The sequence below is a fragment of the Halomonas kalidii genome (genome assembly GCF_030010475.1).
GTDB lineage: Bacteria > Pseudomonadota > Gammaproteobacteria > Pseudomonadales > Halomonadaceae > Halomonas > Halomonas heilongjiangensis.
The window spans coordinates 168,381-226,051 of record NZ_JASCQN010000054.1 but is presented as its reverse complement, the minus strand read 5'-3'; the positions used below and the strand labels follow the sequence as shown (position 1 = coordinate 226,051).

Annotated in this window: 47 protein-coding genes (1 of these 47 only partly in view); 22 read left to right on the top strand and 25 right to left on the bottom strand. The window is 67.3% G+C overall.

The features are described 5' to 3' along the window. The 3 genes from QLQ85_RS21560 to QLQ85_RS21550 all read left to right on the top strand — a co-directional run. Positions 1-784: the end of a DUF945 family protein gene (locus tag QLQ85_RS21560; RefSeq protein ID WP_282740871.1), read on the top strand. 926 nt of this gene lie to the left of the window's left edge; the window shows 784 of its 1,710 coding nt (coding positions 927-1,710); its start codon lies beyond the left edge, outside the window; it ends in the stop codon at positions 782-784. Positions 785-865: 81 nt separating this feature from the next. Further along, complete coding sequence (locus tag QLQ85_RS21555; protein ID WP_282740870.1) at positions 866-1,696, top strand: DUF72 domain-containing protein; 831 nt, start codon at positions 866-868, stop codon at positions 1,694-1,696. A gap of 190 nt (positions 1,697-1,886) precedes the next feature. Further along, on the top strand, positions 1,887-3,227 hold the full coding sequence (locus QLQ85_RS21550; protein WP_282722542.1) for a sodium-dependent transporter: 1,341 nt from the start codon (positions 1,887-1,889) through the stop codon (positions 3,225-3,227). Positions 3,228-3,345: 118 nt separating this feature from the next. On the opposite strand, the gene QLQ85_RS21545 is transcribed toward QLQ85_RS21550, so the two are convergent. After that, complete coding sequence (locus QLQ85_RS21545) at positions 3,346-3,546, bottom strand: PA3496 family putative envelope integrity protein (RefSeq protein WP_110284386.1); 201 nt, start codon at positions 3,544-3,546, stop codon at positions 3,346-3,348. Between the two features lie 274 nt (positions 3,547-3,820). On the opposite strand from QLQ85_RS21545, the gene hexR reads away from it, so the two are divergent. The 3 genes from hexR to QLQ85_RS21530 all read left to right on the top strand — a co-directional run bounded on the left by hexR (position 3,821) and on the right by QLQ85_RS21530 (position 8,370). Then, complete coding sequence (hexR, locus tag QLQ85_RS21540; protein WP_282740869.1) at positions 3,821-4,684, top strand: transcriptional regulator HexR; 864 nt, start codon at positions 3,821-3,823, stop codon at positions 4,682-4,684. Between the two features lie 192 nt (positions 4,685-4,876). Next, positions 4,877-7,084, top strand: a complete 2,208-nt coding sequence (uvrD, locus tag QLQ85_RS21535; protein WP_282740868.1) for a DNA helicase II — start codon at positions 4,877-4,879, stop codon at positions 7,082-7,084. A gap of 185 nt (positions 7,085-7,269) precedes the next feature. Next, complete coding sequence (locus tag QLQ85_RS21530) at positions 7,270-8,370, top strand: TRAP transporter substrate-binding protein (protein ID WP_282740867.1); 1,101 nt, start codon at positions 7,270-7,272, stop codon at positions 8,368-8,370. A gap of 61 nt (positions 8,371-8,431) precedes the next feature. Here the strand turns inward: QLQ85_RS21530 and QLQ85_RS21525 are convergent, their stop codons facing one another. Continuing rightward, positions 8,432-8,839 carry an acyl-CoA thioesterase gene (locus tag QLQ85_RS21525; protein ID WP_282722546.1) on the bottom strand — a complete coding sequence of 136 codons (408 nt, stop codon included), beginning with the start codon at positions 8,837-8,839 and terminating at the stop codon, positions 8,432-8,434. A 155-nt stretch (positions 8,840-8,994) separates the two neighbouring features. Here QLQ85_RS21525 and QLQ85_RS21520 point away from each other — a divergent pair, with 155 nt between their 5' ends. The 7 genes from QLQ85_RS21520 (at position 8,995) to QLQ85_RS21490 (ending at position 15,775) form a co-directional block, all read left to right on the top strand. After that, positions 8,995-9,939 carry a PstS family phosphate ABC transporter substrate-binding protein gene (locus QLQ85_RS21520; protein WP_282740866.1) on the top strand — a complete coding sequence of 315 codons (945 nt, stop codon included), beginning with the start codon at positions 8,995-8,997 and terminating at the stop codon, positions 9,937-9,939. 65 nt (positions 9,940-10,004) lie between these two features. After that, a complete protein-coding gene (locus QLQ85_RS21515) occupies positions 10,005-11,234 on the top strand; it encodes an ABC transporter permease subunit (protein ID WP_282740865.1) in 1,230 nt (409 codons plus the stop codon). Further along, a complete protein-coding gene (gene pstA / locus QLQ85_RS21510) occupies positions 11,231-12,799 on the top strand; it encodes a phosphate ABC transporter permease PstA (RefSeq protein ID WP_282740864.1) in 1,569 nt (522 codons plus the stop codon). The genes QLQ85_RS21515 and pstA overlap by 4 nt, the downstream gene beginning before the upstream one ends. 36 nt (positions 12,800-12,835) lie before the next feature. Beyond that, positions 12,836-13,651: a phosphate ABC transporter ATP-binding protein PstB gene (gene pstB / locus QLQ85_RS21505; RefSeq protein WP_282740863.1), complete on the top strand. Its 816-nt coding sequence runs from the start codon at positions 12,836-12,838 to the stop codon at positions 13,649-13,651. A gap of 23 nt (positions 13,652-13,674) precedes the next feature. Then, complete coding sequence (gene phoU / locus QLQ85_RS21500) at positions 13,675-14,403, top strand: phosphate signaling complex protein PhoU (protein ID WP_282740862.1); 729 nt, start codon at positions 13,675-13,677, stop codon at positions 14,401-14,403. A 95-nt stretch (positions 14,404-14,498) separates the two neighbouring features. Next, positions 14,499-15,230 (top strand): sulfate transporter CysZ, encoded by a 732-nt coding sequence (cysZ, locus tag QLQ85_RS21495; RefSeq protein WP_282740861.1) that lies wholly within the window; start codon positions 14,499-14,501, stop codon positions 15,228-15,230. A gap of 65 nt (positions 15,231-15,295) precedes the next feature. Then, the gene (locus QLQ85_RS21490) at positions 15,296-15,775 is read left to right on the top strand and encodes a copper chaperone PCu(A)C (protein WP_102626569.1); all 480 of its coding nucleotides are present in this window, start codon (positions 15,296-15,298) and stop codon (positions 15,773-15,775) included. 57 nt (positions 15,776-15,832) lie between these two features. On the opposite strand, the gene QLQ85_RS21485 is transcribed toward QLQ85_RS21490, so the two are convergent. Next, entirely contained in the window at positions 15,833-17,344 is a 1,512-nt protein-coding gene (locus QLQ85_RS21485; RefSeq protein WP_282740860.1) for an NCS1 family nucleobase:cation symporter-1, read from the bottom strand. Positions 17,345-17,954: 610 nt separating this feature from the next. Here QLQ85_RS21485 and QLQ85_RS21480 point away from each other — a divergent pair. Genes QLQ85_RS21480 through preA form a run of 4 tightly spaced genes read left to right on the top strand, consistent with a single transcriptional unit; the run spans position 17,955 to position 23,061 of the window. After that, positions 17,955-18,821, top strand: a complete 867-nt coding sequence (locus QLQ85_RS21480) for a nitrilase-related carbon-nitrogen hydrolase (protein ID WP_282740859.1) — start codon at positions 17,955-17,957, stop codon at positions 18,819-18,821. A gap of 47 nt (positions 18,822-18,868) precedes the next feature. Then, positions 18,869-20,311: a dihydropyrimidinase gene (gene hydA, locus QLQ85_RS21475; RefSeq protein ID WP_282740858.1), complete on the top strand. Its 1,443-nt coding sequence runs from the start codon at positions 18,869-18,871 to the stop codon at positions 20,309-20,311. A 45-nt stretch (positions 20,312-20,356) separates the two neighbouring features. Next, on the top strand, positions 20,357-21,748 hold the full coding sequence (locus QLQ85_RS21470) for an NAD(P)-dependent oxidoreductase (protein WP_282740857.1): 1,392 nt from the start codon (positions 20,357-20,359) through the stop codon (positions 21,746-21,748). Then, the gene (gene preA / locus QLQ85_RS21465) at positions 21,745-23,061 is read left to right on the top strand and encodes an NAD-dependent dihydropyrimidine dehydrogenase subunit PreA (protein WP_282740856.1); all 1,317 of its coding nucleotides are present in this window, start codon (positions 21,745-21,747) and stop codon (positions 23,059-23,061) included. The genes QLQ85_RS21470 and preA overlap by 4 nt, the downstream gene beginning before the upstream one ends. Before the next feature lie 183 nt (positions 23,062-23,244). Here the strand turns inward: preA and QLQ85_RS21460 are convergent, their stop codons facing one another. From QLQ85_RS21460 to QLQ85_RS21440, 5 genes are all read right to left on the bottom strand, one after another. Beyond that, complete coding sequence (locus tag QLQ85_RS21460) at positions 23,245-23,817, bottom strand: TetR/AcrR family transcriptional regulator (RefSeq protein ID WP_258364192.1); 573 nt, start codon at positions 23,815-23,817, stop codon at positions 23,245-23,247. Positions 23,818-24,017: 200 nt separating this feature from the next. Further along, the gene (gene phoR, locus QLQ85_RS21455; protein WP_282740855.1) at positions 24,018-25,355 is read right to left on the bottom strand and encodes a phosphate regulon sensor histidine kinase PhoR; all 1,338 of its coding nucleotides are present in this window, start codon (positions 25,353-25,355) and stop codon (positions 24,018-24,020) included. Between the two features lies 1 nt (position 25,356). Beyond that, positions 25,357-26,046: a phosphate regulon transcriptional regulator PhoB gene (phoB, locus tag QLQ85_RS21450; RefSeq protein WP_282722555.1), complete on the bottom strand. Its 690-nt coding sequence runs from the start codon at positions 26,044-26,046 to the stop codon at positions 25,357-25,359. 87 nt (positions 26,047-26,133) lie between these two features. After that, positions 26,134-27,030 carry a 4-hydroxybenzoate octaprenyltransferase gene (gene ubiA, locus QLQ85_RS21445; protein WP_282740854.1) on the bottom strand — a complete coding sequence of 299 codons (897 nt, stop codon included), beginning with the start codon at positions 27,028-27,030 and terminating at the stop codon, positions 26,134-26,136. Between the two features lie 37 nt (positions 27,031-27,067). After that, on the bottom strand, positions 27,068-27,634 hold the full coding sequence (locus QLQ85_RS21440; RefSeq protein ID WP_407650431.1) for a chorismate--pyruvate lyase family protein: 567 nt from the start codon (positions 27,632-27,634) through the stop codon (positions 27,068-27,070). Between the two features lie 109 nt (positions 27,635-27,743). Here QLQ85_RS21440 and QLQ85_RS21435 point away from each other — a divergent pair, with 109 nt between their 5' ends. The 4 genes from QLQ85_RS21435 to yccS all read left to right on the top strand — a co-directional run bounded on the left by QLQ85_RS21435 (position 27,744) and on the right by yccS (position 32,122). Next, positions 27,744-28,904, top strand: a complete 1,161-nt coding sequence (locus QLQ85_RS21435; protein WP_282740853.1) for an FAD-dependent oxidoreductase — start codon at positions 27,744-27,746, stop codon at positions 28,902-28,904. A 228-nt stretch (positions 28,905-29,132) separates the two neighbouring features. Continuing rightward, a complete protein-coding gene (locus QLQ85_RS21430; protein ID WP_102626621.1) occupies positions 29,133-29,408 on the top strand; it encodes an HU family DNA-binding protein in 276 nt (91 codons plus the stop codon). Between the two features lie 77 nt (positions 29,409-29,485). Beyond that, positions 29,486-29,842 (top strand): hypothetical protein, encoded by a 357-nt coding sequence (locus tag QLQ85_RS21425; RefSeq protein ID WP_282740852.1) that lies wholly within the window; start codon positions 29,486-29,488, stop codon positions 29,840-29,842. Positions 29,843-29,953: 111 nt separating this feature from the next. Continuing rightward, positions 29,954-32,122, top strand: a complete 2,169-nt coding sequence (gene yccS / locus QLQ85_RS21420; protein WP_282740851.1) for a YccS family putative transporter — start codon at positions 29,954-29,956, stop codon at positions 32,120-32,122. 15 nt (positions 32,123-32,137) lie between these two features. On the opposite strand, the gene recG is transcribed toward yccS, so the two are convergent. Further along, a complete protein-coding gene (gene recG, locus QLQ85_RS21415) occupies positions 32,138-34,231 on the bottom strand; it encodes an ATP-dependent DNA helicase RecG (protein WP_282740850.1) in 2,094 nt (697 codons plus the stop codon). Then, positions 34,228-35,148 carry a hydrogen peroxide-inducible genes activator gene (locus QLQ85_RS21410; RefSeq protein WP_282722561.1) on the bottom strand — a complete coding sequence of 307 codons (921 nt, stop codon included), beginning with the start codon at positions 35,146-35,148 and terminating at the stop codon, positions 34,228-34,230. Before QLQ85_RS21410 ends, recG begins: the two co-directional genes overlap by 4 nt. A 112-nt stretch (positions 35,149-35,260) precedes the next feature. Here QLQ85_RS21410 and QLQ85_RS21405 point away from each other — a divergent pair, with 112 nt between their 5' ends. After that, positions 35,261-36,142 (top strand): SDR family oxidoreductase, encoded by an 882-nt coding sequence (locus QLQ85_RS21405; protein ID WP_282740849.1) that lies wholly within the window; start codon positions 35,261-35,263, stop codon positions 36,140-36,142. Between the two features lie 205 nt (positions 36,143-36,347). Here the strand turns inward: QLQ85_RS21405 and QLQ85_RS21400 are convergent, their stop codons facing one another. From QLQ85_RS21400 to QLQ85_RS22835, 15 genes are all read right to left on the bottom strand, one after another. Beyond that, positions 36,348-36,851, bottom strand: coding sequence for an acyloxyacyl hydrolase (locus tag QLQ85_RS21400; RefSeq protein ID WP_282740848.1), 504 nt, complete (start codon positions 36,849-36,851; stop codon positions 36,348-36,350). A gap of 31 nt (positions 36,852-36,882) precedes the next feature. Then, on the bottom strand, positions 36,883-37,398 hold the full coding sequence (gene thpR, locus QLQ85_RS21395; protein ID WP_282740847.1) for an RNA 2',3'-cyclic phosphodiesterase: 516 nt from the start codon (positions 37,396-37,398) through the stop codon (positions 36,883-36,885). Next, complete coding sequence (locus QLQ85_RS21390) at positions 37,395-37,784, bottom strand: RidA family protein (RefSeq protein WP_282740846.1); 390 nt, start codon at positions 37,782-37,784, stop codon at positions 37,395-37,397. The genes thpR and QLQ85_RS21390 overlap by 4 nt, the downstream gene beginning before the upstream one ends. A 90-nt stretch (positions 37,785-37,874) precedes the next feature. After that, positions 37,875-40,010, bottom strand: coding sequence for a RelA/SpoT family protein (locus tag QLQ85_RS21385; protein WP_282740845.1), 2,136 nt, complete (start codon positions 40,008-40,010; stop codon positions 37,875-37,877). Positions 40,011-40,076: 66 nt separating this feature from the next. Continuing rightward, positions 40,077-40,337, bottom strand: coding sequence for a DNA-directed RNA polymerase subunit omega (rpoZ, locus tag QLQ85_RS21380; RefSeq protein WP_102626582.1), 261 nt, complete (start codon positions 40,335-40,337; stop codon positions 40,077-40,079). A gap of 94 nt (positions 40,338-40,431) precedes the next feature. Further along, positions 40,432-41,064 carry a guanylate kinase gene (gene gmk / locus QLQ85_RS21375; RefSeq protein WP_282740844.1) on the bottom strand — a complete coding sequence of 211 codons (633 nt, stop codon included), beginning with the start codon at positions 41,062-41,064 and terminating at the stop codon, positions 40,432-40,434. Positions 41,065-41,129: 65 nt separating this feature from the next. Then, positions 41,130-42,083: a glutaminase B gene (gene glsB / locus QLQ85_RS21370; protein WP_326521392.1), complete on the bottom strand. Its 954-nt coding sequence runs from the start codon at positions 42,081-42,083 to the stop codon at positions 41,130-41,132. A gap of 106 nt (positions 42,084-42,189) precedes the next feature. Beyond that, positions 42,190-43,656 carry an alanine/glycine:cation symporter family protein gene (locus tag QLQ85_RS21365; protein ID WP_282740843.1) on the bottom strand — a complete coding sequence of 489 codons (1,467 nt, stop codon included), beginning with the start codon at positions 43,654-43,656 and terminating at the stop codon, positions 42,190-42,192. Positions 43,657-44,003: 347 nt separating this feature from the next. After that, positions 44,004-45,428, bottom strand: a complete 1,425-nt coding sequence (locus QLQ85_RS21360; RefSeq protein WP_282740842.1) for a sigma-54-dependent transcriptional regulator — start codon at positions 45,426-45,428, stop codon at positions 44,004-44,006. Between the two features lie 61 nt (positions 45,429-45,489). Further along, positions 45,490-47,259, bottom strand: coding sequence for a transporter substrate-binding domain-containing protein (locus QLQ85_RS21355; protein ID WP_282740841.1), 1,770 nt, complete (start codon positions 47,257-47,259; stop codon positions 45,490-45,492). Positions 47,260-47,488: 229 nt separating this feature from the next. Further along, on the bottom strand, positions 47,489-49,033 hold the full coding sequence (locus QLQ85_RS21350) for an SLC13 family permease (RefSeq protein ID WP_282740840.1): 1,545 nt from the start codon (positions 49,031-49,033) through the stop codon (positions 47,489-47,491). A 178-nt stretch (positions 49,034-49,211) separates the two neighbouring features. After that, positions 49,212-51,323, bottom strand: coding sequence for a dihydrolipoyl dehydrogenase (gene lpdA / locus QLQ85_RS21345; RefSeq protein WP_407650430.1), 2,112 nt, complete (start codon positions 51,321-51,323; stop codon positions 49,212-49,214). Positions 51,324-51,335: 12 nt separating this feature from the next. Next, a complete protein-coding gene (gene aceF / locus QLQ85_RS21335) occupies positions 51,336-52,610 on the bottom strand; it encodes a dihydrolipoyllysine-residue acetyltransferase (protein WP_282740839.1) in 1,275 nt (424 codons plus the stop codon). A 17-nt stretch (positions 52,611-52,627) separates the two neighbouring features. After that, positions 52,628-55,291 carry a pyruvate dehydrogenase (acetyl-transferring), homodimeric type gene (aceE, locus tag QLQ85_RS21330; RefSeq protein ID WP_282740838.1) on the bottom strand — a complete coding sequence of 888 codons (2,664 nt, stop codon included), beginning with the start codon at positions 55,289-55,291 and terminating at the stop codon, positions 52,628-52,630. 35 nt (positions 55,292-55,326) lie between these two features. Continuing rightward, entirely contained in the window at positions 55,327-57,597 is a 2,271-nt protein-coding gene (locus tag QLQ85_RS22835; RefSeq protein ID WP_326521391.1) for an NADP-dependent malic enzyme, read from the bottom strand. Positions 57,598-57,671: the final 74 nt, after the last annotated feature.

The window sequence follows — 57,671 nt, the reverse complement described above, 5'->3', positions numbered from 1 at the left end:
CACCGGCGCGCGCCAGGGCGAGTACAGCTGGTATGGAGAGCTGGGCCTCGCGTTCGATGGCCTGGACATGCGCGAGAAGGGCTCGCCGGGTGTCTCGCTCGACGCCATGCGGTTTCAACTGGGGCTGGAGCCCGCGCCGGAGGCTTCGCTCGAGCTGGTCACGCGCCTGTCGTCACGCGAGCTGCGTATCCAGGGCATGGACGAACCGCTGGAGTACCAGGTCGAATCGCGCCTTGGCCAGCTGCAGCGCGCCGGGTACGACGAGCTCTGGCGGCTGTTCTACCAGGCCATGGACGAATTCCGGTTCGACGACCCCGATGGCTCGCTGGTCGTGCTCGAGCGGATGGGGGAAGCCGGCATGGCGATGATGGGGGATCGCTCGACCCTGACGGCCAAGCCGGTGACGTTACGCATCGGCGACGCGAATCTCGACATGGCGCTGGAAGCCGATGTCCAGTTGCAGGACTTCGCGATCCTTGGCGAGCAGGCGCTCTTTTCGCCGGGCAATCGGCTGGAGTTCAGTGCCGACGTCTCCACGCTGCTGTTGCACAAGCTGGCCCGCGAGTCGATCCGCCAGCAATACAGCGGCCTGACGTCCCCGCCCGAGGGCAAGGAGCTCGAAGCGATGGCCAAGGCCCTGGTGGCGGAGGAACTGGCGTCGATGCTGGAACTCGGCATCGTTCGCCGTGAAGAAGGCGACCGCTACACGCTGCACCTGCAACTGGCGGACGGTGAGCTGTTGCTGAACGGCGAGTCCGGCGAATGGCTGCTGGGCCAGTTCTGAGTCGTCGCTGCCCGTGCCGGCCCCTTGCCTTGCGGTGGCAGAAGAGTGACCGGTAGGGCCGGCCTGTATCTCGGATTGCCCATGTGGGCCAAGCAGGCGTGGCGTGGCACCCTCTATCCGCCCCATGGTGGCAACGCCGGCCTGCTCGAGGAGTATGCCCGGGTGTTCTCCACCGTGGAGGGCAATACCACCTTCTACAGCGGGGCGCCGCGTGCCGAGACGGTGGCGACCTGGGCGCGCCAGGCCCCGGCGGACTTCCGCTTCTGCTTCAAGTTGCCGGCGGCCCTGACGCACCAGCGGCGCCTAGCCGGGGTCGCGGCCGACGTCGACGGCTTCCTCGAGGCCCTCGCTCCCCTGCGCGACCGTCTCGGTCCGGTGATGGTCCAGTTGCCGAGGGACTTCGGTGCCGAAGAGCTGCCACAGCTGGAAGGCCTGCTGTCACGCTGGCCCACAGGCATTCCCTGTGCGGTTGAGGTGCGTCACAGGGAATTTTTCCACAAGGGGACGGCCGAGATCGCCCTGAACCGGTTGTTGATAACTCACGGTGCCGACCGGGTGATGCTCGATGTACGGCCACTCTTCTCCACCCCGGCCGGCGACCATCCCGGCCTGCTCAAGGCCCAGGGCGAGAAGCCGAAACGCCCATTACACGTGCTTTCCACGGGAGGCAGGCCGCTGGTGCGCTTCATCGGCCACGTCGACCCGGCCATCAACGAGCGCTATTTCCAGCCCTGGATAGAACGCCTCGCCCTGTGGATAAAACAGGGGAAAACCCCTTTCCTGCTTGTGCATACGCCCGACAATCGAGGGGCGCCGGAACTGGCACGTCGCCTCCATTCGCGCCTGGCCGAACACTGTTCACTCCCGCCGCTTCCGGGCTTCCCGGGCGAGCGCCAGGAAGCGCTGTTCTGAGATCGAGGCCGGACAGGCGGCGTGCCTCGCGCCCCGTTAACGGGCTTTCATCATCGGCGGCTGGCCATCAAGCGTATGATCGGATAGATTTGCGGGTTTAACGGCATATCACAGCACGATCTTGCTGACAGGTATGCCTGATATAGATCAATACCGAATACATATCGATACAGACAACAACAGGTGATTCATGTCGAAACTCGCACATGCACAGTGGTCGTCGAAGATGACCTTCGTGCTCGCCGCGGCCGGCTCTGCGGTGGGGCTGGGCAATATCTGGCGCTTCTCCTACATGGTCGGCGACAGCGGAGGCGCCGCCTTCGTGCTGGTCTACCTGATCTGCGTGGCGGTGGTCGGCATGCCGATCCTGGTCGCCGAGTGGCTGATCGGCCGCCGCGCCCAGAAGAATCCGGTCAACGCCATGGCGGAACTGGCCGGCCAGAGTGGCCAGCCGCGGGCCTGGGCGCTGCTGGGGGCCAGCGGGATACTGGCCGCCTTCCTGATCCTCTCCTTCTACAGCGTGATCGGCGGTTGGTCGCTCTCCTATACCCTGAACTCGGTGATCGGCACCTTCACCGGCCAGGATGCCGATGGGGTGAGTGCCATCTTCGGCAACCTGCTGGCCAGCCCCGGCGTGCTGCTGCTGTGGCACACGGCCTTCATGGCGCTGGTGGTGTGGATCGTCGCCCGGGGCGTGACCAAGGGCCTGGAGGGGGCGGTGCGCACCATGATGCCGGCCCTGGTGGTGCTGATGCTGATCCTGGTCGGCTACGGCATGACCACCGGCCACTTCGGCGAGGCGCTGGCCTTCATGTTCCGTCCCGACTGGGGTGCCCTCACCGGCGGCGTGGTACTGGCCGCCATGGGCCAGGCCTTCTTCACCCTGTCGCTGGGCATGGGCATCATGATGGCCTACGGCTCCTACCTGGGGGAGGACGTCAACCTGCTCGGTACCGCGCGCACGGTGATCATCCTCGATACCGTGATCGCGTTGCTGGCGGGCCTGGCGATCTTCCCCATCGTGTTCGCCAACGGGCTGAGCGCCGGCGAAGGCCCGGGGTTGATCTTCGTCACCCTGCCGCTGGCCTTCGGCAACATGACCGGTGGCACCCTGCTCGGCTTGATGTTCTTCCTGCTGCTGACCTTCGCGGCCCTGACCTCGGCGATCTCGCTGCTCGAGCCGGTGGTGGAATTCATCGAGGAGCGCACGCCGTTGACCCGGGTGGTGGCCACCCTGGCCGGCGGCGTGGCGGTCTGGGCGCTGGGCATAGCGGCGCTGATGTCGTTCAACGTCTGGGACGTGCCGGTGCTGTTCGGCCTCAACGTCTTCGATCTGCTGGACACCTTCACCAGCAAGATCCTGCTGCCGTTGACCGGCCTGGGAGCGATCGTCTTCGTCGCCTGGTGCCTGGAGCGCAAGAGCGTGGCCGCCGAGCTGAATCTCGCCGGTGGTGCCGAGAAACTCTGGCACCTGGTGGCGCGCTACGTGGCGCCCATCGGCGTGATCCTGGTCTTCGTCTCCAGCCTGTGAGGCGTCCAGGGACCGCGACGAGCGGTTGATGTAACGGGGCCAAGTGCCCCGGCGAGCCCCGCTTCGGCGGGGCTCGCTGGTTCTGGAGGCTTCCTCGACCCGTCACGGGTCGGGGCGTTCAGTGCATCTCGTCCTCGGGCAACTGGGCGATGTCCCGTGACAGACGCTTGAACTCGTTGTGCAGCTCGATGCCGCGGCGGGCGCGCAGGTTGCGCTGGGCGGCGGTCCGTGAGCGTTGCTCGTGTTCGGCGACCTGCATGCTCATGAAGATGTCGAGAAGTTCACTCTTCAGGGAGGTTAACCGTTCGACATTGCGCATGATCGACTCTCCTGTCTGCAGTGAATGTGCCGGCATCATGGACGCTGCGCGACACTGCAATTCTTACTATACCTCACTTGACAGAATGATGACGACGTGAGCCGATTGGTGACAACGCTGTGCCAACGCAAGGCCAGGCAAGCGGTTCCCGGGCAGAATACCGCGGCCAGTGCGCATCGCCCTTCGGCTTGGGGCATACTGTGACCATGAACCCGCCATCATCTTCGTCGCTTCGCCCCCCAGGGGGCGGCGACCCGCAAGCAAGGAGTCCCGCGTGAGCCGCGCCCTGTTCGATGAGATGAGACGTCGCATGGAGCACTTCCGCCGCTCCGAGCAGAAGGTCGCGCGCTTCGTGCTGCGCAACCCCGAGGAAGTCATCCACATGCGCATCGTCGACCTGGCCACCGAGGCCAAGGTCAGCGAGCCCACCGTGGTACGCTTCTGTCGTGCCCTGGGCTGCAACGGCTTCCAGGACTTCAAGCTCAAGCTGGCGCAGATGCTGGCCTCGGGCAGCCAGTTCGCCCAGTTCTCGATGAACGACAGCGACTCGGTGGCGGAATTCTCCCACAGCATCTTCGACTCCACCGTGGGTACCCTGCTGTCGGTGCGCGACCGGCTCGACAACGAGGCGTTGAGCCGTGCGATCAACGCCCTGGCCATGGCCAACCGCGTCGAGTTCTACGGCTTCGGCGCCTCCGGTGCGGTGGCCTTCGATGCCCAGCACAAGTTCTTCCGCCTGCAGATCTCCACCGCCGCCTATGCCGACCCGCACATGCAGAACATGTCGGCGGTGACCCTGGGCGACGGTGACGTGGTGGTGGCGATCTCCCAGACCGGACGCACCCGGGCGCTGGTGGCCAGCGTACGCCTGGCCCGCGAGGCCGGGGCCACGGTGATCGGGCTGTGTCCCAGCGGCTCGCCGTTGGCCGAGGAGGTCACCCTGCCGCTCTACATCGATGTCCACGAGGACACCGAGATCTACACCCCGATGAGCTCGCGCATCGCCCACCTGGTGCTGATCGACGTGCTGGCGGTGGGAGTGGCCAAGACCCGTGGCCCCAAGCTCGCCGAGCAGCTCAAGGCGGTGAAGAAGAGCCTCACCCCGCTGCGCTTTCCCGAACAGGAAGGCAAGCCGTAGCCACCGGAAGACGCGGCTTTCCCGGCGACAGGTCTACGCGGAGGCGCTGGGAACCCATCCTTGGGCGCTACATTCGTCATCCCTGACGAATGACCTCCGCTTCGACCTGTCCCCGGCGCCGCTCGCCGCGATGATTGAGCTGGCTGATATGCTAAGCTGGGTCTCCATTTTCGACCCGGCTTTCCCCGCACCATGGACGACGTCACGGCGATTCTCGACCACCTGAACACCGCCCAGCGCGAGGCGGTCAGCGCCCCCCAGGGCAACATGCTGGTGCTGGCCGGCGCCGGTTCCGGCAAGACCCGGGTGCTGGTGCATCGCATCGCCTGGCTGATGCAGGCCGAGGGGCTCTCGCCCTATGCGGTGCTCGCCGTGACCTTCACCAACAAGGCGGCCCGCGAGATGCGCACCCGCCTCGAGGCGCTGCTGGGCCTGTCGCTGCGCAACGTCTGGGTCGGCACCTTCCACTCCATCGCCCACCGCCTGCTGCGCACCCACTGGCAGGACGCGCGACTGCCCCAGCACTTCCAGATCATCGACTCGGACGATCAGCTGCGGTTGATCAAGCGCCTGCTCAAGGATCACCGCATCGACGACGAGCGCTTCCCGCCGCGCCAGGTGCAGTCGTTCATCTCGGGGTGCAAGGAAGAGGGGCTGCGCGCCCCTCAGGTCGACGCCCATGGCGACGCCTACATGGGGCAGATGGTCGAGCTCTACGAGCACTATCAGCTGACCTGCGAGCGGGGCGGGCTGGTCGACTTCGGCGAGCTGCTGCTGAGGAGCCTGGAGCTGCTGCGCGACACCCCCGCGCTGCTCGCCCACTACCAGGAGCGCTTCGCCCACGTGCTGGTCGACGAGTTCCAGGACACCAACACCCTGCAGTACGCCTGGCTCAAGCTGCTCTCCGGGATGAAGACGCCGATGACGGTGGTCGGCGACGACGACCAGTCGATCTACGGCTGGCGCGGCGCCCGGGTCGAGAACATTCGCCGCTTCGAGCAGGAGTTCCGCGATACCCGCACCGTGCGCCTGGAGCAGAACTACCGCTCCACCAGCGCCATCCTCGATGCCGCCAACGCCCTGATCAGCCACAACACCTCGCGCATGGGCAAGGAGCTGTGGACCGCCGGCAGTCGCGGCGAGCCGATCTCGGTCTATGCGGGCTTCAATGATCTCGATGAAGCACGCTTCATCGTCGATACGATCAGGGAGAAGGTAAACGAGGGCCACACCCGCCGCGAGATCGCCATTCTCTATCGCTCCAATGCCCAGTCCCGGGTGCTCGAGGAGACCCTGATCCGCCAGGGCGTCCCCTACCGTATCTACGGTGGTCAGCGCTTCTACGAGCGCCTGGAGATCAAGAATGCCCTGGCCTACCTGCGACTGCTGCTCAACCGCGACGACGACGCCTCGCTCGAGCGGGTGATCAACGTGCCGGCCCGGGGCATCGGCACCCGTACCGTGGAGCTACTGCGCGAGCGCGCCCGGCACACCGGGGTCTCGCTGTGGCAGGCGCTGCACGACGGCCTCGGCGACGCCTCGCTCAGGGGCCGGGCCGGCACCGCGGTGAAGGCCTTCGCCGACCTGATCGAGCGGCTCGACAACGATACCGCCGGGCTGGCACTCCACGAGATCATCGACCACGTCAACGAGGTCTCCGGGCTGGTCGAGCACCACCGCAGCGAGAAGGGTGAGAAGGGCCAGGCGAGGGTCGAGAACCTCGAGGAGCTGGTCACGGCGGCCCGCGCCTTCACCCAGGGCGAGGCCCTGGACCCGCCCGTGGCCGGCGAGGGGGCCGTGGCGCTGGAGGGCTTCCTCGCCGAGGCGGCGCTCAACGCCGGCGACCACGAGGCCGACGACTTCGAGGACTGCGTGCAGCTGATGACCCTGCACTCGGCCAAGGGGCTGGAGTTCCCGGTGGTGTTCATCGCCGGGGTCGAGGAGGGACTCTTCCCCCACCGCATGTCCATCGAGGAGCCGGGTCGCCTCGAGGAGGAGCGCCGGCTCTGCTATGTGGGCCTGACCCGCGCCATGCGCAAGCTCTACCTGACCCACGCCGAGCTGCGCCGCCTGCACGGCAAGGAGACCTTCCAGCGGCCGTCGCGCTTCCTGCGCGAGCTCCCCGACGAGCACCTGGAGGAGGTGCGCCTGCGCGGGCAGATCTCGCGGCCGGTGACCGCCAGCCGCCCGGCCGTGGGACTCTCGCGCCAGACCTCGGTCAACGGTGGCGGCGACCTGCCGAGTCTGAGCCTCGGGCAGCGGGTCCACCACCCGGTGTTCGGCGAGGGGGTGATTCTCAACGCCGAGGGCGAGGGGGAGCGTGCCCGGGTTCAGGTCAGCTTCGAGGGTGAGGGCGACAAGTGGCTGGTGCTGGGCTTCGCCAAGCTGACGCCCCTGTAGGCATCGACCGAGTTTCCGTTGACGTCCACGTCAAAGGGCCGCGCTTGCCGGGCAATTCAGCAATGAAGCATACTCACTGGCGGACATACCGCGCTTCGGGAAGCGCTGCTTCAGCGCTCGCGACTTGAACCAGCGGCTCCCGGCATGAGCTCGGATCAGAACAATCACCAGGAGTCACGCTCGCCATGCAACGCCGTCTCTTTCTCAAGAACAGCCTCAAGACCGTGGGTCTCGGTGCCGCCGGTGCCGTCGCCGCGCCCTTCGTTTCCACCGCCAAGGCCCAGGAGACCATCACCTGGGACATGGTGACCTCCTGGCCGAAGAACTTCCCCGCCCTGGGCACCGGCGCCAACGACTTCGCCGAGCGCATCGAGAAGCTCTCCAACGGTCGCATGCGCATTCGCGTGCACGGGGCCGGCGAGCTGGTACCGGCGCTGGAGGTCTTCGATGCGGTGGCCGCCGGCACCGCCGAGATGGGCCACTCGGCCTCCTACTACTGGCGCGGCAAGGTCGCGGCCTCCCAGTTCTTCACCGCCGTGCCCTTCGGCATGAACACCACCGAGACCAACGCCTGGCTCTACCACGGCGGCGGTCAGGAGCTGTGGGACGAGGTCTACGCCAAGCACAACCTCAAGCCGTTCCCGGTGGGCAACACCGGTACCCAGATGGCCGGCTGGTTCAAGAAGGAGATCAACTCCCTGGAGGACATGCAGGGCCTCAAGCTGCGGTTGCCGGGGCTGGCCGGCGAGGCGATGAACGGCATCGGCGTCACCACGGTGAACATGCCCGGCGGCGAGATCTTCACTTCCATGCAGACCGGCGTGCTCGACGCCGCCGACTGGGTCGGTCCCTATAACGACCTGGCCTTCGGCCTGCATCAGGTGGCCGACTACTACTACACCTCGGCCTGGAATGAGCCCAGTGCGATCCTGGAAGGCACCGTCAACCTGGATGCCTGGAACGCCCTGCCCGACGACCTCAAGGACGTGGTGCGCGAAGCCGCCATGGCGTCGAACCTGGCGATGGTCAGTGAATTCGCCTATCGCAATGCCCAGGCCCTGGACACCCTGGTCAACGAGCATGGCGTACAACTGCGCAGCTTCCCGGAGGACGTCATGGCGGCGCTCTACGACTCCTCCAAGGCGGCGATCCAGGCGCAGGTCGACAGCGACCCGGATTCGGCCAAGGTGTACGAATCCTATCTGACCTTCCAGCAGCTGGTGCGGCCGTTCAGCGACGTGGGCGAGTACGCCTACCTCAAGGCGCGCGAGAACGTCGGCGTATAAGAGACGTCCGCCGCTCCTGCCGCATGGGCGCCCTGGTGGCGCCCATGTCGGTCACGGGGTGTCAGTCGTTCTGGCGCACGGCGCGGATGCGGCCGTTGTCGTCCAGCGCCACCATCACGAAGCGGGCCTCGGTGACCTTGTGCAGCTCGTCCGGATCACGCTCCTGGGGCGAGCGGATCCACACCTCCACGTCGATCTTGATCGAGCTGTGGCCGATCTCGCGCACGGTGGTGAAGATGTTGACCATCGAGCCGACGCGCACCGGGCAGAGGAAGTCCATGGCCTCGATGGCCACGGTGGCGGTGCGGCCGTGGGCCTCGCGGCCGGCGGCCAGCTCGGCGGCCTGGTCCATATGGGCCACCAGCCAGCCACCGGCGATGTCGCCGTGGAGGTTGGTGTCCTGGCGGCTCGCCAGCAGCTTGAGGGTCAACTGGCCCTGGGGGGCGGGTACATCATCGAGTTCGGTCATGACGGGGCGTCTGCCTGACTTGTTGTTGTGAGACTCCATGGGGCCTGTGGCCGGATAGGCCGGTCAACAGCGGCATGGTATACGCTGGACGTGCTCCGTCACCAGTATTGCGACATCATGACTCGCCCCAGGGGGCGTTTCTCGGGGGAGACAGCATGCAACGAGGCGGGAAGGCACGCCGCCGCTGGCTGGGTGCGCTGATACTGATGCTGGCGATGCCCGCGGCCATGGCCGGCGAGGTGGTGGGCAGCCTGGGCGCGGTCGGGTCGGATACCCTGGCCGGGCTGATGCTGCGCTGGGGGGAACAGCTCACCGACCGGCATCCCGGCATCCGGCTGCAGCTGCAGGCCAGTGGCTCGGCCAGTGCCCCGCCGGCCCTGGTGGCCGGCACGACGCGGCTGGGCCCCATGTCCCGTGCCATGTCCGACGCCGAGCGCCGCGACTTCATCGAGCGCCATGGCTATCCCCCGGTGGAGATCGAGGTGGCGCGGGACGCCCTGGTGGTGATCGTGCATCGCCACAACCCGTTGACGCAGCTGAGCCTGGCGGAGCTGGACGGGATCTTCTCCGCGACGCGTCGCTGCGGTGGCGGGCATGCCATCACCCACTGGCGCGAGCTGGGCATCGAGCGACCGAGCGGGCGGCTCGCCCTGCATGGGCGCAATGCCGCCTCGGGCACCTACGGCCTGTTCAGGCAACGCGCGCTGTGCAACGGCGACTTCCGGGTCCGCCTCGACGAGCATCCCGGCTCGGCGGCGGTGGTGGCGGCGGTGGCGGCATCGCCGCGCGCCATCGGTTACGCCGGGCGCAATCACCTCACGGCGGGGGTTCGCGCCCTGCCGCTGGTCGATACCGACGGCGAGGCGGTCCGGCCGGACCCAGAGCGCGTTCGTCGGGACGACTACCCCCTCTCCCGGACCCTCTACCTCTATCTCAACCTGCCCCCGGGCGAGGCGCTGCCCGGTCCCGAGCGAGCCTTCGTCGAACTGATCCTCTCGCCCGAAGGGCAGGAGACGGTCGCCGAACTCGGTTTCGTCGCCCTGCCCCAGGCGACCCTGGAACGCCAGCGCCGACGCCTGGGATTGCACGAGCCCCCCTGACCCTGTCACGGGAGTGTCATGATTCTGTCGTATTTTGCTGGTGCAACTCCTCGAAGGCCATGGCCATGAGCGACCCCTCCCCGTCACTGCATCTGCGACAGCGCCTGCGCCGGGGCCGTGATCGTCTGGCCACCGCGCTGATCACCGTCGGTGGCATCGGGGTGATCGCCGCCCTGTTGGCCATCGGGGTCTTCCTGGTGGTGGAGGTGGTGCCGCTGTTCTGGTCCGCCCCGACGGATACCGGCACCGAGGTGAGCTGGCAGGCGCTGTGGCTGCCGCAATCCTACGAGGGCTATGACGTGCCCCGGCATCGCTGGCAGCCTACGGTGACCTCGCCGGAGGAGCGCGCGCAGTACGGCATGCCCCCGCTGGTCTGGGGAACCCTCAAGGCGGCGGCCTGGGCACTGGTGATCGCCGTGCCGCTGGCGCTGGGGGCGGCGATTCACTCCGCCATGTTCATGTCGCGGCGCCTGCGCAGCCGCATCAAGCCTACCCTGGAGCTGATGGAGGCGCTGCCCGGCGTGGTGATCGGCTTCATCGCCGGTCTGGTGCTGGCCCCCTGGGTGGAGCGGCACCTGGCCGAGGCCCTGACGCTGGTGCTGCTGCTGCCCCCGGGGCTGCTGTTGGCCGGTGGGTTCTGGACACGGCTGCCGGCGCCGCTGCGCCGCGGCCTGCCGCTGGGCTGGGCCGGGCTCTGGCTGGTGCCCTGGCTGTTGCTGCTGGTGGCCGCGGCGCTGGCCCTCGCCCCCTGGCTGGAGGCCGGCGGGTTCGGCGGTGACCTGCGCGGCTGGCTGGAGACCCGCCTGGGGCTCGAGTATGCCAGCCGCAATGCCATGATCGTCGGGCTGGCCATGGGGTTCGCGGTGATGCCGAGCGTCTACGCCCTGGCCGAGGATGCCCTGTCCGGGGTCCCGGACAGCCTCGGTGAAGGTGCCCAGGCGATGGGCGCGACCCGCTGGCAGACCCTGTGGAAGGTGGTACTGCCGGCCGCCAGCCCCGGGGTCTTCTCGGCGGTGATGATCGGCGCCGGCCGGGCGGTGGGCGAGACCATGATCGTGCTGATGGCCAGCGGCAATACCGCGCTGATGACCCTGAGCCCCTTCGATGGCATGCGCTCGATGGCCGCCAGCATCGCCATCGAGCTGCCCGAGGCCGCGTTCGGCGGGACTCACTACCGGCTGCTGCTGCTGGCGGCGCTGGCGCTGTTCGTCTTCACCTTCCTGGTCAATACCCTGGCCGAGGTGGTGCGCGTCCGGCTGCGGCGGCGCTACCGGCGCCTGGGGGGCGCGCCATGATGCCTCATGATCTCATCCGGGGGCGTCTGACCCGGGGCGAGGGCCCCTGGCCCTGGCTGGCGGCGGGCAGCGTGGCGCTGTCGTTGCTGATGCTGGGCGCCCTGCTGGTGCTGCTGGCCGGGCGTGGCCTGGGCCATTTCTGGCCGGCGCCGGTGGCGCTGGTCGAGCTCGAGGATGGCCACCGGCTGGCGGGTGAGGCGGTGAAGGAGGCGCGGCTGCCGGGGGTGGAGGACGGCGGGACCCACGGACGCGAGCGGCTCTATCGTACCGCTAACCGCGATCTGGATGGCGGTATCTGGACCTGGGTGGCGCTGGAGGCGATCGCCGACGTGAGTCATCCGGATGAGCTGGTGGTGCTGGAGCGTCGTCGCTGGGGGGATTTCATCGGCCGGCTGCTGGCGGTGGAGCGCGACGGACGCCCGCTCGGTAGGGGGGAAGCGGCCTGGCCCACGTTGCAGGCGCGTCTCGACGAGCTGGAGGCGCTGCGTGACGAACAGGCCGGGCTGCGCCGGGAGACGATCCTGCCGCTGGCGGCACGACTGGCGAGCGGCCCCGACGCCGAGGCGAGCCGTGACCTGGCCCGGGCCAATGCCCGGCTGCGCGAGCTCCGGGCCGAGATGGGCCGTGATCGCCTGGTGCTGGAGAGTGCCGACGGTCGACGGCTGGAGCAGCCGCTGGTGGAGGTGCTGCGTGCCTGGCGGCCCAATGCCATGTCGCCGGTCGAGAAGCTCGCCGCCTGGGGGCAGGGCGTCTGGCGCTTCCTCGCCGAGGGGCCGCGGGCGGCGAATACCGCCGGCGGGGTGTGGCCGGCGATCTTCGGCACCGTGCTGATGGTGCTGCTGATGTCGGTGCTGGTCACCCCCTTCGGCGTGCTCGCGGCGATCTATCTCAACGAGGTGGCGCACCAGGGACGCCTCACCCGGCTGGTGCGCATCGCCGTACGCAACCTGGCCGGGGTGCCGTCGATCGTCTATGGCGTCTTCGGCCTGGGGATATTCGTCCACGGCATCGGCGGTGCGCTGGACGCCTGGTTCTTCGAGGAGACGCTGCCCTCGCCGACCTTCGGCACCGGGGGGTTGCTGTGGGCCTCGCTGACCCTGGCGCTGCTGACCCTGCCGGTGGTGATCGTCGCCACCGAGGAGGGGCTGGCACGGATCCCCGACCATCAGCGCGAGGGCGCCCTGGCCCTGGGGGCCACCCGCCTGGAGATGCTCGCCCGGGTGGTGCTGCCCATGGCGGCGCCGGCGATGCTCACCGGGGTGATCCTGGCGGTGGCGAGGGCCGCCGGTGAGGTGGCGCCGCTGATGCTGGTGGGGGTGGCGAAGCTGGCGCCTCAGGTGCCGGTGGACGGTGACTTTCCCTTCCTGCATCTTGAAAGGAAGTTCATGCACCTGGGCTACCACATCTTCGACACGGCCTTCCACGGCGGCGATGTCCAGGCCGCCTTGCCACTGGTCTATGCCACCGCGCTGCTGCTGGTGCTGGTGATCCTGGTGCTTAACCTGACTGCAATATTTCTGCGCCATCATCTGAAGGTGCGTCATGGAGCGCTGCCGCGTGTCTGATCGTCGGGCGCCGTGGCGCCGGGAGGAGTGAGCTCGATGTCCGTGCTTGTGCAGCCGCGATCGACCGTGTCCGGCCCGATCATCGACTTCGACCGCGAGGCCTGTTGCCTGGAGATCGAGGGCCTGAGCCTCGCCTATGGCGACAAGCCGGCGCTGCGGGGTCTCACCCTGCGGGTGCCGCGGCATCGGGTGACGGCCTTCATCGGTCCCTCGGGCTGCGGCAAGTCGACTCTGCTGCGGGCACTCAATCGCCTCCACGACCTCAACGAGGAGGTCAGCCACGAGGGGAAGGTCCTGCTCGAGGGGCGTGACATCCACGCCCCCGAGGTGGTCGTGGCCGAGCTGCGGCGGCGGGTGGGCATGGTGTTCCAGGTGCCCAACCCCTTCCCGATGTCGATCTACGACAACGTGGCCTTCGGCCTGCGCCTGCTGGGCGGGATGCGCCGGCGCCAGATGGACGACGTGGTCGAGTGGGCGCTAACCTCGGCGGCGCTGTGGCACGAGGTGAAGGATCGCCTGAGGGCCTCGGCCTGGTCGCTGTCCGGTGGCCAGCAGCAGCGCCTGGTGATCGCCCGGACCCTGGCGGTGAGGCCCGAGGTGCTGCTGCTCGACGAACCGGCCTCGGCGCTGGACCCCATCTCGACGCTGAAGATCGAGGAACTGATCCGCAATCTCAAGTCGCAGCTGACCCTGGTGCTGGTCACCCACAACATGCAGCAGGCGGCGCGGGTCTCCGACTACACCGCCTTCCTGCAGGAGGGGGAGCTGGTGGAGTACGGCCCCACCGACGACCTGTTCACCAACCCGCGCCTGCGGCGTACCGAGAACTACATTACCGGGCGCATGGCCTGACGCCCTGCCCCCAGGAGAGCCCCATGGACATCACCAGCGATACGCATAGCCAGCATATCTCCCGGCAATTCAACCAGGAGCTCGAGGAGCTCAAGACCCGCCTGATGGCCATGGGGGGGCTGGTCGAGAAGCAGGTCCAGGACGCGGTCACCGCGCTGCTCGACGGCGATACCCGCCTGGCCGAGCGGGTGATCGACAACGACAATCAGGTCAACGCCATGCAGATCCGTCTCGACGAGGAGTGCACCCGGGTACTGGCCCGCCGCCAGCCGGCGGCGTCCGACCTGCGCCTGGTGCTGGCGGTGATCCGCGCCGCCTCGGACCTCGAGCGCATCGGCGACGAGGCCAGCAAGATCGCCCGCAACGCCATCGGCCTGGTGGAGTCCGACAACGGTTCCCGCGGCTTCGTCGAGGTGAGGCTGATCAGCGAGCATGTGCGCATGATGGTGCGCGATGCCCTGACCTCGTTCGCCCGTTTCGATACCGAGCTGGCCCTCAAGGTGGTCCACGAGGACGAGCAGGTGGACAGCGAGTACCAGAGCGCCATGCGCGCGCTGATGACCTTCATGATGGAGGACGCCCGCGCGATCTCGCCGGTGCTCAGCGTGATGTGGATCCTGCGCGCCCTGGAGCGCATCGGCGATCATGCCAACAACCTGGCCGAGTATGTGGTCTATCTGGTCAAGGGGCTCGACATCCGTCACACCGACCCGGACGAACTCGACGAGCAGTCGCTGACCCGCAAGGGTTGACCGGCAGGCCGGTTTGGCCGTCAATGACGCAGGCCACCGCCTCCGGGCGGTGGCCTGTCGTGTTTTGAGTGCGCTGCTGCCTTCGAGGACCCCCCATGCTCGATGCCTTCTCGGCCCTTTCCCGCGGTACCCGGCTGGTCTATGGTCGCGGCCTGCGCCGCTATGTCTTCGTGCCCATCGTCGTCAACCTGCTGGTCTATGCGGCCATGCTGCACTACGTACTGGCCAATTTCGGTCTCTGGCTCGACGGGTGGATGGCCATGGTGCCGGGGTGGCTCGCCTGGCTCTCCTGGCTGATCTGGCCGCTGTTCGTGATCGGCCTGGTGCTGATCGTGTTCTTCACCTTCACCCTGGTGACCCACCTGATCGCCGCGCCCTTCTATGGCTTCCTGGCGGCGAAGGTCGAGGTGGTCGCCACCGGCCGGCCGCCGCTGGACGACCGGGGCCTGGCGAGGACTGCGGTGGACGCCCTGGGCCGCGAGCTGGTCAAGCTGGCCTACATCCTGCCGCGCATGGCGCTGCTGTTCGTGATCAGCTGGATCCCGCTGCTCAATCTGGTCGCCCCGCTGCTGTGGCTGGCCTTCTCGGCCTGGATCATGGCCATCACCTACCTCGACTATCCCATGGACAACAACAAGGTGAGCTTCGCCGACATGCGCCGCCGCCTCGCCGCCCGCTGGTGGCCGACGCTGAGCTACGGCGGCTGGGTGACCCTGATCACCTGGATCCCGCTGGCCAACCTCTTCCTGCTGCCCGGCGCCGTGGCCGCCGCGGTGCTGATGTGGGAACGCCACTATCGTGGCCAGTGCGATCTTTCGCCGCATTGAGCGGCCTCCCCGGAGCGACCTGCTATCCTCAGGCAAACCCCAACACCGACAAGGACCCATGCAAGATGCGCGTGATCGCCTCCCTGCTGCTGGCCGCCGGCCTGGTGCTCTCCACCGTCGCCACGGCCCACGACTATCGCCTGGATGACGTGCGGGTCAGCCACCCCTTCGCCACACCGGCACCGCCCGGCGTGCCCCACGGCGCGGCCTATGTGGACATCGGCGTGGAGGGTGATGAGCCCGCCGTGCTGGTGGGCGCCCGCAGTCCGGCGAGCGAGACGGTCGAGTTTCATGACATGTCCATGGACGACGGCGTGATGCGGATGCGCCGGGTCGAACGGATCGATATCCCCGCCGGCACCCTCCAGACCATGCGTCCGGGCGGCGGTTATCACCTGATGCTGATGAACCTCGTCACCCCGCTCAACGAGGGCGAGCGCTTCCCGCTGACCCTGGAGTTCGCCGAACGCGGCGAGATCGAGGTGGAGGTCTGGGTACAGGGCGCCCGGGAGGGCAGCGGGGACGCGGCGGATCACCATCACTGAGGCGGAGCTGCCCCGCGGCGAGACGCCACGGGGCAGGGAAGCCCGCCGGCCCAGGGGTCAGGGCAGCTTGTCGATCTCTATGCCGGTGGCCGCGGTGACGGCCGGCAGCGGTGACAGCAACAGGCTGGCCACGTAGTAGATGACCGCCCCGAGGAGCGAGCCGGTGAACCAGCCGTAGTCGTAGAACCAGTACAGGGTGCCGGTGGTCAGCGACAGGAGGGTCAGCGACACCGGTATGCCGAAGGCGATGAAGCCGGCGACATTGACGGCCGGGTAGGCCTGCCCATCCCGATACAGGCTCGGCACGTCGAGCTGCTGGCGCTTGATCAGGAAATAGTCCACCGCCATGATCCCGGCGATCGGCCCCAGCAGGCTGGAATACCCCAGCAGCCAATTGGAATACATGCTTTCCAGCGAGACGCCGGAGGCGATGATGCCGGCCTTCTGGAGCAGGTCGTAGCCCATCAGCAGCACCCCCACCAGGCCGGTGATCAGCACCCCACGGGTGTGGTCGACCAGCGTCGGCGCCACGTTCTGGAAATCGTTGGTCGGCGAGACGATATTGGCCGCCGTATTGGTGGACAGGGTCGCCACGATGATCAGGACCATAGCGATGCTCACCCAGAACGGATTGTCGATCATGCCGATCAGGTTGACCGGGTCGGCGACGGTCTGGCCCACCAGCGACGCCGAGGCGGCGGTCATCACCACCCCCAGGGCGGCGAAGAAGAACATGGTCAGCGGCAGGCCCAGTACCTGGCCGACGATCTGGTCCTTCTGGCTTCGGGCGAAGCGGCTGAAATCGGGAATGTTCAACGACAGCGTGGCCCAGAAACCGACCATGGCGGTCAGCCCGGCGAAGAAATAGCCGTAGACCGGCGCCCCCTCGGGGCGCGACGGCGGCTGCGCCAACAGCTCGGTCATCGACATGTGCGGCCAGGCCCAGAACATCAAGCCGACACCCACCGCCAGCAACAGCGGGGCCGCCAGCGTCTCCAGCCACTTGATCGATTCGGCGCCGCGAATCACCACGTAGAGGTTCATGGCCCCGAAGACGAAGAAGCCGATCACCTCGCCGACGCCCTCCAGCGCCCGCCAGGGGGGGAAGATCGCCGAGAGCAGCAGGTGAATGGCCAGGCCCCCGAACATGGTCTGTACGCCGAACCAGCCACAGCCGACCAGCGCCCGGATCAGGCACGGCACATTCGAGCCGAGGATGCCGAACGACGAGCGCAGTACCACCGGAAAGGGGATGCCGAACCGGGTGCCGGGGAAGGCATTGAGGGTCAGCGGGATCAGTACGATCACGTTGGCGAGCAGGATCGCGAACAGGGCCTCGCCGACGCTGAGGCCGAAGTAGGCGGTCAGCACCCCGCCCAGGGTGTAGGTCGGCACACAGATCGACATTCCCACCCACAGGGCGGCGATGTTCCATTTCGACCAGGTGCGTTCGTGCGCCTTGGTCGGGGCGATATCGGCGTTGAAGCGTGGGCTGTCGCGGACGTCATCGCCCACCTCGAGTTCGATCAGGCCTTGCTTGTTCAACATCTTCGATGACTTGGCGGTCATTGTTGTTCTCCTCGTCACTGGATGATTTCACCATGCCTGGCTGGCGACCGTGCCAAACACGAGGCAATAAGCGTGCCCAGTTGCTGCCAAGGCGGAGCCAGGGCGTCACGGTACCCTTCGCGCCTCCTTCGGGCATGGGCAGCAACTCGATGAATTCCAGAAAAAACTGACGATATCGACAGGAATTCAGAAGGCCGGAAGGCCTGCGTAACGGCTCCCGATACCGTGGATGTTTTCACGCTTCATGACAGGCTAGTCAGTTTTCATCATGGTTCAAGGTCGATTAGCCGTCTAAATAAAATCCTCGGTTATTTTTATTAACTACTTGTTTTTATTATTATTTGTGGAGAATTTGACGGGGCTTCATGCGGGTGCAGCCGCTCACCCGCTTGGTGAAGAGAACCGCTGAAATCCAGGATTACTCTTTGAATACAATGACTTGAAGGAAGGTGAAGCGAAAGGAAAAAATGACTTGCAGGAGTCCCTTGCAAGGGTCTAGCTTCAAAAAGCTGTCTCTTGAGACAGCTTTTTTAACCCAGCCCCAGGGGGCGTGAGGTCCACCTTCCGGTCCTCCAGGGTCCGACAACAACTACGATTCGGGTGAGCCACCATGCAGAAGATGAAAATCGGCCTGATCCAGATGGGTCTCAAGGCCAGTACCGACCTCGAGCCGGAGGCGATTCGCGAGGCCATGAACGAGGCCCACCTGCCGCTGATCCAGCAGGCCGCCGATGCCGGTGTGCAGGTGCTGTGCTTCCAGGAAGTCTTCAACCAGCCCTATTTCTGTCCCAGCCAGGACCCCAGGTGGTACGCCGCCGCCGAGCGCGTGCCCGAGGGCCCGACCTGCCGGATGATGCAGAGGCTCGCCGCCGAGCACCGCATGGTAATGATCGTGCCGGTCTTTGAAGAGACCGTGACCGGTGTCTACTACAACACCGCCGCGGTATTCGATGCCGATGGCAGCTACCTGGGCAAGTACCACAAGACCCATATCCCCCAGGTCGCCGGCTTCTGGGAGAAGTTCTACTTCAAGCCCGGCAGGTCCGAGTGGCCGGTGTTCGATACCGCCTACGGCAGGATCGGCGTCTACATCTGCTACGACCGCCACTTCCCCGAGGGTTGGCGCGCCCTGGCGCTCAACGGTGCCGAGGTGATCTTCAACCCCTCGGCGACGGTGGCCGGGCTCTCCCAGTACCTGTGGGAACTCGAGCAGCCGGCCTCCGCCGCCGCCAACGGCTGCTTCATTGCCGCCATCAACCGGGTCGGCACCGAGGCCCCCTGGAACATCGGCGAATTCTACGGCTCGAGCTACATCGTCAACCCCCGCGGCCAGATCGAAGCCCAGGCCAGCGACAAGGACGACGAACTGCTGATTCACGAGATCGACCTCGAGATGGTCCGCGAGGTGCGCAACAACTGGCAGTTCTTCCGCGACCGCCGACCGGAGGCCTATGCGCGCCTGACCGACGGGGAGTGACCCGACGGCGAGTCCCCCACCACAACGACAATCGAGCGAGACCCCCCATGACCCTCTTGATTCGCGGTGGCACCGTGGTCACCGATAGCGACACCTACCGCGCCGATATCCTCTGCGACGACGGCAAGATCCAGGCCATCGGCGCCGACCTCGACACCCCGGCAGGCTGCGAGGTGATCGACGCCGGTGGCATGTATGTGATGCCCGGCGGCATCGACCCCCACACCCATATGCAGCTGCCGTTCATGGGCACCGTGGCCAGCGAGGACTTCTATACCGGCACCGCCGCCGCCCTGGCCGGCGGCACCACCTCGATCATCGACTTCGTGATCCCGAGCCCCGGGCAGTCGCTGCTGGAGGCCTTCGAGACCTGGCAGGGCTGGGCCGAGAAGGCCGCCGCCGACTTCGCCTTCCACGTCGCCATCACCTGGTGGGACGACAGCGTCCGCGAGGAGATGGGGACCCTGGTGCGTGAGCACGGCGTCAACAGCTTCAAGCACTTCATGGCCTACAAGGGCGCGATCATGGCCACCGACGACATCCTGGTGGAGAGCTTCTCGCGCTGCCTGGAACTCGGTGCGGTGCCCACCGTGCATGCCGAGAACGGCGAGCTGGTCTACCACATGCAGCAGAAGCTGCTCGCCGAGGGCATGACCGGGCCGGAGGCGCACCCCCTGTCGCGCCCGCCCCAGGTCGAGGGCGAGGCCGCCAGCCGGGCGATCCGCATCGCCAGCACGCTGGGCGCGCCGATCTACCTGGTACACGTCTCGACCCGGGACGCCGTCGACGAGATCGCCTATGCCCGCCGGCAGGGCCACCCGGTCTACGGCGAGTGCCTGGCCGGCCACCTGGTGCTCGATGACAGCGTCTATCTCGACCCCGACTGGGGGCGCGCCGCGGCGCATGTGATGAGCCCGCCGTTCCGGCCCAGGGGCCACCAGGAGGCGCTGTGGCACGGCCTGCAGTCCGGCAACCTGCAGACCACCGCCACCGATCACTGCTGCTTCTGCGCCGAGCAGAAGGCCGCCGGACGCGAGGACTTCACCCGGATCCCCAACGGGACTGCCGGGGTCGAGGATCGCATGGCGGTGTTGTGGGAGGAGGGCGTGAACAGCGGCAAGCTGTCGATGCAGGAGTTCGTCGCCCTGACCTCCACCAACACCGCCAGGATCTTCAACCTCTACCCGCGCAAGGGGGCGGTGCAGGTGGGCGCCGACGCCGACCTGGTGGTGTGGGACCCCGCGGGCACCCGCACCATCTCGGCCGAGACCCACCACCAGAACGTCGACTTCAACATCTTCGAGGGCAAGACGGTCCGCGGCATTCCGCGCCACACCGTCAGCCGCGGCAAATGGGTGTGGCGCGACGGTGAGCTGCGCGCCGAGCGTGGCGCGGGTCGCTACCTCGAGCGGCCGGCCTACCCGGGGGTGTATGAACTGCTGGAACGCCGCGCCGAGCTCAATGCGCCCAAGCCGGTGAAACGCTCCTAGAAGCAGGCCCCCGACAGGCCCACGACAACAACAGAGGTAACCACCGTGAATCATGACCTGACCCATCTGCCCCGGGTCGGCGATGCGCTCGCCGATCGTCCGGGCATGTCACCCCAGGCGCTGGAGGCCAACTTCAGCGACCTGCATCCACCGCTGACCCAGCGCCAGGCAATCATCGAGAGTCAGCGTTGCCTGTACTGCTACGACGCCCCCTGCATCGAGGCCTGCCCGTCGGACATCGATATCCCGCGCTTCATCCGCCAGATCGGCGAGCACAATATCAACGGCGCCGCGCACACCATCCTCGAGCAGAACATCCTCGGCGGCAGCTGCGCCCGGGTCTGTCCCACCGAGATCCTCTGCGAGCGGAGCTGCGTGCGCAACCAAGACGCCGAGTGCCAGCCGGTACTGATCGGCCTGCTGCAGCGCCACGCCACCGATCATATGCGCTTCGACGCGCATCCGTTCGAGCGCGCCGCCGACAGCGGTCGCCATGTGGCGGTGGTCGGTGCCGGCCCGGCAGGCCTGGCCTGTGCCCACCGCCTGGCGATGTTCGGCCACCGGGTGACCATCTTCGAGGCCGAGGCCAAGCCTGGAGGCCTCAACGAGTACGGCATCGCCCGCTACAAGATGACCGATGACTTCGCCCGCCAGGAGGTGGAATTCCTGCTCGAGATCGGTGGCATCGAGATCCGTCATGGTCAGCGGTTGGGCCATGACCTGAGCCTGGCGCGACTTCGCACCGATTACGACGGCGTGTTTCTGGGCCTCGGCCTGGGCACCAGCCGTTGGCTGGGGCTGACCGGCGAGGATGCCCCGGGGCTGGCCCCGGCGGTGAGCTATATCAAGGAGTTGCGTCAGGCCGACGACCTGACCCGGCTGCCGCTGGCCCGGCGCTGCGTGGTGATCGGCGCCGGCAACACCGCCATCGACATGGCGACGCAGATGGCCCGGTTGGGCGCCGACGAGGTGACCCTGGTCTATCGCCGTGGCGTCGAGGCCATGTCGGCCACCGGCCATGAGCAGGAGATCGCCAAGGCCAATGGCGTGCGCATGGTGACCTGGGCGCAGCCAGTGGAAGTGCTGCTCGACGCCGGGGGGCGCGTGGCCGGCATGCGCTTCGAGAAGACCCGCACCGCCGAGGGACGGCTGGTCGGCACCGGCGAGACCTTCGAGCTCGCCACCGACGCCGTGTTCGGGGCCATCGGCCAGGGCTTCGACGGCGCCAGCCTCGGCGACCCGGCGGCCAGCGAACTGGCCCGCGACGGCGAGCGCATCCGGGTCGACGCGGCGTTTCGCACTTCGCTGCCGGGGGTCTATGCCGGCGGCGACTGCGTGGCCCCCGGCCAGGACCTCACCGTCCAGGCCGTGCAGCACGGCAAGCTCGCCGCCCACGCCATCCACCAGGATCTCTTGGCCAAGCAGGAGGCCGCATGACGACTCTTCCCCAAGGGCCCGACACCGGGCTCGTCAATGGCGTCGATCTGTCCATCGACTTCGCCGGTATCAAGGCCCCCAACCCCTTCTGGCTGGCCTCGGCCCCCCCCACCGACAAGGCCTACAACGTGGTGCGCGCCTATGAGGCCGGCTGGGGCGGCGTGGTGTGGAAGACCCTCGGCGAGGATCCGCCCGCGGTCAACGTCTCGTCGCGCTACTCGGCGCACTTCGGCAGGAACCGCGAGGTGCTCGGTTTCAACAACATCGAGCTGATCACCGACCGTCCGCTGGCGGTCAACCTGCGCGAGATCACTGCGGTCAAGCAGGCGTGGCCGGACCGCGCGCTGATCGTGTCGATCATGGTCCCGTGTGAGGAGGCCGCGTGGCAGCATATCCTGCCGCTGGTGGAGGCCACCGGGGCCGACGGCATCGAGCTCAACCTGGGCTGTCCCCACGGCATGCCCGAGCGTGGCATGGGCGCCGCGGTGGGCCAGAATCCCGACCTGATCGAGCAGGTCGCCCGCTGGTGCAAGCGGTATTACGCCAAGCCGGTGATCGTCAAGCTGACCCCCAACATCACCGACATCCGTGTGGCCGCCCAGGCCGCCCTGCGCGGCGGGGCCGATGCGGTGTCGCTGATCAATACCATCAACTCGATCACCAGTCTCGACCTCGACGCCATGGTCGCCAGGCCCACCGTGGGCGAGCAGAGCACCCACGGCGGCTACTGCGGCAGCGCGGTCAAGCCCATCGCGCTGAACATGGTCGCCGAGATCGCCCGCGATGCCCCCACCCGCGACCTGCCGATCTCGGGCATCGGCGGCATCTCCAGCTGGCGCGATGCCGCGGAGTTCGTGGCGCTCGGTGCCGGCAGCGTGCAGGTGTGCACCGCCGCCATGCTGGACGGCTTCCGCATCGTCGAGGAGATGAAGGACGGGCTGTCGCGCTGGATGGCCGAGAAGGGCTACCGCTCGATCGAGGCGTTCTCCGGCAGGGCGGTGGCCAACACCACCGACTGGAAGCACCTCGACATGAACTTCCGGACCATCGCCCACATCGACCAGGAGTCGTGCATCCAGTGCGGGCGCTGCTACATCGCCTGCGAGGACACCTCGCACCAGTCGATCGCCAAGCGGGTCGACCCCGGCGGTGCACGGCGCTACGAGGTGATCGAGGAGGAGTGCGTGGGCTGCAACCTGTGCCAGATCACCTGCCCGGTGCAGGACTGCATCACCATGCTGCCCCAGGAAACCGGCAAGCCCTACCTGAGCTGGGATCAGGACCCGCGCAATCCCTTCCGCCGGGCCGGCTGACGACACCGGAGCTCGTCGCCCAGCAGCCTGTCGGACTTGACCGATCGTCGCGAGAAATACGGATTTCGAGTCAAGTTTATCGATCTGATGAGGCGAATAGCGAGCTATTTAACGAATCAGATCGAGTGAAATTGGCCGAAAGCCCGGGTTTCGCAGTAGATCAGCGTTAAGTCCGACAGGCTGCTAGGGGGTCAGGCCGATACCGCGCAGTATCACCGAGATCACCGACTGGACCGCCTTCTCGAACTGCATGTCATCGAGGGGGCGGTCGTCGTTGAGCAGGGCGATCTGGTGATCGAAGTCGGCGTAGTGCTGGGTCGAGGCCCAGATCATGTAGAGCAGGTGGGAGGGCTCCACCGGCAGGATCGCGCCCGCCTCGATCCACTCGCGGATCTTGGCTTCCTTGAGCTTGGCCCACTCGTAGAGGTTGTCGCGCAGGTGCTCCTGCAGGATCGGGGCACCCTGCATCACCTCTGCCGCCCACACCTTGGAGCCGTGGGCGCGGTTGCGGGAGTGCATCATCTTGGCGCGGATATAGGTCGAGAGCACGATGCGTGGGTCGTCGTAGAGTTCGAAGCACAGCGCATCCTGCTTCCAGACCTCCAGCAGCTCCAGCAGCACCTCGCGGTAGAGCACTTCCTTGGTGGCGAAGTAGTAGTGCACGTTGGACTTGGGAAGTTCGGCGAGTCTGGCGATGTCGCCCATCGAGGCGCCGGCGTAGCCTCTCTCGGCGAAGACGCGCTCGGCGGCAAGCAAGATTTTCCCCCGATTGTGGCGCCGTATTTCATCCTGTTTTCTTGCCATCTGGGGGTACCTTGCCGCCAGCCCGTGTGTCGCTGGCGTTCCGCTCCGATCGCCTGCCCATGGCACGCCATGGGCCCTTTCGGAAAATCGATAAAAAACAAGCCTATACTCGGATCATACACAAGTAGCCACCACGGCGACAGCGAGGGTGCCTAGGGCGCGGGATCGAGCGAGCCGCGTGGACTGGCCGGGGCGACGGCGGCGGGTGCCGCCAGGCGGGCGGCCGGATAAACGCAGCGGAACAGGGCGCCGTGGCCGGGGCGGGAGTCGATCTCCAGGCGGGCGTCGTGGCGCAACAGCACGTGCTTGACGATGGCCAGGCCCAGGCCGGTGCCGCCGCTGGCGGCGCTGCGCCCCTTGTCGACCCGGTAGAAGCGTTCGGTGAGCCGGGGGAGATGCACCGGGTCGATGCCGTCGCCGTCGTCCTCCACCTCCAGGCAGGCGCCCTGGGGGTGGGGCCTCCAGCGCAGGGTGACCCGGCACCCCTCGGGGGTGTAGCGCACGGCGTTGAAGGCGAGGTTGGAGATGGAGCTGCGGATCTCCTGCTCGCTGCCGATCAGTCGCCGCGTTTCCTCGACCTCCACGGTGATTCGCTGGCGCCCGGCGGAGAGCGCCTCGGCATCGCGGCGTACGCTCTCCAGCAGGGTGTCCATGGCCAGGGGCGCGTGGTCGTCGCCGCCCTGGTCGATCTCCAGCCGCGAGAGCAGCAACAGGTCGTTGACCAGGTTCTGCATGCGCGTGGTCTGCTCCTGCATCCGGGACAGGCCGCGGACCAGGCGCGGAGGGAGGCCCTCGACCAGGTCGTGGTAGGTCTCCAGATAGCCGGTCAGCACGGTCAGGGGCGTTCGCAGCTCATGGGAGACGTTGGCCACGAAATCGCGGCGCATCTCCTCCAGGCGGTGCAGGCGGGTGATGTCGCGGGCCATCAGCAGCCGCTCGTCGTCGCCGTAGAGGGTGATCTGGAACTGCAGGATCAGCCGTTCGTCGATCGGCGAGGGCAGGGTCAACGGCTCGCGGTAATCGCGGGCGTGGAAGTAGTCGACGAAGCGCGGGTCGCGGATCAGGTTGGTGACGTGCTGGCCACGGTCGTGGGCGGCCTCCAGGCCGAGCATCCGTGTGGCGGCACTGTTCCACCACTCCAGATCGCCGTGACGGTCGAGCATCACCACGCTGTCGTGCATCGCCTCGGAGGATTCCTGGATGCGCTTGAGGGTGCTGCGCAGCCGGCTCTGGGTGAGGCGCTGGCCCTTCTGGTAACGGTAGAGGCGGTCGAACAGCTCGCCCCACAGGCCGCTGGCGGCGGGGGGATCGGCATGGGGGTTGTGGGTCAGCCAGGTGCGCAGGGCGTGCAGTTGGCGCAGGTGGTGGAGCAGGCAGAGGGCCAGGCCGGCGGCGAGTCCGAGGCCGGGGGCCGAGAACGTCCAGCCTGCCAGGGCGCCGATGCCGGCGAGCAGGCCCAGGCGCCAGAGTTCACGGCTCCAGGGGCGCACGTCAACCCTTGGCGGAGAAACGGTAGCCGGTGCCGCGCACGGTCTGGATCAGATGCTGGTGGGCGTCGCCCAGTGCCTTGCGCAGGCGGCGGATATGCACGTCCACGGTACGCTCCTCGACATAGACATTGCCGCCCCACACCTGGTCGAGCAGCTGACTGCGAGTGTAGGCGCGCTCCTGATGGGTCATGAAGAACTGCAGCAGGCGGTACTCGGTGGGCCCCATCTCCAGGGCGCGGCCGGCGGAACTGACCCGGTGGCTGACCGGGTCGAGCAGCAGTCCGTCGACCTCCACCGGATCCTCCACGCCCCGCGGCGTGGAGCGACGCAGCACGGCCTTGAGGCGCGCCACCAGCTCCCGCGGCGAGAAGGGCTTGGTGATGTAGTCGTCGGCGCCGGCTTCGAGGCCCTGGATCTTGTTGTCCTCCTCGCCCTTGGCGGTGAGCATGATGATCGGCAACTCGGCGGTGGCCTCCTCGCGCTTGAGGCGCCTGGCGAGCTCGATGCCGCTGGTGCCGGGCATCATCCAGTCGAGCAGCAGCAGGTCGGGCTGGTGGTCGACGACCATGGCGTGGGCGGCCTGGGCGTTGTCGGCCTCGAGCACGCGATAGTCGGCCATCTCCAGTGCCACCGCGATCATCTCGCGGATCGGTGCTTCATCATCGACGATCAGAACGGTCTTGGCGGTCATCCCGGGGCCTCGTGGTCAATGACGGGTCGATGACGATGACAGCATGTCCTTGTGACAATAACGTGACAGTGCCGTGCCGCGCCAGGCTCAGCCGCCCTCCAGCGCCGGCCAGAGGCTGAGCGCGATACCGGCGAACACCACCAGGCCCGACCAGTGGTTGTTGAGGAAGGCCTGGAAGCAGCGCTCGCGATCCCGGTGACGGATCAGGAACTGCTGATGGATGAAGGTCGCCGCCATGGCCGCCAGCCCCACCCAGAAGAAGCCGCCCAGCGCCAGGCGTGAGCCGGCCCAGCCCAGCAACACCAGCGTCAGCCCCTGCAGCAGGCCGATCATCAGCCGGTCGGCGTGGCCGAACAGCACGGCGGTGGACTTGATGCCGATCTTCAGGTCGTCGTCGCGGTCGACCATGGCGTATTCGGTGTCGTAGGCCACGGTCCAGGCCACGTTGGCGAGGAACAGCAGCCAGGCCTCGGCCGGGACCCGTCCCAGCACCGCGCCGAAGGCCATGGGGATCGCCCAGGAGAAGGCGGCGCCCAGGAACAGCTGCGGCAGGTGGGTGTAGCGCTTCATGAAGGGGTAGATGAAGGCCAGCACCACGCCCACCAGAGAGAGCATCACGGTGAACGGGTTGGTGAACCAGACCAGCACGAAGGCGGCGATCACCAGGAGCAGGAACAGCGCCTGGGCCTCGCCCTCGCTGATACGCCCGGTGGCCAGGGGGCGGTGCCTGGTGCGCTTGACGTGGCCGTCGAAGTGGCGGTCGGCATAGTCGTTGACCACACAGCCGGCGGCACGCATCAGGTAGACCCCGGCGACGAAGATCAGCAGCACGTCGCGGCCGGGCACGCCCTCGGCGGCGAACCACAGGGCCCAGAGGGTGGGCCACATCAGCAGCCAGGTGCCGATCGGGCGGTCGAGGCGCGTCAGGTGCAGGAAGTCGGGCACTCGGGCCAGGCCCTTGGGGCGCATCAGGGATCGGTCCATCTCGTCCTCGTGATATCCGGTTTGGCTGCCACGGAGCCTAGCGCGAAGGCAGCCCCAGGTCATCTGCCATGCGCTCGAGAAAGAACTCCTGCACCAGGACCGCGAAGCGGCCGTGGCGGAACACCGAGCGTCGCCCCCAGGGGCCGCTGGCCGCATGGAAGGGCGGCGGTGCGGCGGTGATCTCGATGGGGCTGCGCTCCAGGCCCGGCTGGCGGAACAGCCAGCTGCCCAGCGAACGCTCGCCGAGCCGCTCGAGGCGTTGGCCACGCAACCGGGCCAACGGTGCCACCGAGCGGGCCACCACCCAGGGGTGCCCGTCGAGGCAGAGCGCGACCTCGCGGCACCAGGCAAGGCGGGGGTAGGGAAGGCCCAGTACCCGGGCCTCGTCGTGCCGGGGGCGAATCAGCCGCTGGTCGAGCAGCCGGACCCGGAAGCGCCGCTCGCCGCCGGCGGCGATCAAGCGCGCGGTGAGGGAGTCGCGTGAGGCGACCCACCGCCACCAGTCGGGGCTCATCGCCGGACGGGCCGCCGCCAGGGGCCGCCAGCCGGGAGGGGGGCGGGTCTCGGGCGTCTGGTCGTCGTGCACCGGGTCGCTCCGCGTCACGTTGTCTATCCAGGTCGGCCGGGGGGCGCATAGTGTAACATGTCGTTCCGACACGCTTCCCTGTGGCAGCCCGGCGCAAGCGTCCGGCGGCAATCGTGCAAGGAATTCCATGAGCGCACCCCTCACCATCATCGGCTCCGGCATGGCGGGCTTCGGCCTGCTCCGCCAGTTGCGGGCCCTGGACGCCGAGCGCCCCGTCACCCTGATCACCGCCGACGGTGGCGACGACTACTCGAAGCCGCTGCTCTCCACCGGCTTCGCCAAGCATCTGCCCCCGGAGCGCCTGGCGACTCGCTCGGCGCTGGAAGTGGCCGACCGGCTGGGGGCCGTGGTGCGCACCCATACCCGGGTCGATGCCATCGAGCCACGGGCCCGTACCCTGAGCATCGGCGCCGAGACGCTGGCCTGGAGCGAGCTGGTGCTGGCCACCGGGGCGGCCCCGGCACTGCCCTTCGATATTCCCCAGGCGCTGCACGATCGCATCTTCACCATCAACGACCTGGACGACTACCGGGGCTTTCACGCCGCCTTGACGGCACTCGGCCGCCCGGCACGGGTGGCGATCGTCGGTGTCGGCCTGGTGGGCTGCGAGTTCGCCAACGACCTGATCGCCGGCGGCCATCGGGTGAGCCTCGTGGCGCCGGAGCGTGCTCCCTTGCCACGGCTGTTGCCGGAGCCGCTGGGCCGGGCCCTGGGCGAGGCCTTCGCCGGCGCCGGCATGCGCCTTCGCCTGGGACGCACCCTGGCCGCATTCGAGACGCTGGGCAGCGAGGTCGGGCTGGCACTGGACGACGGTAGCCGGCTCGAGGCCGACCTGGTGCTGGTGGCCACCGGCTTGCGGCCGCGTGCCGCCCTGGCCGAGGCCGCAGGCCTCGAGGTCGGTGTCAAGGGGATCCATACCGACCGCCTGCTCGCCACCTCGGCCCGGGGGATCTTTGCGCTGGGCGACGTGGCCTGCGTCGACGGGATCAACGCGATGTTCGTCCTGCCGCTGCAGGCCGGTGCCAAGGCCCTGGCCAGGACCCTTGCCGGGACCCCCACGCCGGTGGCCTATGGGGCCTGGCCGGTGCTGGTCAAGACGCCGTTGCTGCCGGTGGTGGCGCTGCCGCCCACGCGAGCGCCGGCACGCTGGCGCATCGAGGGCCAAGGCGGCGATCTGGCCGCCTTCGCCGAGGCCGAGGACGGACGTTTGATCGGTTTTGCGTTGACAGGAGCCTGCGTCCGTCGGAAAGTCGAACTGGCGCGGGCGGCCCCGCCGTTGCTAGGCTAGTGTCGTCAACGACGGCGCCTCCGGCGATCTGGCCGGGTCTGCTGCACCGTTGCTGGTAGGTGTCATTCGCATGTCGTCATCCCGTGGGCCCGTCGCCCGTGGCGAAGGCGAGTGTTGCGGGGAGGCCGCATGCGAGTGATGCAGGAGCAGGGTTTCATCGACTCAGATATCAACAACAACACCGGCGAGCGATTTCGTCGGGACTCAAGCCAATACCAGGAGGGCTGTATGCGTAAACCAGAACTCGCTGCGGCGATTGCCGAGCGTGCCGATCTCTCCAAGGACAAGGCGAGCCAGGTGCTCAACGTCATCCTCGACGAGATCACCGGCAGCGTGTCCCAGGGACAGGATGTCTCGTTGATCGGTTTCGGTACTTTCACCGTACGCGAGCGTGCCGCTCGGACCGGCAAGAACCCCCAGACCGGAGCCCCGCTCAAGATTCCGGCCAGCAAGACCGTGGCCTTCAAGCCGGGCAAGGGGCTCAAGGACGCCGTCGCCAAGTAAGGCGGTGCTATACAACGGCCCGCGGAAACGCGGGCCGCAGGCCGATCCCCCTTCACCCCCCGGGCGGCGGAACCGACATGAAGCTGCGACTGATGCTCTGGCTGCTGGGACTGCTGCTCAAGCGCGCCCTGCGCCGCAAGCCCCGCTTCCGCGAACTGCTCACCGAAATGCGAGGCCTCGACTGGGGCATCGCCACCGAGGATCTCTCCGTCGCCCGCTTCTACCGCATGTCGCCCCGCGGGATCCGGGCGGGGGCGGGGCTGCCGGTGGATCTCGATCTCGAGCTGCGTTTCGAGGACGAGGCCACGGCCCTCAGGATCATGAAGAAGCCCACCCAGCAGGCGTTCCTCGACGGCATGATCGCCGGCAAGGTGCGTCTGGTCGGCGACTCCGGCGACCTGCAGAAACTGCAGAAGCTGCTCAGGCATCTCTAGGCGAGGAGCGGACAGCGTACGGCTCGGTCCCCGCGACACGCCGTAGTGGCTTATACTAACGTCTGATTTCTGCGGCGCTCGCCCTCGCGCTGACCGCCACGACCGGAACGTATGCCGTCGACTCCCCTCTCCCAAGCCCTGCGACACCTCTGGACCCTGGAGCCCTTCGCCTACAGCCTGCGAGTGTTCATCGCCCTGGCCGGGGTGATGGTGCTGTGCTGGTGGCGTGGCGACATGGCCAGCCTGATCCCTCTGTTCCTGGGCATCATCGCCAGCGCCCTGGCCGAGACCGACGACAACTGGCAGGACCGGCTGCGGGCGCTGCTGGTAACCCTGGGGTGCTTCACGGTGGCGGCGCTGGCCGTCGAGCTGCTGTTCGACCGGCCCTGGCTCTTCGCCACCGGCCTGGCGCTCTCGACCTTCGCCATGACCATGCTCGGTGCGGTGAACCAGCGCTACGCGACCATCGCCAGTGCGACGCTGATCCTGGCGATCTACACCATGATCGGTCTCGAGCAGCGTGGCGGCGCCGCCCTCGACGAGCTGTGGCACGAGCCGGCGCTGCTGGTGGCGGGGGCCGCCTGGTATGGCGCGATCTCGGTGGTGTGGAGCGCGCTCTTCTCGCGCCAGCCCCTCAAGCAGGCCCTGGCGCAGGTGTTCCGCGAACTCGCCCGCTATCTGGTGCTCAAGTCGGCGCTGTTCGAGCCGCTCCGCGATCTCGACGTGGAGGCCCGCCGCCTGGCGCTGGCGCGACAGAACGGTCGGGTGGTCGAGGCGCTCAATCAGGCCAAGGAGATGCTCTTCCGGCGCCTGCCGGGCCAGCGCGACGGCGGCAAGCTGGACCGTTACCTCCACCTCTACTTCATCGCCCAGGACATCCACGAGCGTGCCAGCTCCACCCACTATCCCTATGTCGACCTGGCCGCGGCCTTCTTCCACCATGACGTGCTGTTCCGCGCCCAGCGCCTGCTCGACCAGCAGGGGCGGGCCTGCAAGGCGCTGAGCCGGGCGCTACTGCTCAATCGCTCCTTCGACCATGCCCAGAGTGGGCGGGCCCTGGAGGATCTCGACGCCTCGGTGGCTCACCTGCGGGCCCAGGGACGCCCCGAGTGGCGTGACCTGCTGCACTCCCTGGAGGCGCTGGTCGCCAACCTGGCGACCCTGGAGCGCGCCCTGGCCGGAGCCCAGCAGCCCGAGCTCGGGGCGGAGGGCGGCGACGACACTCTCTACGATCGCACTCCCCGCGGCGTGAAGGACGTTCGCGAGCGCATTCTCGCCCAGCTGACGCCGGGTTCGCCGGTGTTCCGCCACGCCCTGCGCCTGACCGTGACCCTGGTGACCGGCTACGGCGTCCTGCACCTGATCCATCCCACCCAGGGCTACTGGATCCTGTTGACCAGCGTATTCGTCTGTCGCCCCAGCTTCGGCGCTACCCGGCGCTTCCTGTGGCAGCGCATCCAGGGCACGGTGCTCGGCCTGCTGGCAGGCTGGGCGCTGATCACCCTGTTCCCGGCGCCGCTGGTGCAGGCCGCCATCGCGGTGTTCGCCGGGGTCGCCTTCTTCGCCCTGCGCGGCCGCCACTATACCCTGGCCACGGCATCGATCACCCTGATGGTGTTGTGCTGTTTCAATCAGGTCGGCGACGGCTTCGGGCTGATCTGGCCGCGACTGTTCGACACCCTGCTGGGGGCGGGCATCGCCGGGCTGGCGGTGCTGCTGATCCTGCCCGACTGGCAGGGCCGCCGGCTACACCGCCAGGCGGCGGCAGCCCTGGCCGCCAATCGCGCCTACCTGGGGGCGATCCTCGATCAGTACGACCAGGGCAAGCGCGACGATCTCGGCTATCGGCTGGCACGGCGCAATGCCCACAACGCCGACGCGGAGCTCTCGACGCTGCTCGGCAACGTGCTGCAGGAGCCCGGGCCCTTCCGCAAGGATGCCGACACCGGGCTGCGCTTCCTGCTCCACTCCCATACGCTGCTCAACTACCTCTCCACCCTGGGGGCCCATCGTGGCGAGGGCGAGGGTACGCGCGATGCCCCGATCGGGGAGCTGGCCACGGCGATCGAGGCGTCGCTCGAGCGCCTGGCCCGCGGCCTGGACCGGCGTGAGCCGGTCGCCGGCGAGGACGAGGCGTTCGGGATGCTGACGGCTCGTCTGGAACGGCTGGCCGGTGAGGAGACCCAGGGGGCGCGCCGCTTGCTGCAGACCCAGCTGGCGCTGATCGGTCGTCAGCTGGGCCCGCTGCGCGAGGCGGCGACGCAGCTGGTGGCGAGATAACCGCGCGCCGGGCGTTTACACCTGCCCGTAGCGCCCGGCCTCCTCGCCCAGCCAGCGGCGGATCAGCGGACGGCTCGCTTCGGGGTGGCTGGCGAGCAGTGCCTCGGCCAGTGGCGAGACCCGCTCGAGCAGGTCGGCGTCGCGCTCCAGGTCGGCGATCTTCATCTGGGCGAGCCCCGTCTGGCGGGTGCCCAGCACCTCGCCGGGGCCGCGCAGCGCCAGGTCCTTCTCGGCGATGCGGAAGCCGTCGGTGGTCTCGCGCATCACCGACAGGCGTTCCCGGGAGTGGGCCGACAGCGGGCCGTGGTAGAGCAGCACGCAGAAGCTCTCGGTGGAGCCGCGGCCGACCCGGCCGCGCAGCTGGTGGAGCTGGGAGAGCCCCAGCCGTTCCGGGTTCTCGATGATCATCAGGCTGGCGTTGGGCACGTCGACGCCCACCTCGATCACCGTGGTGGCCACCAGCAGGTCGAGCTCGCCGGCCTTGAAGGCGTCCATCACCTCGGCCTTCTCGCCGGCCTTCATGCGCCCGTGGACCAGGCCGATGGCAAGCTCCGGCAGCGCCTCGGTGAGTTCGTCGCGGGTCGCCTCGGCGGCCTGGCACTGCAGCGCCTCGGACTCCTCGATCAGGGTGCAGACCCAGTAGGCCTGGCGGCCCTCGGCGCAGGCGTGGCGGATACGCGCCACCACCTCGGGACGGCGCTCGTCGGGCACCACCACCGTCTTCACCGGGGTGCGGCCGGGGGGCAGCTCGTCGATCACCGAGACATCCAGGTCGGCATAGGCGCTCATCGCCAGGGTGCGGGGAATGGGGGTGGCGGTCATCACCAGCTGGTGCGGCGTCAGCCCCCCGGCCTCGCCCTTCTCGCGCAGCGCCAGGCGCTGGTGCACGCCGAAACGGTGCTGCTCGTCGACGATGGCCAGCCCCAGGCGCTGGAAGTGGACATCGCCCTGGAACAGGGCATGGGTGCCCACCACCATGCGCGCCCGGCCGTCGAGGATCGCCGCCTTGGTGTCCAGCCGCGCCTTGCCCTTGAGCTTGCCGGCCAGCCAGGCGACCTCGATGCCGAGCGGCTCGAACCAGGCACGAAAGGCGCGAAAGTGCTGCTCGGCGAGGAGCTCGGTGGGCGCCATCATCGCCGCCTGGCAGTCGCCGGCGATGGCCGACAGCGCCGCCATCGCCGCCACCACCGTCTTGCCCGAGCCCACGTCGCCCTGTACCAGGCGCAGCATGGGCACCTCGCGGGCCAGGTCGGCGGCGATCTCGTCGAGCACCCGGCGTTGGGCGCCGGTCAGCGAGAAGGGCAACTGGGTGAGAAAGCGCGCCTGCAGGCTGCGTCCCGAGGGCAGGGCGGGTGCACCATCGGCCTGGATGCGCAGGCGCACCTCGCGCAGGCTGAGCTGGTGGGCGAGCAGCTCCTCCAGGGCCAGGCGACGGCTGGCCGGGTGACGGCCGCTGGCGAGCAGTTCTGGGTCGGCCTCCGCAGGCGGCTGGTGCAGGGTTCGCAGGCAGTGGTGCAGCTCGAGCAGGTCGAAACGCCGGCGCAGCGCTTCGGGAATCCAGTCGGGCAGCGCCCCCGGGGCGGCATCGAGGCACGCGAGGGCCTGCTCGATCAGCGGTCGCAATCGGGTCTGGTGGAGTCCCTCGGTGGTGGGGTAGATCGGCGTCAGGTGATCCTCCACCGGCGGGGCGCCGGTACCGAGCAACCGATACTCGGGGTGGTAGAGCTCCAGGCCAGTGGCCCCGGCGCGGGCCTCGCCGAAGCAGCGCACTCGCGCGCCGGGATGGAACTGCTGCTGCTGGGCCGGCGAGAAGTGGAAGAAGCGCAGGCTGAGGATGCCGGAGCCGTCGCGCAACCGCACCAGCAGGCTGCGCCGGCGGCCACGGACCACTTCACCGGCCACCACCTCGCCCTCCACCACCGCCTCGTGACCGGCACGCAGGGTGCGGATGGGGGTGATGCGGGTGCGATCCTGGTAGCGTAGGGGCAGGTGAAACAGCAGGTCGGCCACGCTGGCGATACGCAGCCGCGCCAGCTTCAGCGACAACGCCTCGCCGACCCCCTTGAGTGACGTGACCGGCGCGTCAAGAGCATTGGTGTCAGCGCTCATGCCGGCTCGGGTTCGGCCTGGCGGCAGCGGGCGATGGCATCGGTCACGGCGTCGATGGCCCTGGGCCGCGGGAAGCTGGCCCGCCAGGCGATGGCCACGGTGCGCGATGGGGCCGGCGGGCTGAACGGCCGGCTGCTCAGCAGGCCGCTCTCGTAGTGGCCGGTGCCGATGGCCGAGCGCGGCAGTACCGTGATGCCGAGTTTGGAGGCCACCATATGGCGGATGGTCTCCAGCGAGCCGCCTTCGGCGGTGAGGGTGTTGCTGGGACTGTTGAGCTTGTGGCTGATCGCCGGGCAGGCCTCGAGGATCTGGTCGCGAAAGCAGTGGCCCTCGCCCAGCAGCAGCAGGCGCTCGTCGAGCAGGGCCTCCTTGTCGATGCTCGTGCGCTCGACCCACGGGTGGTCGGCCGGGATCAGCACCTCGAACTCCTCGTCGTAGAGGGCCTTGGTGACCACGTCGGTCTCGGTGAAGGGCAGGGCGATGATGATGGCGTCGAGCTCGCCGTTTCTCAGCTTGCGCCTCAGGTTGCCGGTGAAGCCCTCCTCGATGTAGAGCGGCATCTGCGGGGCGCTGGCCGCCAGGGCCGGCACCAGGTGCGGGAACAGGTAGGGGCCGATGGTATAGATGGCACCGATGCGCAGCGGGCTGGCCAGTTGGTCGCGTCCGGCCGTGGCCAGCTCCTTGATCACGCTGCTCTGTTCCAGCACGCGCTGGGCCTGCTCGACGATCTTCTCGCCCATGGGCGTGACCTGGACGGTGGACTTCGAACGCTCGAACAGCGCCACGCCAAGCTCCTCCTCGAGTTTCTTGACCGCCACCGAGAGGGTCGGCTGCGACACGAAGCAGCGCTCGGCGGCGCGACCGAAGTGGCGTTCCTGGGCCAGGGTTACGATGTAGCGAAGTTCTGTTAGAGTCATCTTGGTGCCGGTAGGCATCCTCTCGATACGGGTATTGCCCCGAGGTACGGGGCATGAAGCACAGGGAAAGAATAATGCCAATAGGGACTTTTTATCAGGGGGCGAAGGAAAGGTGAAGAAGACGACACTCATTCTGGGTTGTGGCGACATCGGCACGACCCTGGGACGGCACCTTCGGCAGGCGGGCCAGCGGGTGGTCGGCGTGCGGCGCAACACCGCGGCCCTGGCAGGTGAAGATAGTGGCATCGAGGCCATCTCGGCCGACCTGACGGAGGCGGCGAGCCTGGCCGAGCTCCCGGATGCCGATGTGCTGGTCTACGTGGCCACCGCCGACCACTTCGACGAGGAGGCCTATCGGGCCGCCTATCCGGATGGCCTCAAGGCGGTGCTGGCCGAGTACGCCGCCCGCGACAAGGCACCGAGACACGTCTTCTTCGTCTCCTCGACCAGCGTCTACGCCCAACAGGATGGCGAGCGGGTCGACGAGACCAGTCCCACGGCGCCCTCGGGCTTCTCCGGCCAACTGATGCGCGAGGCCGAGCAGGCGCTGATCGAGCACGAGCTGCCGGGCAGCGTGGTGCGCTTCGCGGGCATCTACGGCCCCGGACGCGACCGCTTGATCCGTCAGGTGAGCGAGGGGCGTATCGCCCCGGCCAGCCCGGCCATGTACACCAACCGCATCCATCGCGACGACTGCGCCGGGGTACTGGCGCACCTCATCGATCTCGCCCTGGCCGGCGAGTCGCTCCATGAGCTCTATCTCGGCAGCGATTGCGAGCCGGCGCCGTTGCACGAGGTGATGACCTGGCTGGCCAGGCAACTCAAGGTCGAGGCCACCGAGACCATCCAGTCGCCACTGCGTCGGCGGGCCAGCAAGCGCTGCGACAACACCCGACTGCTCGAGAGTGGCTACGTCTTCCGCTACCCCAGCTACCGCGAGGGCTATGCCCAGGTGTTGAAGGAGGGGGGCTTCCTGGCCCCCGAGAAGGTCTAGCGCTAGAAGCGCTGGCTCCCTTCGCCGAACCGGGCTCACAGCGAGAAGCGATAGCCCAGCGGCAGGGTCTCGAAACCGCCGACTGGAGAGCGGGCGCCCGATCCCTTCGGGGGACCGGGCTCACAGCGAGAAGCGATAGCCCAGCGTCAGGGTTTCGAAACCGCCGACTGGAGAGCGGGCGCCCGATCCCTTCGAGGGACCGGGCTCAAAGCGAGAAGCGATAGCCCAGCGTCAGGGTTTCGAAACCATCGTTGGGGCGCCGGATACCGCCGTTGGAGTAGTGGGTCAGGGCCAGCGAGAGTTCGCCGCTGGCCCACGGCATGCCCAGCGCCAGGCGGTCCTCGAACTGGAAGGCGGTGGAGAGTTCCCGTGATTCGACCCGGGTGTCGAGGAACAGGGCCGCACCGATCCCCCCCTCGAGGAAGAGCCCGCGTTCCCCGGCGAAGGTGTAGCGCAGCGCCGGGGAGAGCAGCCAGGCCGCGTTGCCGTCCTTCTCGCGGCTGGACAGCAGCAACAGGCCGGTGGCCAGCCGCAGGTCGAGGCGCGGATGGAAGCGCTCGAGCCCGATCATCCGATCGATCTCGACCGTCAGGGCTGCCGTGGATTCGCTGGAGGCGCCGGCGGCGACATACCAGTCGGCCATGGCGGGCGCGCTGCCCAGTAGTGCCGCCAACGCGGTGACGATCGCCCTGCCTGTCCTGGGGGACATTCCCTTCTCCCTCTGTTTTTCCACCGGCGGTTCAAGGGCTCCCTGACCGCGCCAGGGTGGCATAGCGAGCGCCCCGGGCGTCGGTGATGGAGTGAATAAGCTCAAGCTGATTATAGGACCAGTCGAGCCGGATGTCCGGCAGGCCGTCGGTCTCGAGGGCGTGGGCGCGCCGCAGCAGGGTGACGTGGGGGATATAACGGCCGGGGCGACCCCCGATGCCCCGCGGCGCCAGTTCATCCCACAGGCGACGCTGCAGGGCCTCGAGGGGCGGATCCGGGTGGCGACTGCCGACCCAGACGATTCCCGGGCGCTGGAAAGTGCCCCAGCGATCGAGCCGCCAGTCGCCGGGGGGGATCTCCAGCGAACGCACCCAGCCGCCCAGCGCGACGGCCTGCGCCTCGTGCACCTCGCCGAGAAAGGCCAGGGTCAGGTGCAGGCTCGCGTCGGGCATGCGCCGGCCGCCGCAGCGGGCGTGGGCGAGATCCGCCAGTTCCGCGAGCCGCGCCCGCAGTGCGGGCGGCGGCACCAGCGCCAGGAAGAGTCTCAATCGCCGATGACCATGATCGCCTCTGCCTCGAATTGACTGCCCTTGGGCAGCGCCTTCACCCCTACCGCGGCGCGGGCCGGGAAGGGGGCGCTGAAGAACTCCTCCATCACCTGGTTGACGATGGCGAAGTTGTCCAGGTCCACCAGGTAGAGGTTGATCTTGACGATCTCGCCGAGCGAGCCGGCGGCCTCCTCGCAGACGGCCTTGAGGTTGGTGAAGACCTGACGGGCCTGGGCCTCGAAGTCGTCGGAGACGATCGTCATGGTCGCCGGGTCCAGCGGGATCTGGCCGGAGAGGTAGACGGTGTTGCCGGCCTTGACGGCCTGGGAGTAGGGACCGATGGCGGCGGGCGCCTGGTCGGTGTTGATCACGGCCTTGTTGCTCATGGAATGCTCCGCGTTGTCGTTCGATTGAGGTTACTGATGAATACGTGGCCCGCCCTCGTGGCCACGGGGGCGGGCCGCTGGGGGAATGACTCAGTTGCCGACGCGCGAGATCCTGCCGATATGGGACAGGTTGCGCAGGCGCTTGATGATCCTGGCCAGGTGCACGCGGTCGTGCACCGCCAGGGTCAGGTGCACGATCGACAGCCGGGCGTCACGCTCCTCGATGCCGATGCGCTCGATGTTGGCCCCGGCGTCGGTGACCAGGCCGGCGAGTTCGGCCACCAGGCCGCGGCGACTCTCCACCTCGAGGCGCAGCGCGACGGGGAAGTCCTCGTCGATCTCGTCGGACCACTCCAGGGGGAACAGCTTGTCCGGGTCGTTCTTCAGTTCGCCGAGATTGCGGCACTCGGTGCGATGCACCACGATCCCCTTGCCCACCGAGAGGTGGCCGATCACCGGGTCGCCGGGCAGCGGGTGACAGCAGCGGGCGAACTTGATCACCATGCCCTCGGCACCGCTGATCACGATGGGACCGTGGGGCCGGCCCTGGCGATCCGTCGTCTCGCGCGCCTCGCCGTGATGCAGGTCGATCAGCCGGCGTGCCACCACGTGGGCGACCCGGGTGCCCAGGCCGATGGACTCGAGCAAAGCCTCCTCGTGCTTCAGCGCCAGCTCGGCCAGCAGGGTGTGGAGCGGGCCGCCGGGCAGCTCCTCCAGGCTGGTCTCGAAATCGGCCAGTGACTTGTTGAGCAGGCGCCGGCCGAGCTGAACCGCCTCGGTCTGCTGCTGGTGCTTCAGGGCATGGCGGATCGCCGAGCGCGCCTTGGCAGTGATCACGAAGTTGAGCCAGGCCAGGTTGGGCTTGGCGCCGGGGGCGGTGATGATCTCCAGGGTCTGGCCGCTCTCGAGCCGGGTGGAGAGCGGTGCCAGGTGGCGGTCGATGCGGCAGGCGATGCAGCTGTTGCCGATATCGGTATGCACGCTGTAGGCGAAGTCGATCACCGTGGCGCCCTGGGGCAGCTCCATGATGTCGCCCTTGGGCGTGAAGACGTAGATGTCGTCGGGGAAGAGGTCGTTCTTGACGTGCTCGATGAACTCCAGCGAATCCCCGGCGTGGCGCTGCATCTCCAGCAGCCCCTTGACCCAGGCCCGGGCCCGGGCGTGGCTGCCCTCGGCGATGGGGTGCTCGGTCTGGCCGGCCTTGTAGAGCCAGTGGGCGGCGATGCCGTTGTTGGCCATCGCCTCCATCTCGCGGGTGCGGATCTGCACCTCGATGGGCATGCCGCTCGAACCGAACAGGGTGGTGTGCAGGCTTTGGTAGCCGTTGGCCTTGGGGATGGCGATATAGTCCTTGAAGCGGCCCGGCACCGGCTTGTAGAGGTTGTGCACCACGCCGAGGATACGGTAGCAGCTGTCGACGTCGTCGGTGATGATGCGGAAGCCGAAGACGTCCATGATCTCGGCGAACGGCTTGCGCTGGTCGCGCATCTTCTTGTAGATCGACAGCAGGTGTTTCTGGCGGCCGACCACCGTGCCGGGCAACCCCTCGTCGTCGAGGCTCGTCTGCAGGGCATTCTGGATCTGGCGGATCGCCGAGCGGCGGTTGCCGCGGGCGCTGGAGACGGCGCGCTTGATGCGCTCGGCGCGCATCGGGTGCAGGGCCTGGAAGGAGAGGTCCTCGAGCTCCACGCGGATGGTGTTGATGCCCAGCCGGCTGGCGATGCGGGCGTAGATCTCGAGCGTCTCGCGGGCGATGCGGCGCTTCTTCTCGGGGCGCAGGGCGCCCAGGGTGCGCATGTTGTGCAGGCGGTCGGCGAGCTTGACGATGATCACCCGGATGTCCCGGGACATCGCCAGCACCATCTTCTGGAAGTTCTCGGCCTGGGCGACCGCCTTGTCCTCGAAGGTGATCTGGGTCAGCTTGGAGACGCCGTCGACCAGCTCCGCCACCGGCTTGCCGAACTGCTCGGCCAGGGCCTCCTTGCCGACCCCGGTATCCTCGATCACGTCGTGCAGCATGGCCGCCATCAGGCTCTGATGGTCCATGTGCATATTGGCGAGAATATTCGCTACAGCTAATGGATGCGTGACGTAGGGCTCGCCGGAGCGACGCCGCTGGCCATCGTGGGCCTGCTCGGCGTAGTAGAAGGCACGCTTGACCTGCTGGATCTCGTCGGGAGGAAGGTAGCCGCCGAGACGGTCGGCCAGGTCATCGATGGTGAACATGCGGCGCGCCCTGAATCCTGCGTGAGTGCCCTGCGAAATGAGGCGGCGGGAAGCCGTCGTGCGGGGTCACTCCTCGGCGGCGAAGCCCGGCTCGGGTTCGCGGCGGATGCGCACCGGCGCCTCGACCGGCTCGTCGAGCACGTTCTCGTCGATCAGGCCTTCGGCGATCTCGCGCAGGGCCATGACGGTGGCCTTGTCGTTCTCCCAGGGCAGCAGGGCATCGCGGGAGCCGCGGGCCAGCTGGCGGGCACGCTGGGTGGAGATCATCACCAGCTTGAAACGGTTTTCGACGTTTTCCAGACAATCTTCGACTGTGACTCGCGCCATGGGTGCCTTCCTGAATGCCGGTGGGGAATCGACGCGGGGCCCGCGGTGAGGGTGGTCGCGGGCGAGGATTCCACCAATGGATAGACCCAATAGGTTACTCGACGCCCGGCTCACCTGACAAGAGGGCAGCGAGCAGGGGGCCGTGACGCTCGCGGACCCGCGCCAGGGTCAGGCGGCGGGCGATGACCAGTGACTGGAGCTCGCGCAGGGCGGTGGTGAAGTCGTCGTTGATCACCAGGTAGTCGTACTCGTCGTGGTGCGACATCTCCTTGACCGCCTCGCGCATGCGGCGGGCGATCACCGCGTGCTCGTCGGTGCCGCGGCTGGCCAGGCGGTGCTCCAGCTCGCTGCGGGAGGGGGGCAGGATGAAGATCGAGACGGCCTCGGGCAGCTGGCTGCGTACTTGGCGTGCGCCCTGCCAGTCGATCTCCAGGATGACGTCCTGGCCGGCGGCCAACATGGATTCCACGGCCGGGCGGGAGGTGCCGTAGTAGTTGTCGAATACCCGGGCGTATTCGAAGAACTCGCCGCGTTCGATCATCGCCTCGAAGCCCGGCACGTCGACGAAGTGATAGTTGACGCCGTCGACCTCGCCGGGCCGGCGCTGACGCGTGGTGTGCGAGACCGAGACCCGGAGGCCGTCGAGGCTCTCGATCAGTTCGCGCACCAGGCTGGTCTTGCCGGCACCGGAGGGGGCGGAAACGATGAAGAGTGTACCTTGGGCCATGGGCATGGGTCCGATCGAGCCGCTTCGAGGAAGGGCGTACATTATCGCACAATGCCCACCGGCTTCTACCTGGAGCCGCCCTCCACTCCGGCTGGGGCGATATTGGCGATCCGGACCCCCAGCTTGTCGGTGAGCAGCTCGAGGGCATGCTGGGCGGCCACCGAGTTGCCGGCCGCGTCGAGAGCCGGGGACCAGGCGCAGACCGACAGCCGGCCGGGCACGATGGCGACGATGCCGCCCCCGACGCCGCTCTTGGCCGGCAGGCCCACGCGGTAGGCGAAGTCACCCGCGGCATCGTACATGCCGCAGGTGAACATGATCGAATTGATCCGGCGCGCCAGGTCCGGTGTGATGAACGACTTGCCGGTCGCCAGGGCGTGGCCGTCGGCGGCGAGGTAGTTCATGGCGACGGCGAGGTCGAGGCAGCTCATGCGTAGCGAGCAGCAGGAGAAATAGGCGTCGAGGACGGCGTCGACCTCGTTGTCGATATTGCCGAAGGCCTTCATCAGGTAGGCCATGGCGGCATTCCGGGAGCGGTGCTGCCATTCCGAGGCCAGCACGTGCCTGTCGATCAGGATCGAGGCGTTGCCGGACAGCGTCCTGGCGATGTCCTGGATGTGCTTCGAGGGGGTGGCGAAGGCGCTGACCAGATGGTCGGCGACCACGATGGCGCCGGCGTTGATGAAGGGGTTTCTGGGCTTGCCGCGCTCCGCTTCCAACTGCGTCAGGGAGTTGAATGGCATTCCCGAGGGGTTGAGGCCGACCCGTTGCCACAGCGCGTCCCCGTGCGCACGCAGGGCCAGGGTCAGCAGGAACACCTTCGACAGGCTCTGGATGGAGAACGGCTCCTGGGCATCGCCGGCCGTGTATCGTGCCCCGTCGTTGGTGCAGATCGCGATGCCGAAGCGGTTGGCATCCTGCTCCGCGAGCGCCGGGATGTAATCGGCGACGCGGCCCTGCCCCAGCGTCTCCCGGGCGCGTCGGTCTATTTCCTCCACCCATGACTGCATCGTCAGCATGGCGCCGGGCCTCGGGTCGAATCATGTTTCGTACGGGTAGTCATGTGTCGCCGTGACCCCTGAAAGGGACGAGGGAAGGCCCGGCCATGGCCGGGCCGGTTGAGGCCTAGCTGGACGAGGGGCCGGCCGCTGCTGGCTGCTGCCGCGCCAGCAGGTCCTCGGGCTCGATGTCCCAGGCGGCCGGGTCGATGTCCAGGTCGGTGAACTTGCCGGCATCGAAGATGGGCTGTTCGACGCCGGCGGCGATCTGCGCGTCGAAGTCGCGCATGATCCTGAGGCCGGGCTTGAACAGCATGATCAGGGCGATGAGGTTGGCCAGTGCCAGAAAGCCCATGGTCACGTCGGCGAAGCCGAACACCGTGCCCAGGTCGGTGGTGGCGCCCCAGGCGCACAGCGCGATGATGGCGACACGGAAGGCATTGAACAGCGTCACGTTCTGGCGGCTGAAGAAGTTGAGGCTGTTCTCCCCCAGGTAGTAGTTGTAGAGGATGGTACTGAAGCCGAACAGCAGCAGCGCGATGCTGACGAAGCTGCGACCCCATTCGCCCACGTGTTCGGCGAGGGAGGCCTGGGTCAGCGCCACGCCGCCGATATCGGCGGTACTGGCCGGGTCGTAGATACCGCTGAGCAGGATGATGAAGGCCGTGGCCGAGCAGATGATCAGGGTATCGATGAACACCGAGAAGGCCTGCACGATGCCCTGGTTGGCCGGGTGCGGCACGTAGGCGACCGCCGCCACGTTCGGCGCGCTGCCCAGCCCCGCCTCGTTGGAGAACAGGCCGCGCTTGACGCCCATCATGATGGCCGCGCCGATGCCGCCGCCGATCGCCTGCTCGAGCCCGAAGGCGCTGTGGACGATCAGCATGAACACCTCGGGGATCCGGGTGACGTTCAGGGCCAGCACCACGATGGCGATCAGCAGGTAGCCGCCCGCCATCACCGGTACCAGGACCTCCGTCACCCGGGCGATCCGCTTGACGCCGCCGAAGATGATCAGGCCGACGATCACGGCCATGCCGATACCGGTGAAGAGCACCGGCACGCCGAAGGCATCGTCAAGAGAGGTGGCGACGGCATAGGACTGCAGGGCGGTGAAGCCGAAGCCGAAGGTCACCAGCAGCAGTGCCGAGTAGAGCAGTGCCAGCCAGCGCCATTGGCTGCCCAGCCCGCGGGCGATGTAGTACGCCGGCCCACCGCGGTAGGTGCCATTGGGTTCGGCCGTCTTGTAGGTCTGGGCCAGGGTGCATTCCAGGTAGCTGGTGGCCATGCCCATCAGGCCGACCACCCACATCCAGAAGATGGCCCCGGGGCCGCCGAGGGTGATGGCGACCGCCACCCCGGCGATGTTGCCGCCGCCGACACGGCCGGCCACGGACAACAGCAAGGCCTGGAAGGAACTCAGGTGGCCGTGCTTGTCACGCCGGAACGCCTGGCTGGCGCTCAGGATCCGGAACATGCGACCGAAGTAGCGGAACTGGACGAAGCGGGAGGCGAGAGTGAAGCCGATGCCGACCGCGATCAGCAGCACGATCAGTATCTTGCCCCAGAGTATGTCGTTGATGATATCCAGCATCATGAGTCTCCACCGGTGGTTGTTGTTGGCATGGAAAGGTGCGCAGCGGCCGTGTTGGCCGTCGCCGTGGTTGTTAATCGTCTCTGTCGTTGCAGGGCTAGCCGGGGCTCGTGGGTCGTCACGAGCCGACAGATACAACGCAAATGGCGTGCCATCCGGCCGAAAAAATCTAACCCGTTGTTATGGAAAGACTATTGGCGATGACCTGCTGGACGGGGCGAGACGAAGGGGTATAACCGAGAGCTGCAAGGTGCCTGAAGTTGGCATGGAAAAGCCAAGTAATACAGCATGATACGCCAGGTTATAACCATGGTTATGGGTATGGCGCCGGTTATAGGGGTTGGCGGCTAGTCGTCCGGCCCGACTTCGCGCATCTTCTTCAGCCGCTTGCTCAGCGCCGGCTGGGAGATGCCCAGCAGGCGTGAGGCGATGGACTGGTTGCCTTCGGCGCGCTTCATCGCTTCGTCGACCAGCTGGTCGGCGACCGCATGCAGTGTCGGCAGGGGTTCGTCGGGCGCGAACGCGGTGTGCCGGGTGACGGGGTGGGGCAGCGGCCTGTCGTTCGTGTGCTGCATGGCGCGCTTGAAGATCTCCATGGACAGGGTCCTGGAGCGGTGCACGCTCATGGCATCGAAGACCATGGCGCGCAGCTCGCGCACGTTGCCGGGAAAGCCGTAGTTGGTCAGCAGTACCGGCAGTTCCGGGGGGTAGGAGGGCTTGTGCTTGCCGAGCTCGTCGGCCGCTTCGGCGAGGAAATGCTCCAGCAGCAGCGGGATGTCCGACTTGCGTTGTCGCAGCGACGGGATATGCACCTGGTGGGTGCGCAGCCGGTAGTAGAGGTCCTTGCGAAACGTGCCCGCCCGCTGCTTCTCACCCAGGTCCTGGTGGGTCGCCACCACGACCCGCGCCCGCATGCGCCTGGGGCGGTCGCTGCCGAGTGGATAGTATTCGCCCTCCTGCAACAGGCGCAGCAGCTTGACCTGGGAGGCCATGCTCAGGTCGCCGATCTCGTCGAGCAGGAGGGTGCCATCCGCCGCCTGCTCGATCATGCCGGCACGCTCCTGGTCGGCGCCGGTGAAGGCGCCCCGCTGGTGGCCGAACAGGGTATCGGCGAAGACGTTGTCGTCGAGCCCCGCCACGTTGACGCACACCAGGGGGCCCTGGCGGCCGCTCAGGTCATGGGCCGCGCGGGCGAACAGCTCCTTGCCCACGCCGCTCTCCCCGCCGATCAGGATCGGCTGGCTGGTGGGCGCCACCGACTCCAGGTACTGGAAAACCGAACGCATGCCCTTGTCGGCGGTGACGATGCGGGCGAAGGCCTCGGGGTGTTCGAGGGTGTCGTTGAGGAAGCGCTTGCGCAGCTCCTGGTTCTCCTGGCGCAGCTCCTGCAGGCGAATGGCGCGTTTGATGCCCTCGAGCAGCCGGCCTTCCTCGTCGGTCTTGACGAAGTAGTCGAAGGCGCCCTGCTTGATGCAGTTCACGGCCGTTTCCACCTGGTTCAGGCCGCTGATCACGATCACGCCGACATCCGGGTGCTCCTCGACGATGCGGGCCAGCAGCTGCTCGCCCGAGAGGTGGGGCATGGTCAGGTCGAGGGTCACCAGGCCGATGTTCTCGCGTTCCAGCAGCGTCAAGACCTCCCGGCTGTCCTGGCAGCGGTAGATGTTGGTGATGCCGCCCGAGCGTTCGAGCGCGATGCTCAGGCTGCGCAGGAAGGAGGGCTCGTCATCGACGAGCAGCAGGCCAAAGGAGGGGTAGAGATTCTTCGTCATCGGACGCTTTCCACCTAACAGTCCAGGAGTGCGTGGCTTCTCGTACGGTGCTCGCACCGCTTCAGCCCGGCGCCGGGGGTGACGGCGCCTCGGCGGGGGGCGGTTGCGGTGGCACCGGCAGGGCGAGGGTGACGGTCGTGCCCGCTTCCGGGCTCGACTCGAAGGTCAGGGTGCCATGGTGTTCGCGCACGATGCCGGCGGAGACGGACAGCCCCAGCCCGGTGCCGCCGCATTCTCGCCGGGTGGTGAAGAAGGGGTCCGTCAGCCGGCTCATTGCTTCGGGCTCTATGCCCCGACCCTCGTCGCGGACCTCCAGCACGACCCTGCCCGTGTCGCTATCGTAGCGCGTCGTCAATTGAATGCCCTGTGCCGGGTCCTGTAGCGCCTGGCAGGCGTTGAGCACCAGGTTGATCACCACCTGCTCGATGCGCTGGGCATTGCCTTCGATGGCGGGCAGATCCTCCGCGTAGTGCGTGGCGAAGCGCCGGGTGGCCTTGCGAATCGAGCTATCGACCAGGCGAATGGCGGTGCCCACCACCGCATTGAGATCGAAGCTCTCGCCCTGTTCGTCACCGCCCTGGCGGGCGAATTCCTTGAGATCGCCGACGATGCGCTTGATGCGACGGGTGCCCTCCTGCATGTCGTCGATCATGCAGGGAAGCTCCTCGCGCATGCGTGAATAGGGCAGCCCGCCGAACGGGAAATCGCCGTGAGTGCGGTAGTGGGCCTCGAGAATCGGCTCGGCGTCGGCATAGGCGTCGCGCAGCACCGGCAGGTTCAGCAGCAGCAGGCTACTGGGGTTGTTGATCTCGTGGGCGACGCCCGAGACGAGAATGCCGAGGGAAGCCATCTTGTCGGCCTGGATCAGTTGCTGCTGATGCTGGTGCAGCTCCGCGGTCCGGCTGGCGACCTGTCGCTTGAGCGTCCGGTTCCAGATCACGATGGCGCCTAGTACCAGCAATAGCAGCGCGGAGAGCGCCGCGCCGACCTGGCCGATCTTCTTCCAGGCGATGCCTCCGGTCTCTTCCAGGGGCCCCAGCCACTTGTCGTAGATCGCCTGGTGACGGCCGGTGTTCTTGAGGATGGCGAGCCCCTCGCTGAACTTGGCGAGCAGGTTCGCATCGCCCTGCCTCACCGCGTAGCCGTAGCGCAGCGAGAAGGGCCGCGCCACCGGCACCAGGTTGGTCAGACCCAGCTCGCGGCTGAGGTAGAGCGCGGGCAGGTTGGCGACCAGGGCATAATCGTGCTGGCCGGCGGCCAGCGCCCGCAGCGCGTCGGCGTGGGTGTCCACGGGGATCACCACGGCGCCGATGTCGTGCTCGATCAGGTAGTCGTGCATGATGTCGCTGCGCTGGACGATCACCTCCTTGCCGTGCAGCTCCTCGACTTCCACCACCGGGTCGCCGCGGCGGGCGAAGATCGATTGATGGACGATGGCGTGGGGCGGCGTGAAGTCGAAGTGTGCGGTACGCGCCTCGGAATAGGACATGCCCTGGAGAATGTCGATCTCGCCCTGCTCCAGCTCACGGCGTACCTCGCTCCACGGCTTCAGTTCGATGCGCACCTCGATGCCCATGACCTCGGCGATGGCCCGGGTCAGCTCCACGTTATAGCCGGCTGGCTCGCCGTCCTCGTCGAGGAACTCGTAGGGCGGGTGGTAATGATCGCCACCGACGACGATGACCTCCCTGGCGCCATCGGGAGCGTCCGGCTCGGCCTGCCCCCAGCCCGGCAGGGGCGCGACCAGCCAGGCGACCAGTGCCGCCAGCCGCACCCACCGCGAGGCGGCGGGGAGAGGCGTTCGACAGGACACCGCCCGGCTTGCCGTCATCCGTACCTCGACTCGTTAGTCTGGATCTTGAAATGGGGTGGCGATAGTTTTTTGATTAACAATCAGCAAGTTACATTTTGGTTGGGTGGCTGGAATGCAGGCTTGCTCCCCAATCGGCTGGGGCTCCCAATCGCGACCGGGGCTGGCAGGGTGCTGCTCGGCCAGGGGGCTGAGGGCATTCTACTGAAGCGGTACGGCAGTGGCTATTGACTGCCTGTACCGCCGGGGATCAGAACTGCAGCCCGAGCGCGAAGCCGCCGAGCATGTAGCAGAAGAGGGTGATCAAGGCGATCCCGATGACGTTGAGTACGACCCCGCCGCGCGCCATCTGGCCGATGGTGACCGCACCGGTGCCGAAGACGATGGCGTTCGGCGGCGTGCCGACCGGCAGCATGAAGGCGCAGGTCGCGGCGAAGGCCGCCGGGATCAGCAGCGTCATCGCGTCGGCGCCGATGCCGACCGCCACGCCCCCGAGCACGGGGATGAAGGTCGCGGCCGTGGCCGTGTTGCTGGTCACCTCCGTGAGGAACAGCACGAGCGTGGTCACGGCGGCGACCAGCAGCAGGATCGGTAGCACCTGCAACCCGGTGATCTGCTCGCCGAACCAGCCGTCAAGGCCGGTCGCTGCCACCGCGCCGGCGAGGCTCAGACCGCCGCCGAACAGCAGCAATACGCCCCAGGGCAGCCCGTCCTCGGCATCCTGCCAGTTCAGCACCGCCTCGCTGCGGCCCCTCCCGGGCAGGATGAACATCGCGATGCCGGCGGCGACGGCGATGGCGGTGTCGTCGAGGTTGCCCAGCGGCCCCAGCCGCTCACCCACCCCCGGGATAGTGGCGAGCAGCCCGGGCACGACCCACAGGAATGCCGCCGAGCAGAAGACGATCATCACCATCTTCTCGCCCTGACTGAACGGACCGAGCTTGTGGATCTCGCCGTCGATCATCTCCTTGCCGCCGGGGATTTCCGCGACATTGAAGCGGTAGAGCACGCGGGTCATCAGCACCCAACCCACCAGGATGAAGGTAAGGCCCAGCGGCACGCCGAGCATCATCCACTCGAGGAAGCCGATGGTGCGACCCAGCTCGTCGGCAGCATAGCCGGCGACGATGGCGTTCGGTGGGCTACCCAGCAGGGTGCCGAGGCCGCCCATGCTCGCCGACCAGGCGATCGCGAGGAGCAGGCAGACACCGAACCGCTTGATGTTATCGTCGAAGATGAAGTCAACGTGGCCGGCCCGGTGGTGGTCGTGCTCGTGGCCTGCGGGGTCATGGCCGGGGGAGACGGTTTCCAGGGACTCGCCGCTGCGCTCCGCCACCAGGCGGAGCACGGAGAGCCCGATCGGCAGCATCATCAGCGTCGTCGCGGTGTTCGAGACCCACATCGACAGGAAACCCGTGGCGAGCATCATGCCGAGCACGATCCGCTTCGGCTCGACCCCGACCCGGGCGAGCGTCAGCAGCGCGATGCGGCGGTGAAGGTTCCATTTCTCCATGGCGATGGCGATCAGGAAGCCGCCGAGGAACAGAAACACGATGGAGCTGGCGTAGGGCGCCGTGGCCTGGCCGACGGTGCGCTCCGTCAGCATCGGGATCAACACGATCGGCAACAGGGCCGTGGCCGACAGCGGAATCGCCTCGGTCATCCACCAGATCGCCATCAGGGTGGCGATCGTCGCCACCCAGCGCGCGTCCGACGACAGCCCGTCGGCCTGGCCCATGGCGAGCCAGACCAGCAGCGCCATGCCCAACCCGAAGGCGCGCAGGCCCCACGTCATCCTGGCGGATCGACCGCCGGTTGTTTCATCATATGCTTCCGGCTGGCGAGGTTGATCATTCATATTTATATCCTCCCACCTTGTTTGCATTCATTGATGTTCAGTCGTTCCAGGTTCAACGGCTGAGGTCGGGTAGCGGCGTGAACGCGGTGGTATCAGCAGCCCGATGGAATTCCTCCTATCGTTTCTTCTGCGGCGGCAGATCGGTACACACGCCTTCGAACAGTTCGGCGGCCATGCCGACCGATTCGCCCAGGGTCGGATGCGGGTGGATGGTCTTGCCGATGTCGACCGGGTCACAGCCCATCTCGACGGCCAGGCAGAGTTCGCTGATCAGGTCCCCCGCCTGGGTGCCGACGATGGCGCCGCCGATGATGCGATGGGTGTCCTCGTCGAACAGCAGCTTGGTGAAGCCCTCGTCGCGGCCGTTGGCGATCGCCCGACCGCTGGCCGCCCAGGGGAAAACCGCCTTGCCGTACTTGATGCCCTCGGCCTTGCATTCGGTCTCGGTCTTGCCGGCCCAGGCGATTTCCGGGTCGGTGTAGGCCACCGAGGGAATCTGGCGGGCATCGAAGAAGCTCTTCTGTCCGGCGGCGGTTTCCGCCGCGACATGTGCTTCATGCACGGCCTTGTGAGCCAGCATCGGCTGGCCGATGATGTCGCCGATGGCGAAGATATGCCCGACGTTGGTGCGCATCTGCTTGTCGGTGGCGATGAAGCCGCGTTCGTCGACCGCCACGCCGGCGTTTTCGGCACCGATCTTGTTGCCGTTGGGACTGCGCCCGACCGATTGCAGGATCATGTCGTACAGCTGTGGCTCGGCGGGGGCGTTGTCGCCCTCGAAGCTGACCTTGAGGCCATTCTTCTGGGCTTTGACGGCGGTGGTCCTGGTCTTGAGCATCACCTTGTCGAAGCGTGGCGTGTTGACCTTTTCCCAGACCTTGACCAGGTCGCGGTCGGCACCGGTCATCAGCCCGTCGAGCATCTCGACCACGTCGATGCGCGTGCCCAGGGTGGAGTAGACCGTGGCCATCTCCAGGCCGATGATGCCGCCACCGATGACCAGCATGCGCTTCGGGATGGACGTGAGTTCCAGCGCGCCGGTGGAATCGACCACCCGGGGGTCGTCGGGAATGAAGGGCAGTTTCACCGACTGCGAACCGGCGGCGATGATGCACTTGTCGAACTTCACCACCTGCCTGTCGCCGGTCTGCTCCTGGCCGTCGCCGCTGGTCAGGGCGACTTCCAGGTGATGGGGGTCGAGGAATTTTCCCACTCCGCGCACCGTCTGGACCTTGCGGGCCTTGGCCATGCCGGCCAACCCCCCGGTGAGCTTGCCGACGACCTGTTCCTTCCAGCCGCGCAGCTTGTCGAGGTCGATCTTCGGCTTGCCGAAGGCGATGCCGTGATCGGCCATGGCAGTGGCCGCGTCGGTGACCGCCGCGACATGCAGTAGCGCCTTGGAAGGGATGCAGCCGACGTTCAGGCACACTCCGCCGAGGGTGGCATAGCGTTCCACCAGTACGGTCTTCATGCCCAGGTCGGCGGCCCGGAAGGCGGCCGAATAGCCACCCGGCCCGGCGCCCAGCACCAGCATCTCGCACTCGAGGTCGGCGCCGCCGGTATGGGTGGCCGCCTTCGGGGCGGGCGCGGCGGCCGCCTTCTCTCCCGCTCCCTGCACGGAAGAAGGCGGGGAGGCGGGGGATTTCCCCTCCGCTTCCAGCATCAGAATCGCCGACCCTTGCGAGACCTTGTCACCGACTGACACCAGCACGTCAGTGACCTTGCCGGCCTTGGGTGCGGGCACGTCCATCGAGGCCTTGTCGGACTCCACTGTGATCAGCGGGTCCTCGGCACGGATCGTATCGCCTGCGCGTACCAGCACTTCGATGATCGGAACATCGCCGAAATCGCCGATGTCCGGCACCCGAATCTCTTCCAGGCTGCCGCCGCCATAACCACCGCCTGCATCGCCGGGCGCCGCCGAGCCAACCCCTTTGTTATGGACCGTCGGATGCGGTTCGTGGTCCGCCACCCGGGATCCGGTATCGGCCGGTTCCAGCATCAGAATGGTCGAGCCTTCGGAGACCTTGTCACCCTCCTTGACCTTGAGTTCTCCGACCGTGCCCGATATCGGGGACGGCACGTCCATGGAGGCCTTGTCGGTCTCCAGGGTGATCAGCGGGGTGTCGATGTCGATCGCATCGCCCGGTTTGACCAGCACCTCGATGATCTCGACATCCTTGAAATCCCCGATATCGGGCACCTTGACTTCGATTGCATTGGCCATGTCGTCGAGTCCTCACATGATGATGCGCCGCATGTCGGCGAGCAGGTTGGCGAAATGGACGTTGAAACGGGCCGCGGCGGCGCCATCGATCACCCGGTGATCCCAGGACAGCGACAGCGGCAGCATGAAGCGCCACGCCGACTGCTTGCCGTCCGGCGAGACCTGCTTCCAGAAGGAGCGACACACGCCCATGATGGCCACTTCGGGGGCGTTGATGATGGGCGTGAAGTACAGCCCGCCGATCCCGCCCAGCGAGGAGATGGTGAAACAGCCGCCCTGCATCTGATCGGGCTTGAGCTTGCCGTCGCGGGCCAGCTTGGCCAGCGCACCCATCTCCTGGGCGATCTCTACCACGCCTTTCTGGTCCGCATCGCGGATCACCGGCACCACCAGGCCGTTGGGCGTGTCGGCGGCGAAGCCGATGTGGTAGTACTGCTTGAGGATCAGGTTGTCGCCTTCCAGCGAGGCATTGAACTCGGGGAACTGCTTCAAGGAGGCGACCGCGGCCTTGATCATGAACGCCAGCATGCTGACCTTGATGCCGGCCTTCTCGTTGGCCTTGTTGAACTGCACCCGGAAGGCTTCCAGGTCGGTGATGTCGGCCTCGTCGTGGTTGGTGACGTGGGGAATTCTCACCCAGTTGCGATGCAGATTGGCACCGGAGATCTTCTTGATGCGCGACAGCGGCTTGGTCTCCACCGGACCGAACTTGCTGAAGTCGACCTTGGGCCAGGGCAGCAGATCCATGCCTTCTCCACCGGACGGGGCCGCAGCCGCCGGTTGTGCCGCCGGGGCGCCGCCCTTGGCGAAGCTCTGGATATCCTCCTGGGTGACCCGTCCCTTGAGGCCGGTCGGCGGCACTCGGTTCAGGTCCACCTCCAGTTCGCGGGCCAGGCGGCGAGCCGAGGGACTGGCGTGAACCCGGCTGAAATCCGCGATCTGGCCGGTCGGCGGTGCGCTGGAGGGGGCCGCCGACGGTGGCGGCCTGTTCCCTGCTTCCTCGGCGGGAGAGGGGGCAGGGGCGGAGGGTGAATCCCCCTCACCTTCTCCTTCCGCCTCCAGCATCAGAATCGTCGACCCCTCGGAGACCGTGTCACCGAGCTTGACCTTGACCTCCTTGACCGTACCCGCGGCAGGCGCGGGCACGTCCATGGAGGCCTTGTCGGACTCCACGGTGATCAGCGGGTCCTCGACCTGGATGCTGTCGCCGGGCTGGACGTGGATTTCGATGATCGGGACATCGGTGAAGTCGCCGATGTCCGGTACCTTGATTTCTTGGATGGCCACTGTTCTTCTCCTCCGGCTCAGGCGTACAGGGGGTTGGGCTTTTCGGGGTCGATGCCGTATTTGGCGATGGCGTCCCGGACCTTGCCGCTCTTGAGCTTGCCCTCGTCGACCAGGGCCTGCAGCGCGGTCACAGTGACGTAATGACGATCCACCTCGAAGTGGCTGCGCAGGGCCTGACGGCTGTCGGAACGGCCGAAGCCATCGGTGCCCAACACCTCGTACCGCCGCGGCACGAAGGGTCGGATCTGTTCGGCGAACATCCGGATGTAGTCGGTAGAGGCGATGACCGGCCCTTCGGTCCCTTCCAGGCACTGCTCGACATGGCTCTTGCGCGGTTTCTTCCCGGGATGCAGCCGGTTCCAGCGCTTGACGGCGTGGCCGTTGCGGGCCAGTTCATTGAAGCTCGGGCAACTCCAGACGTCGGCCGCCACTCCCCAGTCGTCGCGCAGCAGGTCCACCGCGGCAATCACCTCGTTTAGGATGCTGCCACAGCCCAGCAGCTGTACCCGCGGCCCCTTGCCCTCGGCCTTGCTGAACGAGTACATGCCCTTGATGATGCCGTCTTCGGCGCCTTCGGGCAGCGCCGGATGATGGTAGTTCTCGTTCAGCGTGGTGATGTAGTAGAAGACGTTCTCCTGATCCTCGTACATGCGCTTGAGACCATCGCGCACGATCACCGCCACCTCGTAGTGGAAGGTGGGGTCATAGGCGATGCAGTTGGGGATGAACTGGGCAAACAGCTGGCTGTGCCCGTCCTGGTGCTGCAGTCCCTCGCCGTTCAGGGTGGTGCGCCCCGAGGTGCCGCCGATCAGGAAACCCCGTGCCAGCATGTCGCCGGCCGCCCAGGCCAGATCGCCGATGCGCTGGAAGCCGAACATGGAGTAGTAGACGTAGAACGGGATCATGGTGACCCCGTGGTTGCTGTACGACGTGGCCACGGCGATCCATGAGGACATGGCCCCGTCCTCGTTGATGCCTTCCTGCAGGATCTGGCCCTTCTGGTCCTCCCGGTAGGGCATGATCTCCTCGGCGTCCATGGGCACGTACTTCTGCCCTTCGGGGGCATAGATACCGATCTGCCGGAACATGCCCTCCATGCCGAAGGTGCGCGACTCGTCGGCGACGATCGGGGTCAGCCGCGGCCCCAGGGTCTTGTCCCGGGCCAGGGAGACCATGATGCGCACCATGGCCATGGTGGTGGACATGGTGCGCTCACCGGTGTCGGCCAGCACCTGCTTGAACATGTCCAGGGGGGGCGCCTTGAGCAGATCGCCGTTGCGCTGGCGCTGGGGCAGGTAGCCGCCCAGCGCCTTGCGCTGCTCGTGCAGGAACTGCATCTCGGCGCTGTCCTCGGGCGGCTTGAAGAATTCCGCCTTGGTGACCTGTTCGTCACTGAAGGGCAGGTCGAAGCGCTGGTGAAAGTGCCTGAGGTGATCCTCGCCCAGTTTCTTCTTCTGGTGGGTGATGTTCTGGCCTTCACCCCCCTCGCCCATGCCGTAGCCCTTGACGGTCTTCATCAGCAGCACCGAGGGCTTGTCCGTGGTGTTGACCGCCGCGTGATAGGCCGCGTAAACCTTCTGCGGGTCGTGGCCACCGCGAATCAGCTTGTAGTAGATGTCGTCGTCCGACATGTGGGCGACCATTTCCTTGAGCTCCGGATACTTGCCGAAGAAGTGCTCGCGGATGTAGCCGCCGCCCTTGACCTTGAAGTTCTGATACTCGCCGTCGACGCACTCCTCCATGCGCTTGCGCAACAATCCCTTGGTGTCCTTGGCCAGCAGTTCGTCCCAGCCCGATCCCCACAGGCACTTGATGACGTTCCACCCCGCGCCCCGGAAGTTGCCTTCCAGTTCCTGGACGATCTTGCTGTTGCCTCGCACCGGGCCGTCCAGACGCTGCAGATTGCAGTTGATCACGAAGATCAGATTGTCCAGCTTCTCCCGGTTGGCCAGGGCGATGGCCCCCTGGGATTGTGGCTCGTCCATCTCGCCGTCGCCCAGAAACGCCCAGACCTTGCGTCCCTCGGTATCGGCAAGCCCCCGATGCTGGAGGTACTTCATGAAGCGTGCCTGATAGATGGCCATGATCGGCGCCAGCCCCATGGACACGGTGGAGACCTGCCAGAAGTCCGGCATCAGATAGGGGTGGGGATAGGAGGAGAGCCCCTTGCCGTCCACTTCCAGGCGGAAGTTCTCCAGTTGCTCCTCGGAGAGCCGTCCCTCCAGGAATGCCCGCGCGTAGATACCCGGCGCGCAATGGCCCTGCACGTAGATGATGTCGCCCCCGTGGCTGTCGCTGGGGGCATGCCAGAAATGGTTGAAGCCCACCTCGTACATCACCGCCGAAGACGCGTAGCTGGCAATATGCCCGCCGGGTTCGGCAGGTTTCTTGTTGGCGCGCACTACCATGGCCATGGCGTTCCAGCGCAGGTAGGCGGTCAGCCGCTGCAGCAAGGCTTCGTCGCCGGGCAGCTTGGCCTCCTTGTGGGGCGGGATGGTGTTCACATAGGGCGTGCGGGTGGTGTCCGGCGGCTCGGCGCCGGTCCGGTAGGCTTCTTCCACCGCCTTGTGCAGCAGGTAGGTGGCTCGCTCGGGACCCACCCGCTCCACCACCACGTCGATGGCTTCCTGCCACTCCCGGGTTTCCCGTGGATCGAAGTCGTTGTAGTTGTCGAATGCCATGGGTCGTCTCCCTTGGTTGGGTCGAATTGTTTTATTTATCGATCGGCCTGTGCCTCGACCACGGCGAAGGCGCTCATGTTGGCGATCCCCCGTGCGGTGACCGTGCGGTTGAGCACATGAACCGGCTTGGCGGCCCCCAGCAGGATGGGTCCCACGGACACGCCGTTGCCCAGTACCTTCAGGGCGGAAAAGGCGATGTTCGCCGCGTCCAGGTTGGGCATGATCAACAGATTGGCCTCGCCGTCGAGCAGCGAATCGGGCAGGATGCGCCCGCGCACGCCGGTGGACAGCGCCGAGTCGGCCTGCATCTCGCCGTCCACTATCAGATCCGGTGCGCGTTCCCGGATCAGCGCCAGTGCCTGGCGCATCTTCCCGGCACTGTCGAAGTCGGAGCTGCCGAAATTCGAGTGGGAGACCAGGGCGGCCCGGGGCGTGATGCCGAAGCGGCGAACCTGCTCCGCGGCCAGCAGGGTGATCTCGGCGATCTGACCGGCATCGGGATCGTAATTGACGAAGGGATCGGCAATGAACAGGGTGGCCCGTTCGAGGATCAGCAGTTGCAGGGCGGCAGGCGTGCTGACGCCCTCGCGTAGGCCGATGACGTCCAGCACCGAGTCCAGGTGCTCGTGGTAGGTGCCCACCGGGCCGGCGATCATGGCGTCCACATCGCCCCGGCGCAGCAGCAGCGAGGCCAGGATGGTGGCCCGGTTGCGGACTCGCTTCTCGGCGGCCTCCGGATGGACGCCGCGCCGCCCCATCAGCTTGTGGTACTCGCTGGCCAGTTCGGCGTAGTCGGGATAGTCCTGGGCGTCGATCAGCTCGAAATCGACGCCGGGCGTCACCGGCAGGCCCAGTTCCTGGATGCGCTCCTCGATGATCGCACGGCGGCCGATCACTACGGGTCTGGCATAGCGCTGAGTGACACAGACCTCCATGGCGCGGAGGACGCGCTCGTCCTCGCCCTCGGCGTACAACAAGCGCAGTGGATGCTGTCGCGCCCGCTCGAACACCGGCTCCATCACATTGCCGGAGCGGTAGACCAGTTTGGACAGCGAGCGGGTATAGGCCTCCAGGTCGGCGATGGGGCGCGCGGCCACACCGCTGTCCATGGCGGCCTTGGCCACCGCCGGCGGGATGGTGTCGATCAGGCGCGGGTCGAAGGGTTTGGGGAGAATGTACTCCGGGCCGAAGGTCAGCGCCTGTCCGCCATAGGCCGCCGCGACCGTTTCCGGCACCGTGGTGGTCGCCATGTCGGCGATGGCCTTGACGGTGGCCAGTTTCATCTCCTCGTTGATGGTGGTGGCGCCGCAGTCCAGGGCGCCGCGGAAGATGAACGGAAAGCACAGGACGTTGTTGACCTGGTTGGGGTAGTCCGAGCGTCCGGTGGCGATCACCGCATCCGGGCGCACCGCCTTGGCGTGCTCCGGCATGATTTCCGGGTTGGGGTTGGCCATGGCCAGGATCAGTGGGCGATCGGCCATGGTCGCCACCATCTCCGGTTTGAGGGCGCCCCCGGCCGAGAGACCGAAGAACACGTCGGCCCCGTGGACGGCATCGGCCAGGGTGCGGGCCTCGGTGCGGGCCGCGTAGCGCGCCTTGTAGGGATCCATGTCCTCGCTACGGTCGGTGTGGATCACGCCACTGCGGTCGCAGACCAGGATGTTGTCCTTGCGGACCCCCAGGGCCACCGCCAGATCCAGACAGGCCAGGGCCGCCGCCCCCGCGCCGTTGCAGACCAGGCGGATGTCGCCGAGCTCCTTGCCCACCACCCGCAGGCCGTTGAGCAGGGCGGCCGCCGAGACGATAGCGGTACCGTGCTGGTCGTCGTGGAAGACCGGGATCTTCATCCGCTCGCGCAGGCGCCGCTCGATCTCGAAGCATTCCGGTGCCTTGATGTCTTCCAGATTGATGCCGCCGAAGGTGGCCTCCAGGCCGGCGATGATCTCGATCAGCTTGTCCGGGTCGCGCTCCTCGATCTCGATGTCGAACACGTCCACGTCGGCGAACTTCTTGAACAGCACGGCCTTGCCTTCCATCACCGGCTTGGAAGCCAGGGCGCCGATGCTACCCAGCCCCAGCACCGCGGTGCCGTTGCTGACCACGGCCACCAGATTGCCGCGGGCGGTGTACTCGGCCGCCTGCAGGGGGTCACGTTCGATCTCCTCGCAGGCCGCGGCCACTCCGGGCGAATAGGCCAGCGACAGATCCCGCTGGCTGGCCATGGGCTTGATCGCCTGGATCGCCAGCTTGCCGGGGCGGGGGAATCGATGGTACTTCAAGGCGCTGTCGCGCAAATCGTCTGCCATGTGCTTTACCTCACTCGCTTTCTCTCGCGGCGACGGGGCCTGCCGTGAGCCAGGCCGGGGTGGCATCAACGCCC

Excerpts from the sequence above, each read along its gene's own strand:
- QLQ85_RS21555 (WP_282740870.1), top strand. The coding sequence starts at position 866 with ATGTGGGCCAAGCAGGCGTGGCGTGGCACCCTCTATCCGCCCCATGGT.
- QLQ85_RS21550 (WP_282722542.1), top strand. The coding sequence starts at position 1,887 with ATGTCGAAACTCGCACATGCACAGTGGTCGTCGAAGATGACCTTCGTG.
- QLQ85_RS21545 (WP_110284386.1), bottom strand. The coding sequence starts at position 3,546 with ATGCGCAATGTCGAACGGTTAACCTCCCTGAAGAGTGAACTTCTCGAC.
- uvrD (WP_282740868.1), top strand. The coding sequence starts at position 4,877 with ATGGACGACGTCACGGCGATTCTCGACCACCTGAACACCGCCCAGCGC.
- QLQ85_RS21530 (WP_282740867.1), top strand. The coding sequence starts at position 7,270 with ATGCAACGCCGTCTCTTTCTCAAGAACAGCCTCAAGACCGTGGGTCTC.
- QLQ85_RS21525 (WP_282722546.1), bottom strand. The coding sequence starts at position 8,839 with ATGACCGAACTCGATGATGTACCCGCCCCCCAGGGCCAGTTGACCCTC.
- QLQ85_RS21520 (WP_282740866.1), top strand. The coding sequence starts at position 8,995 with ATGCAACGAGGCGGGAAGGCACGCCGCCGCTGGCTGGGTGCGCTGATA.
- QLQ85_RS21515 (WP_282740865.1), top strand. The coding sequence starts at position 10,005 with ATGAGCGACCCCTCCCCGTCACTGCATCTGCGACAGCGCCTGCGCCGG.
- pstA (WP_282740864.1), top strand. The coding sequence starts at position 11,231 with ATGATGCCTCATGATCTCATCCGGGGGCGTCTGACCCGGGGCGAGGGC.
- pstB (WP_282740863.1), top strand. The coding sequence starts at position 12,836 with ATGTCCGTGCTTGTGCAGCCGCGATCGACCGTGTCCGGCCCGATCATC.
- phoU (WP_282740862.1), top strand. The coding sequence starts at position 13,675 with ATGGACATCACCAGCGATACGCATAGCCAGCATATCTCCCGGCAATTC.
- cysZ (WP_282740861.1), top strand. The coding sequence starts at position 14,499 with ATGCTCGATGCCTTCTCGGCCCTTTCCCGCGGTACCCGGCTGGTCTAT.
- QLQ85_RS21490 (WP_102626569.1), top strand. The coding sequence starts at position 15,296 with ATGCGCGTGATCGCCTCCCTGCTGCTGGCCGCCGGCCTGGTGCTCTCC.
- QLQ85_RS21485 (WP_282740860.1), bottom strand. The coding sequence starts at position 17,344 with ATGACCGCCAAGTCATCGAAGATGTTGAACAAGCAAGGCCTGATCGAA.
- QLQ85_RS21480 (WP_282740859.1), top strand. The coding sequence starts at position 17,955 with ATGCAGAAGATGAAAATCGGCCTGATCCAGATGGGTCTCAAGGCCAGT.
- hydA (WP_282740858.1), top strand. The coding sequence starts at position 18,869 with ATGACCCTCTTGATTCGCGGTGGCACCGTGGTCACCGATAGCGACACC.
- preA (WP_282740856.1), top strand. The coding sequence starts at position 21,745 with ATGACGACTCTTCCCCAAGGGCCCGACACCGGGCTCGTCAATGGCGTC.
- phoB (WP_282722555.1), bottom strand. The coding sequence starts at position 26,046 with ATGACCGCCAAGACCGTTCTGATCGTCGATGATGAAGCACCGATCCGC.
- ubiA (WP_282740854.1), bottom strand. The coding sequence starts at position 27,030 with ATGGACCGATCCCTGATGCGCCCCAAGGGCCTGGCCCGAGTGCCCGAC.
- QLQ85_RS21435 (WP_282740853.1), top strand. The coding sequence starts at position 27,744 with ATGAGCGCACCCCTCACCATCATCGGCTCCGGCATGGCGGGCTTCGGC.
- QLQ85_RS21430 (WP_102626621.1), top strand. The coding sequence starts at position 29,133 with ATGCGTAAACCAGAACTCGCTGCGGCGATTGCCGAGCGTGCCGATCTC.
- QLQ85_RS21425 (WP_282740852.1), top strand. The coding sequence starts at position 29,486 with ATGAAGCTGCGACTGATGCTCTGGCTGCTGGGACTGCTGCTCAAGCGC.
- yccS (WP_282740851.1), top strand. The coding sequence starts at position 29,954 with ATGCCGTCGACTCCCCTCTCCCAAGCCCTGCGACACCTCTGGACCCTG.
- recG (WP_282740850.1), bottom strand. The coding sequence starts at position 34,231 with ATGAGCGCTGACACCAATGCTCTTGACGCGCCGGTCACGTCACTCAAG.
- QLQ85_RS21410 (WP_282722561.1), bottom strand. The coding sequence starts at position 35,148 with ATGACTCTAACAGAACTTCGCTACATCGTAACCCTGGCCCAGGAACGC.
- QLQ85_RS21400 (WP_282740848.1), bottom strand. The coding sequence starts at position 36,851 with ATGTCCCCCAGGACAGGCAGGGCGATCGTCACCGCGTTGGCGGCACTA.
- QLQ85_RS21390 (WP_282740846.1), bottom strand. The coding sequence starts at position 37,784 with ATGAGCAACAAGGCCGTGATCAACACCGACCAGGCGCCCGCCGCCATC.
- QLQ85_RS21385 (WP_282740845.1), bottom strand. The coding sequence starts at position 40,010 with ATGTTCACCATCGATGACCTGGCCGACCGTCTCGGCGGCTACCTTCCT.
- rpoZ (WP_102626582.1), bottom strand. The coding sequence starts at position 40,337 with ATGGCGCGAGTCACAGTCGAAGATTGTCTGGAAAACGTCGAAAACCGT.
- gmk (WP_282740844.1), bottom strand. The coding sequence starts at position 41,064 with ATGGCCCAAGGTACACTCTTCATCGTTTCCGCCCCCTCCGGTGCCGGC.
- glsB (WP_326521392.1), bottom strand. The coding sequence starts at position 42,083 with ATGCTGACGATGCAGTCATGGGTGGAGGAAATAGACCGACGCGCCCGG.
- QLQ85_RS21365 (WP_282740843.1), bottom strand. The coding sequence starts at position 43,656 with ATGCTGGATATCATCAACGACATACTCTGGGGCAAGATACTGATCGTG.
- QLQ85_RS21360 (WP_282740842.1), bottom strand. The coding sequence starts at position 45,428 with ATGACGAAGAATCTCTACCCCTCCTTTGGCCTGCTGCTCGTCGATGAC.
- QLQ85_RS21355 (WP_282740841.1), bottom strand. The coding sequence starts at position 47,259 with ATGACGGCAAGCCGGGCGGTGTCCTGTCGAACGCCTCTCCCCGCCGCC.
- QLQ85_RS21350 (WP_282740840.1), bottom strand. The coding sequence starts at position 49,033 with ATGACGTGGGGCCTGCGCGCCTTCGGGTTGGGCATGGCGCTGCTGGTC.
- lpdA (WP_407650430.1), bottom strand. The coding sequence starts at position 51,323 with ATGGCCAATGCAATCGAAGTCAAGGTGCCCGATATCGGGGATTTCAAG.
- aceE (WP_282740838.1), bottom strand. The coding sequence starts at position 55,291 with ATGGCATTCGACAACTACAACGACTTCGATCCACGGGAAACCCGGGAG.
- QLQ85_RS22835 (WP_326521391.1), bottom strand. The coding sequence starts at position 57,597 with ATGGCAGACGATTTGCGCGACAGCGCCTTGAAGTACCATCGATTCCCC.